Here is a 56875-nt window from a genome sequence, read left to right on the forward strand (position 1 = left end):
TGCCCGGCCCAGAACCTGATCCACCCCACCCCACAAGAGCCATCAGAAACGACCTAGGCGCTCGTCCCCGGGTGCCGGCCCGGTGGGGGCTTGTCGCGCAGTTCCCCGCGCCCCTGAAGGGGCGCGGGGAACTGCGCAGTCTTTTGGCTTTTGGCTGGGGCCCGGCCGGGGTCACGGGCCTTCCGGGCGGCCCCTCATGTCGGCTTCCATCGTCAGGAGGTCCTCGTTCGGGACGGCCCCGCCGAAGCGGCGGTCCCGGGACGCGAACTCCACGCACGCCCGCCACATGTCACGCCGGTCGAAGTCCGGCCACAACACGTCCTGGAACACCATCTCGGCATAACTCGACTGCCAGATCAGATAGTTGGACGTGCGCTGCTCCCCACTGGGCCGCAGGAAGAGATCCACGTCCGGCATGTCCGGGTAGTACAGATACTTCTGAATCGTCTTCTCGGTGACCTTGTCAGGGTCCAGCTTCCCGGCGGCGACATCAGCGGCCAGCGCCTTCGCCGCGTCGGCGAGCTCCGCCCGCCCCCCGTAGTTGACGCAGAAGTACAACGTCATCGCGTCGTTGTCCTGCGTCTGCTCCTGCGCGACCTGGAGCTCCTGGACGACGGACTTCCACAGCTTGGGCATCCGGCCCACCCAGCGGATCCGGATCCCGAGGTCGTTCATCTCGTCCCGCCGGCGCCGGATGACGTCCTTGTTGAAGTTCATCAGGAAGCGGACCTCCTCGGGCGACCGCTTCCAGTTCTCCGTCGAGAAGGCGTACAGGGAGAGGTTCTTGACGCCCAGCTCCAGGCAGCCCTTGAGGACGTCCATCACGACACCCTCGCCGACCCGGTGCCCCTCGGTGCGGGGCAGGCCGCGCTCCTTGGCCCAGCGGCCGTTCCCGTCCATCACGCACGCCACGTGGTTCGGGATCAGCTCACCGGGCAGCTTGGGCGCACGGGCACCGGACGGGTGCGGCTCCGGCGTCTTGTACTCGCGGCGCTGGCGCCCCAGGATCCCGCGTACCACCATCTGCTTCTCGTCTCTCTCAGGTCTCGTACAGCTGTTGATCGCACTAGGTGCTTTTCTCGACGTACCGCAGGGAGCGCAGGCCACGCTCCAGGTGCCAGTGCAGGTAGGCCGACACCAGCCCGCTGCCCTCCCTGACGTACCGCGGCTCGCACGCGTCCGCGTGCGCCCAGTCCCCCGTCAGCAGCGCACCGAGCAGTTCGAGGGCCCCCGCCGAGGGTACGACGCTGCCGGGCACCCGGCAGTCGACGCACACGGAGCCTCCCGCGGCGACGGAGAAGAAGCGGTTCGGTCCGGGCATCCCGCATTTCGCGCAGTCGTCGAAACTCGGCGCGTAGCCGTTCACGGCGAGTGAGCGCAGCAGGAACGCGTCGAGGATGAGGTGGGGTTCGTGCTCGCCCTGGGCGAGGGTCCGCAACCCGCCCACGAGCAGCAGATACTGCTGGACGGCCGGCTCCCCCTCGTGGTCCGTGAACCGCTCGGCCGTCTCCAGCATGGCCGTCCCGGCGGTGTAGCGGGCGTAGTCGGTCACGATGCCGCCGCCGTACGGAGCGATGGTCTCGCTCTGCGTGCACAGCGGCAGCCCGCGGCCGATCAGCTCACTCCCCCGAGCGAAGAACTGCACGTCGACGTGGGAGAAGGGTTCGAGCCGCGCCCCGAACTTGGACTTGGTCCTGCGGACGCCCCGGGCCACGGCCCGTACCCGCCCGTGACCGCGGGTGAGCAGGGTGATGATCCGGTCCGCCTCACCCAGCTTCTGGGTGCGCAGCACGATGCCGTCGTCGCGGAACAGACTCATGAGCCCATTCTCCCGTACGGGACCGGCGGGTGCGGCCGGGGTGGCCGGTGCGGTCGGGGTGACCGGGGTGGCTGAGTGCCGTCGGCGGCAGCGGTGCCGCGTCCGGTCTCCGGTCCGGTGGGCAGCGCCCGGGTCGGCAGCCGGGCGGCGGGTGGCAGGGGGCCCGCGCCGCCGTCCGCCCGGAACGACTGGATGATCAGCGCGGCGAGCCGCCGCGCCGCCGCCTCCTGCGCCGCGGGGGAACCGGCTCGAATGCCGTGCCCCGCTTGCAGGGTGAGGACGATGTCCTCCAGGACGATCTCCGCGCGCAGTGCGCCGCTCTCCTTGGCCCGCCGGATCAGCTCAAGGAGTCCGCGTACCGTCCGGTCGTGGTCGGCGGTGAACTCGGCGCCGCGGGAGAGCCGCACGAGGATGGCCCGCACGCGCGGGTCGCCGCCGGACGCGGCCACGAGCTTCTCGATCACCAGCGACAGCCCCTGCCACGGGTCCCCGGCCGCGAGGCCCTCGTCGACGACCGTCGTGCACAGGGTCATGTCCTCGGCGAAGGCCGCGGTCAGCAGCGCCTGTTTGGTCGGGAAGCGCCGGTAGACGGTGGCGGTGCCCACCCGGGCGCGCCGGGCGATCTCCCGTACCGGGACGGCGAGGCCCTCGGCGGTGAAGGCCGTCCGGGCCGCTGCCAGGATGCGGTCGCGGTTGTCGTGGGCGTCTGAACGCAACTGGCTCACAACCGGCTCACTACTGACTCACTTCGGTCGCCATCGCTCTCACTTTAGCCGGGCGGGACGGCAGCCCCTCCTACGTTCGGAGCCATGAGAACAGTCCAGTTCAGCGAGTACGGCCCGCCCGGCGTCCTGCGGATCGTCGAGGTACCGCGACCGCACGCGGGCCCCGGCGAGATCCGCGTCGCCGTCCGCGCGTCGAGTGTGTCACCGGGAGAGGTGAAGGGCCGTTCCGGAGCGATGCGGGAGGTGATGCCGGCGGTCTTCCCGGTCCGGACCGGTCACGAGGCCGCGGGCGTGGTCGACGAGGTGGGTGAAGGGGTGCCCGGCGTCCACGTCGGGGACGAGGTGTTCGGCGCGACCGCGAGCACCGGCCGCGGCGCCAACGCCGACCACGCGGTCCTCACCACGTGGGCACCGAAACCGGCCGCGTGGACGTGGGAGGAGGCGTCCGGCGCGCTGGGCGCCGTCGAGACGTCCTTCCGCGTCCTCGACCGGCTCGGGGTGGCCTCCGGGCACACCGTCCTGGTGCAGGGCGCGGCGGGCGGGACCGGCAGCGTCGCCGTCCAGCTCGCCCTCGTGCGCGGGGCCACCGTGATCGGCACCGCGAGCGAGCACAACCACGGTTTCCTGCGGTCCCTGGGCGCGGAGCCGACCACGTACGGTCCGGGGCTGGTCGAGCGGGTCCGCGCGCTCGCGCCGTCCGGCGTGGACGCGGTGTTCGACTGCGCGGGCGGCGCGCTGCCCGACCTGGTCGCCGTCGCCGTCGACGCCGATCCGGCCCGCGTGGTGACGGTCGCCGACCTCTCCGCCGCCGCCCACGGCGTGCACCTGTCGATCGCCTCGCCGGTCGCGGCTCTCGGCGCCGCCGACCCGCCCGCGCTGTACGGTCTGGCGCTCGCCGTCGAGCTGGCCGAACAGGGCCGGCTGCGGATCCCTCTCGCGGGGACGTTCCCTCTCGCCGAGGTCGCGGCCGCCCACGCGCTGAGCGAGAGCGGCCACGCCCGCGGCAAGATCGCGCTACGGCACTGACCTCATGGCACCTCGCCGCGGCTGCGTGCGTTGGCGTACGCCGTCGCGGCGCTGATCCGTTCCGCCGGGGTGGCTCCCCGGACGGTGTCCGGTGCGCAGTCCCACTCCCGGCCGCCGCCGTACGGGCGGAGCTGGACGTACGGCCCCTCGTGGCCCATCACCCTGCCGACCCGCCCGGTCCTCGTGTCGACGGCGTACGTCCCTACGTGGGGCTTCATCGCAGCACCGCCGCGAGCCGGGCCGCCGTCTCGACGGAGCAGCGGCCCAGTTCGACGAGCGGGCAGGGTGCCTCGCGCGCCAAAGTCGCCGGGTCGAGCCGGAGTGTCGGCAGCTTGATTCCTGTGGAAGCGAGTGCGTCGCGCAATTCCTTCACCGTTTCCTCCGCTTGTTCGACGCAGACCGTCGAGTGCCGTACGTCGTCTCCCTGGCGAGCAGCCTTCACCGTGTTCCCCTTTTCTCCGTGGTTTCACTCTTCTCGACTCCACGGTGACACCGGCCGATTACTCTTTGGAAGAGGTCCACGCCGAGCAACGGCGGTGCAGCGGAAAGGGGTTAGCCATGGCCAATGGTTCACGTCAAGCGGCCTGGGAATTCTTCGGAACAGAACTGAAGAGACACCGGGAGGACGCTGCGCTGACTCAGGCGGAGTTGGGGCAGCGGGTGTTTGTGTCGGGCGGCTACATCGGCCAGTTCGAACAGGCGATTCGCCGACCGCAGTTGGATGTGGCGCAGAGGATCGATGAGGTCCTACAAACCGTGGGCTTTTTCGAGCGCACCTGGCGGAAGCTCATCGATGACAAGCGATACGCGGATTACTTCGCGAACGTGGTCGAGCTGGAGCGCCTCGCGACAAAGCTCTGCGACTTCGCGCCTGTGCTCGTACCAGGACTCCTTCAGACTGCCGCCTACGCGCAAGCGGTCACTCTGGCGACCAACCCCTTCGCAGCCGGCGAGCACGTACAGGAGAAGGTCACGGCGCGGCTTGAGCGCTCACGCATCCTGGAAGGTGCTGCACGTCCCGAGTATTGGGCGATCCTCCACGAGAACGTGCTGCGCATCCCGGTGGGCGGTCCGGCGGTGATGGCCAGGCAGCTGGAGCACATCCTCACCGTGGCTCACCACCAGAAGGTGCTGGTCACGGTCCTTCCGTACGCGGCAGGAGCATTCGCCGCGATGGCCGGAATGATGACGCTCATGGAGTTCCCTGACGCTCCACCAACCGCCTATACAGAAGCCGTATATTCAGGGACCCTCCTCGACGACCCGGCCCTGGTGAAGCGTATGCAGGGGACATACGATCTGCTGAGGGTCGCCGTACTGTCGCCGGAGGCGTCCCTGGCCCTGATCGCTTCGGCGGCTGAGGACTACAGACGATGCCCGAGTTCGACCTGAGCAACGCCCGCTGGCGCAAGAGCAGCTACAGCGATGGCAACGGAGGCAGTTGCGTCGAAATCGCGTACGACTTCATAGGCGCCGCCCGCTGGCGCAAGAGCACCTACAGCGGTGGCAGCGGCGGCGAGTCGTGCGTCGAAGTCGCCGACGGTCTCCCCGGAATCGTGCCCGTCCGGGACAGCAAAGTCGCGGACGGGGCCGTACTTCTGGTCGGCGCCACAGCCTGGACGCAGTTCGTCCGCCGAGTCGGGCGCCCCGCCCGCTCACAAGGAGAACGGTGAACTCGATTTCACTCAGGTGCGTCGGCGGTGGGGGTGTCCGGCCCGGTCGACGTCGCCGCGGTGGGAGGCAGGGACCGGTGGCGGGGGACGCTCTGGCGGGGTGGCCTGGTCAGGGTGATCTGACGGACCAGTTGCTGGAAGCAGGCCAACGCCGCGAGCGCCGGCAGCGCGGCCGTGGCGATGCTCGTGAACGTCCGGTGGGCCTGCGCAGCACACAGCGCCATCGCCACGGACGCGAACAGTAGGACGACGAACCAGGAATGCGCGGCGCGACGCTGGTGCAGGGCTGCTCGCAGGATGGAGAGCGAGGCCATCATCCACGGGCCGTAGACCAGCAGGGGCCACCACGCCGCCGTGCTGCTCTCCGTGAGTGAGGCGACGTGGCGCAGGGGGACGTACGACACCATCCCGCCGAAGACGCTCACCATCGACACGATGACGGCGCCCAGCGCGGCGATGGTGAAACTGACGGTCTGCAGCCAGGTGAAACGGGACTTGAGGCTTTTGCGGATTCGCACTTTTCGATGCCCGGAAGGATGAGACCGGATGCGCGGCAGCTCCGCGGTGATGCGGGCCAGGTTGTCCATCGGGTCGCCGGTGAGTCCGCCGACGGGTGGGGCTTCGCTGCGGGGTGGTGGCACGGTGGCCGACGGCTCCGCCGACGCCGCGTCCTGAAGGAGGTAGGTCAGTTCCTCGACCGGGTCCCAGGCCGAGTCGAAGGAACCGGAGGGGGCGCCCGTGTAGGGGCCCGCGTTCCCCGAGTACCCCGAGTACCCCGGATACTCCTGGGGTCCCGTGCGGTGTCCCGTGTCGACGGGGCCACGGTGCCGCCCGGAGCCCGCCCCGGTCCCCGCCCCCGTACCCGCTCCGCCGTCGTACGCGCGGTCGTCCGGAACGAACAGGTGGGCGTAGTCGTCGTTCACTGGATATCTTCCCCCCGTCATGCGCGGACCACGTTGCCGCTGGGCCACGCCTGGGCGCCCCACCGCTGGTTCAGTTCGCTCTGCGCACTGTTCAGAGACGCCAGAAAATCTCCCAACAAAGGCTCTGTGACGCATAGTTCGACCGATTCGCCGTCCCCGCGCAAAGTGCCACGGGCACCCGGTGCCGAATGGGCCGAGGCGGGTGTGTAGATGTACCGGCCCATCGCCACCTGAGGGACGACAGTCAGATTTTCCTCACCCGCTGGGATCTGGGCGGGATTGCCGAGGAGCCATGCTTTCGTCATATCTCGCTAACGCCGTCCGCTCTTACTCGGATGCGCGGCAAATGAGTGAGCGTAACCCCGTCGAATCAATTGACGGCGGCGTTTATAGGCCAGGGTCCCGCACGGACCGAAAAGCAGGTCCTTCTACCGCCCGCGCTCCCCGAACCCGCGTACGTACCTTCGCTGCCACGGTGTCTCCACGGCGTGGCGGTCGTAGTTCCGTCGCACGAACTCGACGGCCTCCCCGGGCGGCACACCGTCCAGGACCGCGAGGCAGGCCAGGGCCGTGCCCGTACGGCCGCGGCCGCCCGCGCAGGCGATCTCGACACGCTCGGCGGGGTCCGCGGCCCGCTCCCAGACCCGTGTCAGGACCGTCCGCGCGTCGGCCCGGTCCCGGGGCAGCCGGAAGTCCGGCCACCTCAACCAGCGGGACTCCCAGGGGACTTCGGGCGGCTCCTTGCCGAGGAGATAGACGCCGTACGTGGGAAGCGGCGCCGCGGGATCGAGCGGCCTGCGCAGCCCCCGGCCCCGTACCGGACGGCCGGACGGCAGCCGGAGCACGCCGGGCTCCGCCTCGCCCCAACCCGCCTCGTCCCAGCCCGCCCCGTCCGCTCCGTCCGCCCGACCCGCGTTCATCCGACCCCCCGTGACTCCTGGGCGGCCCTCGCCTCGATTCCCCGGAAGTGGTCCGCCATCGCCTTCTGCGCCCCCTCGACGTCGTGCGCGCGCAGGGCGACGACTATGTCACGGTGGCGGCGGACCGTGACCTCGGGCGCCGGGTCGTCCGTCCAGCCGCGTACGGCGGAGACCCGCCGGAAGACGGTCCAGAAGGCCCCCAGCAGCTGGGACACCAGCGCGTTCCCGAGCGGCGCGTACAGCAGCTCATGGAACTCGCGGTCGAGTTCGGGGAAGGGCAGCCCGGCCGAGCCCGCCTCCTCCATCCGGTCCACCACGCCCTCCAGGCGCGCCAGTTCCTCGTCCGACAGGGTGCCCGCTACCCGGCGCACCAGCCCCTCCTCCAGGACCTCCCGGATCTGGAGGATCTCCGCCAACGCGCCCGTGTCGTCGCCCTGCCCGTCCTGCCCGTCCCGCCCGGCCTGGCGGGCCAGCGTGCGGAAGGTGAGGCCGTCGACGAACGGCGTCAGGGAGGCCTGGCCGACATAGGTGCCGTAGCCGTGCCTGATCTCCACGATGTCGAGGGCCTGTAGCGCCTTGAGGGCCTCGCGCACGGAGTTGCGGCTGACGCCGAGGGACTCCATCAGTTCGGCCTCGGTGGGCAGCGGCGCACCGGCCAGGAGCCTGCGGTCGAGGATCAGCTGGGTGACCTCGCGCTGGATCTGGCTGCTCACGTGCCGCTCGCGGGGGTTCCTGGAGCCGTCGGATGCGCGCCGCTCAGACATGCGCCGCATCGTACGCGGCAGGGACATCCCACGTCCCACCTCGTGACAGGATCCGCACCCCCACACACGTCAACCCTCAGTTGACGAAGTGTCAACTTTGCTTGTTTCACGGCGTCATTGGTCGCACCTCTGGCAGAAACGGCATTCGTGCGCGTTCCCTTGACCGCCCCCACGGGCCCTCTTATCGTCACGCTGCACCCAAGACGTAGAACGTCGTATCTCCCACTCCTTGCTGGAGGAACCGTGCGCGACGCCACCCCCGCACCGGCGCTGCACCGCCGGTCGTTCCTGAAGTACTCCGGCGCGCTCGGCGCGGCCGCCACGATCGCCTCGACGCTCTCCGCCTGCTCCTCGGGGCCGGAGTCCACGAACGAGACGGGCGGCGAGGGCGAGGGTGCCGACCGGACGCTCACCGCGGTGATCGGCTACGGCAACGACCAGAGCTGGGACCCACTGATGACGGCCTCGGCCTTCGCGATGGCCGGCAACCAGCACATCTACGAGGGGCTGCTGGACACCGACCCGATCAGCCGTGAGCCGTACCCGGCCCTGGCGAGGGCGATTCCCGCCGATCTCCGGGCGACCACCTGGAAGTTCACGCTGCGGGAAGGGGCCAAGTGGCACGACGGACAGCCCGTCACCGCCGACGACGTGGTCTTCACCTATGAGCGCGTCCTGGATCCCAAGACGACGACCCTCGCCAAGAACTTCTTCGCCTCCTGGCTGAAGGAGGTACGGAAGGTCGACGAGGAATCGGTCGAACTGGTCCTCAAGTTCCCCTTCCCCGACGGGGCCCAGCGGCTCACGCTCGCGAAGATCATGCCGAAGCACGTGTTCGGGAAGGCGGGCGCGCTGGACCAGGCGACGACGGGAAAGGCGGTCGGTTCGGGCCCGTACCGGCAGACCGCTCACCACCCGAAGTCCAACACCACCTTCGAGGCGTTCGCGGACTACAACGGGCCGCGAAAGGCCGCGTTCAAGAAGATGAACTGGCTGACCATCGTCGACGCCGCGCCGCGGGTCGCGAAGATCTCGGGGTCGAGCGCGGGGGCGCAGATCGCCGACAACATTCCGTACGCCAACATCTCCCAGCTGGAGAAGGGCGGTCTGAAGGTCGAGGGCGGGGCGGGAATGAACCACCTCTTCCTTCTCTTCAACACCGCCCACAAGCCGTTCGACGACGTGCGGGTGCGGCAGGCGCTGCATTACGCGATCGACAAGGAGCAGATGATCCGGGCCGCGCTGCGCGGTCACGGAAAGCCGGCGTCGTCGTTCCTCAACGAGGAGAACCCGACGTACCGCAAGGCGAAGACCGTCTACGGCTACGACCCGGACAAGGCCAGGGCGCTGCTGAAGGAGGCCGGGGTGAGCGGCCTGACGGTCAGCCTGATGGCGGTCAACGTGAGCTGGATCGTGGACTGCCTGCCGACCGTCAAGGCCTCCTGGGACGCGATCGGGGTCAAGACGACCCTCGAACCGCAGGAGACCGCCGCGCTCTTCACGAAACTCGACCAGAAGAAGGACTTCCAGGTCGTCGCCGCCGCGTCCAATCCGAACCAGTTCGGTCTCGACGCGGATCTGATCATGCATTACAACTACGGGCCCGGGAACACCTGGATGCGGTATGCCCGCTGGGAGGGCAATTCCGTGGCCAAGGACCTCTTCAAACGGATGGACCAGGCCACGCGGGAGCCGGACACCGCGAAGAAGAAGACGATGACGCAGGAATACATCGACGTCGTCGCCGAGAACGCGGTGATCTATCCGGTGGTGCACAACGAGCTGATCACGGCATGGGACGCGAAGGACCTGACGGGTGTCCGGCCGCAGCCGTACCCGGGGATCAACGTGCTCCAGGCGAAGTGGGTCTAGAGGTCACGCGGAGGCTGCCGGCTTTCTTGTCGTACCGAGGAGAGAAGAATCTGTGGTCGCGATCGTCAGGATTCTGGGTCGGCGGGTCGTTCTGCTCATTCCGCTGATGCTCGGAATCATTCTGTTCGTGTTCGTCGTGATGCGGTTCTCGGACAGCGATCCGGCGTCCGCGTACTTCCAGGGCGCCAACCCGACCGAGCAGCAGCTGCACGACTTCCGGGAGCGCAACGGACTGCTCGACCCGTTCCCGGTGCGGTACGTCGGCTTCGTCGGGGATCTGGTCCGGGGTGACATGGGCGTCAGCGCGCTGACGCGGGCGCCCGTCGTCGACCAGGTCACCACCGCGCTGCCGCTCACGATGCAGCTGACCTTCCTGGGTCTGGGCATCGCGGTGGTGCTCTCGCTGCTCGGCGGGGTCACCGCCGCGATCTACCGGGACCGGTTCCCCGACCAGCTGATCCGGGTCGTCTCACTGACCGGCGTGGCGGCGCCCGGCTTCTGGCTGGCGCTGCTGATGATCCAGTACCTCGCCGTGGACCTGGGCTGGTTCCCCACCAGCGGTTACATCAACCCGGCCGACTCGTTCACCGGCTGGCTGAAGACCATGACGCTGCCCGCGCTCGCCCTGTCGCTGCCGGTCGCCGCCCAGCTCACCCGGATCGTGCGCACGGCCGTGGTGGAGGAGCTGGACAAGGACTACGTACGGACCGCGATCGGCAGCGGCCTGCCCCCGGTGGTCGTCGTCGGGCGGAACGTGCTGCGCAACGCCCTGATGAACCCGCTGACCGTGCTCGGCCTGCGCGTCGGCTATCTGCTCGGCGGCGCGGTCGTCATCGAGACGATCTTCAATCTGCCGGGGATGGGGAAACTCATGATCGACGCCGTGAAGAACGGTGATCCGGCCGTCGTCCAGGGCGGCGTCCTCACCATCGCCTTCGGGTTCGTCGTCGTGAACCTGGTCATCGACATCCTCTACCTGCTGGTCAACCCGCGTCTGAGGAGTGCCGAAGCATGATGGTGACCAACCGGAAGCGGCTCACCGACGCCCTTTCCCGGCCCGGCGTCCGGCTCAAGGGGTTCACCCGGCTTCCCCTGATCTCCCGGATCGCCGTCGGCGTCATCGGGATCGTCGTGCTCACCGCCCTGCTGGCACCGCTCGTCTCCCCGCACGACCCGCTCGAACAGGCGCCGCTGGTCGACCACGGCCACGGCGAGGGCGCGCCGTCCGGCGAGCACTGGATGGGGCAGGACAGCCTGGGCCGCGACATCCTCAGCCGGCTGATGTACGGCGCCCGCTGGTCCCTGGCGATCGGCCTCGGCGCGACCGCGCTCGCCCTGGTCGTGGGCGCGCTCATCGGCGCGGTCGCGGCGACCTCGCGCAAGGCGGTCGACGAGACGCTCATGCGCTGCCTCGACATCGTCATGGCCTTCCCCGGCATCGCGCTCGCGGCCGTCTTCGTCGCGGTGTTCGGCGGCGGCATCCCGATCCTCATCGGCGCGATCGCCTTCCTCTACATGCCACCGATGGCCCGGGTCGTACGGGCCAACGTGATGGACCAGTACGGCGAGGACTATGTGACCGCCGAGCGGGTCATCGGCGCGCGCACCCCGCACATCGTGTGGCGGCACGTGGCCGTCAACTGCGCGGCTCCGGTCCTGGTCTTCTGCACCGTGCAGGTCGCCGAGGCGATCGTCTTCGAGGCGTCGCTGTCCTTCATCGGCGCGGGCGTGCGGCCGCCCGACCCGTCCTGGGGCAGTGTCATCGCGGACGGCAAGAACATGGTGCTGACCGGCGGCTGGTGGGCGACCGTCTTCCCGGGGCTGCTGATGCTGGTCACCGTGCTGTCCCTGAACATCCTCTCCGAGGGCGTCTCGGACGCGTGGGCGGCGCCCGCGGGCCGGGACGTGCCGGCGCGCGCGGCTCAGGACCGCCTGGAGACGCCCGAGCCGGGCAGCGGGCAGGTCCTGGAACTGCCCGGCCTCGCGGAGGCCGCCCAGCGGCTGCGCGGCCGGGCCCGTCCCCTGCCCGAGGGCCACCGGCCGGTCCTGAGCGTCGAGAACCTGGCCATCGGTTTCGACGCCCGGCACGGGGGTGTGGACATCGTCGACGGCATCAGTTTCGACGTACAGCCCGGTGAAGTCCTCGGCCTGGTGGGCGAGTCCGGCTGCGGCAAGTCGCTGACCGCCCTCGCGGTGATGGGCCTGGAGCCGAAGGGCGCCCGGATCCGCGGCCATGTCCGCTTCGACCAGCGGCAGTTGGTCGGCGAGCCGATGCGCGTACGCCGCAGGCTGCTCGGCCACGAGATGGCGATGATCTACCAGGACGCCCTGTCCTCGCTGAACCCGGCGATGTCGATCCGCGCCCAGCTCAAACAGGTGGTCAGAAGGGGCGGCACCCGCTCGGGCGCCGAACTCCTCGAACTGGTCGGCCTGGACCCGGAGCGCACCCTGCGCAGCTACCCGCACGAACTGTCCGGCGGCCAGCGCCAGCGCGTACTGATCGCGATGGCGCTCTCCCGCGACCCCAGGCTGATCGTCGCCGACGAGCCGACGACCGCCCTCGACGTCACCGTGCAGGCGCAGATCATGGAGCTGCTGCTGAGGCTGCGTACCGAGCTGGACTTCGCGCTCGTCCTCGTCTCGCACGACCTGGCGCTCGTCGCGGACGTCACCGACCGGGTCGTCGTGATGTACGGCGGTCAGATCGTGGAGTCGGGCGTCACGGCGGACCTGGTGGAGTCGCCGTCCCACCACTACACGCGCGGCCTCCTCGGCAGCGTCCTGTCGCTGGAGTCGGCGGCCGAACGGATGACGCAGATCAAGGGGGTCGTGCCCTCCCCCGCCGACTTCCCGGCGGGCTGCCGGTTCGCCGACCGCTGCCCGATGGCGACACAGGTGTGCCGCTCGACCGCCCCCCGGCTGACGGGCCCGCCCCGCCGCCACGAGGTCGCCTGCCACCACCCGGCGCTCGCCCCCACCGCGCACCCCGCGCACACCCCGGCCACGTATCCCGGCGGCCCCGACGGAAGCGAGGCCGCGACATGAGCACGAGCCGACCGGCAGGCGGCCCCCTCGTGGAGCTGTCCGACGTGCATGTCGTCCACAAGGCGCGCACCGGCGGCCTGTTCGCCCGCGACCGCGTGTACGCCCTGACCGGCGCCGCTCTCACCGTCGCGCCCGGTGAGACGGTGGGCGTCGTCGGGGAGTCCGGCTGCGGCAAGTCGACGCTCGCCAAGGTGCTGGTGGGCGTGCAGAAGCCGACGTCCGGGACGGTGTCCCTGCGGGGCGGCGACCTGTGGACGATGCCCCCGGCGGAGCGGCGGACCGCGGTGGGCACCGGCACGGGCATGATCTTCCAGGACCCTTCGACGGCCCTGAACCGCCGCCTGACGGTACGCCAGATCCTGCGCGACCCGCTGGACGTGCACAAGCGGGACACGGCCCGGCAACGGGACGACCGGGTGCGCGAGTTGATGTCCCTGGTCGGCCTCCCCGATGCGCTCGCGGACGGCCTGCCCGGCCAGCTCTCCGGCGGGCAGCGGCAACGGGTCGCCATCGCGCGGGCGCTGGCCCTCGACCCGGACCTGGTGGTCGCCGACGAGCCGACGAGCGCGCTGGACGTCTCCGTGCGCGCCCAGATCCTCAACCTCCTCCTCGACCTGAAGGAACGCCTCGGCCTGGCCCTGGTGTTCGTCTCGCACGACATCCAGACGGTCCGCAGGATGAGCGACCGCGTCATCACGATGTACCTCGGCCGGATCGTCGAGGAGTCCCCGGCCGACGAGGTGACGGACCGCTCCCGGCATCCGTACACCCGCGCCCTCTTCTCGGCGACGCCCGGCCTCCTCGACCCGATCGACCCGATCCCGCTGGTGGGCCCGGTGCCGTCGGCGACCCGGCCACCGAGCGGGTGCCCGTTCCGGACGCGCTGCTGGAAGGCGGACGCGGTGTGCGCGCAGTCCATGCCGGACTTCGCGGCCGCGGCGACCCCCGGGCACCGCTACCGCTGCCACCACCCTGTCGAGGACGGCGTGTCGACCCGCGACCTGGTGACACAGGCCGGCACAGCGGCACCGCGGGCCGGCACGACGGCCAACCCCCCGTCCGACGACGTCCAGAGGAAGCCTCGATGACCCTTCCCGCCCCGCTGACCGGTGTCGTACCGCCCGTCTGCACACCCCTGACACCGGACCGCGAGGTGGACGTCCCCTCGTTGACCAGACTGGTCGACCACCTCCTGGAGGGCGGGGTGGACGCCCTGTTCGTCCTCGGATCGTCGTCGGAGGCCGCGTACTTGACGGACCGTCACCGGCGCCTGGTCGTCGAGACCGTGGTCGGGCACGTGGCGGGCGGGGTGCCCGTCCTCGCCGGCGCCATCGACATGACGACCCCGCGCGTCCTGGACCACGTCCGGTACGTCACGGAGGCGGGCGCCGACGCCGTGGTCGTGACGGCCCCCTTCTACACGCGCACGCATCCGGCGGAGATCGCCCGCCACTTCCGCCTCGTCGCCGCCCGTTCGCCGGTGCCGGTCCTCGCGTACGACCTCCCGGTGGCCGTCCACTCCAAGCTGAGCCCGGAGCTGGTCCTCGAGCTGGCGGCCGACGGGACGCTGGCCGGCCTGAAGGACTCCAGCGGGGACGAGGGCGGCTTCCGGTCGGTGGTGACCGGGGCACGGGCGGACCCCGCCGTCTCCGGTTTCAGCGTGCTGACCGGGTCCGAACTGGTCGTCGACGCCGCGCTCGCGATGGGGGCGGACGGGGCGGTCCCGGGTCTCGCGAACGTGGATCCCGCCGGGTACGCGCGGCTGTACCGGCTGTGCCGGGAGGGGGACTGGGAGCGGGCCCGGGGTGAGCAGGAGCGGTTGTGTTCGTTGTTCGGGACGGTGCGGGCGGGGGATGCGGGGCGGGCGGGGGGTAGTTCGGCGGCGCTCGGGGCGTTCAAGGCGGCGCTGCATCTGCGGGGTGTGATCGCGTGTCCGGCCACGGCGGAGCCGCAGGTCCCGCTGTCCGCGGAGGAGGTTGCGGGGGTGGGGAAGTTCTTGGCGGGGGCGGGTCTGTTGTAGGGGTGTTGTCGCCCCCGCCGCCCCTACCCATTCCCGTCCCGTCCTCGGGGGCTCCGCCCCCGAACCCCCGTTGCGCAGTTCCCCGCGCCCCCAATGGGGGCGCGGGGAACTGCGCAATCTGTTGGCGGGGGTCTGGGGGCGCAGCCCCCAGGGACGGGACGGGAAGGGGCGGCGGGGGCGAGGAAAGGCCCCTACCCTCCCAGCTCTGCCAGTCCCACCCGGCGGAACTCGATCGTCTCGTACGGCCCCGCCGTACCCGTCTCATACAGGATCCCGACCCTGTCGCCACCCAGCTGCACAAGATCCGAGTACGCCGCCCGCAGCGACGACAGCGTCCTCACCTTGGTGAAGTTCCCTCCACCGTCCCCGCTCCGCCACACCGCCATCGACTGCCGGACCGTCGGCACGGACGGCCCGGAGAACAGCAGCGGCCCCCTCTCGACCTGAAGCACACTCCCCTGGACCACCGGCACCTCGTCCAGCGTCGGCTGGACCCGGTAGGGCCGGTCGAGCGTGACACCCCCGTCACCGGAGTAGCTGTCGAGCCGGTTGCCCACACTGCTGCCGTTCTGGTCGCGCGCGCTGAAGTACAGGCGCCCGTCGGGCAGTTGCGCCACGGCGTTCTCGTTCGCGTTGTCGAGCCCGTCGTACGAGTCGTCCACGAACCCGATCCGCCACGTCACCCCGCCGTCGTCGCTGTAGATCGCGTGCGCCCCGTAGTACTTGGCCTCCTGCCCGCTGTCGGCGGAGCCGCCCGGCGGCGCGGCCGAGTGGTTGGCCGGCACGACGAGCCGCCCGGCGTACGGACCCCGGGTCAGCGCCACCGCGTGCCCCGGCCCGGTGGCGTACCACCGCCAGTCCGGCAGCTTCACGGCGGCGGTGATGTCCCGGGGCGCACCGAAGTGACGCCCGTCGTCCCGGCTGCGCTGCACGAAGACCCGCCGGCTCTGCTCGGCCGTGACCTCGCCCCGCATGATCTGCGCCTCGGTCACAGCACCGCTGTTGTAGGACGTGAGGAGGACGACCTCGCCGGTCCGGGGGTCGACCACGGGCGCGGGGTTGCCCCGGGTGTCACCGTCCCCGGCCGCGACCACGGACAGCGGGCCCCACGTGCAGCCGCCGTCCCAGGACCGTCTGAGCACGACGTCGATGTTGCCGGTGTCCCCGGCGCCGTTGTGTCTGCCCTCGGCGAAGGCGAGCAGCGCCCCGCTGCGGGTCGTGACGGTGGCGGGGATGCGGTACGTGTCGTAGCCGCTCTGCCCGGCCGTGAAGGGGACGGAGGAGACACACCCCCTCGACGGCAGCTCCCCGGGGGCCGCGGCGGCCGAGGTCGCGGCGGTGGCGGTTCCGGTGGACGCGAGTGCCGTCGCGAACCCGGCGACGGTGGCGAGGGCGCCGAGGACGGTCGGACGAAGACGGCTCATGAAGACCACGGTTCATCCTTACTGAGACGGAGGGTGGGACTCAGGGCAAGACATAGGACGTGGGATGTCCCCGGAGAAACTAGTGCGCACCGAGGGACAGGGCAATGCCCGTGCGGCTACGCGGAGTCGAGGCGGCTCAGACCGCCTTGGGTATCACGAGCCCCGACTCGTACGCCACGATCACCAGCTGCGCCCGGTCCCGCGCCCCCAACTTGCCCATGATCCGGCTGACATGGGTCTTCGCGGTGAGCGGGCTCAGCCCCAACGCCGCGGCGATCTCCGTGTTGTTGAGCCCGCGCGCGACCAGCGTGAGCACCTGCCGCTCCCGCTCGGACAGCCCGTCGGGCCCGCCCACGAGGGACGTCGCCGGGTCGGGTGCGCGCAGGAAACGGGCGATGAGGCGCGAGGTGGGGCCGGGCGACAGCAGGGACTCCCCGGCGGCCACCGTCCGGATGGCGTCGAGGAGTTCGACCGGCCGGATGTCCTTCACGAGAAAGCCGGACGCCCCGGCCCGCAGCGCGTCGACGATGTGCTCGTCGGTGTCGTACGTCGTCAGGACGAGGACCTTCACCCCCGCGAGGTCCTCGTCGGCGGCGATGAGCCTGGTCGCCTCGATGCCGTCCAGGTCGGGCATCCGGATGTCCATCAGCACGAGATCGGCCCGCGCGGAACGGGTGAGCTCCAGGGCCTGCCGCCCGGTGCCCGCCTCACCGACGACCTCCATGTCCCCGGCCGACGCGACGAGCATCGCGAACGAGGCCCGTACGAGGGTCTGGTCGTCGGCGAGCAGGACCCGGATCGTCATCGGGGCTCCTTCCGGGGCAGCGGCAGTTCGGCGGTCACCTCGAAGCCCACGGCGGGGCGCGGTCCGGCGTCCAGTGTGCCGCCCACGCTACGAGCCCGCTCGCGCATCCCGAGGAGCCCGTACCCCGGCGCGCCTTCACCCACTCCGACCCCGACCCCGGCCCCGTGGCCCGCCCCGTCGTCGGTGACGCTCACCCGGAGGGCCCCTTCCGCCGTCCGCAGCCCGACCCGCACGGTGAGATCGTCGCGGCCGCCGTGGCGTACGGCGTTGGTGAGCGCCTCCTGCACGATCCGGTAGGCGGCGGCGCCCACGGAGGGCGGTACGCCGTCCGCGTGGACGGACAGTTCGACCTCGGCACCCGCCGCCCTGGCCGTCTCGGCGAGCGAGGCGAGACCGTCGAGACCGGGCAACGGCCCACGCCCGGACGCCACGGACACCAAGGACGCCACGGACTCGACGCCCTCGACGGACCCCACGGCCGACTCCCGTCCGCCTCCGTCTCCGCCTCCGCCCGGAACATCCGCGCTCACGCTCGTCTCGTTCGCCCGCAGCACCTCCAGCGTCGTACGCAGCTCCCCCCGGGCCGTCCGGCAGGTGTCCGCGATGTCGTCCAGCGCCTGGGCGACGGCCTCGCGGTCCAGCCGCTGCGGATCGGCGGTCAGGACGTGGGCCGCCACGGACGTCCGCACGCCGATCAGGGTGATGCTGTGCGCGAGCAGATCGTGCAGGTCACGGGCGATCCGCAGCCGCTCCTCCGCCACGCGCCGCCTGGCCTCCTCCTCGCGGGTGCGTTCGGCGCGTTCGGCGCGCTCGACGATGGAGGCGACGTACTGGCGGTAGAAGCGGGCGTCGGCGCCGAGGAACAGGACCGCGATGATCCAGCCCGAGATCCGCAGGAACTCCAGGGCCCCGTCCGGGTTGGTGAAGCCGTTGATGAGCAGCGTCGGGCCGAGGACGACCCCGGCGGTGAGCAGCGTGCGGCGCACCGTCCCGGTCGCCGCGACCGTGTAGAGCGCCAGGAGGGTCGCGGGGATGGGCAGCACGTGGTTGTTGCCGAGGACGTGGTACGGAACGACGCAGGCGGCCACCCCGAACAGCACCGCCGGCGGATGCCGACGCCTCGCTGCGAGGGGCAGGTGCGCGATGAGCAACAACGTCCAGCCGAGCGGGCCGGGCCGGGACGCCTCGTCGCCCAGCAGGGCGATGACCGCGGCGAGCCCCGCGACGCCGACCGCGAGGAACGCGTCGTTGCGGGTGCGGTGCGGTGCGGTGAGCGGGTCGCGGTTGACGACCGCCATGACCCGCTCGACGCGGCGGGGCCGCGCGTCACCGCGTCCGGCCGTGGTCGCTTCCCGTTCCCGCACGGCTCCATCTTCCGGTACGGGGCGCCTCTCCGGCAGGTGTGTGGCAGGAGAGGCACCCGGTCGAGTCGTGTACACCGCGTACGGGCCTACGGGGGGCCGGTCAGGGCGCGCCGGCCGGTTCCGGCTGCCGCGGCGGATCACCCGGATCACCCGGTCCGGCCGACTCCGACGGCCCCGTGGGCCCGGTCGGCCCGGTCGGCCCGGGTTCGCGGGAGAGCGCGCCCGGCCACCACACCTTCCGGCGCAGGGCGACACTGGCGCTGGTCACCAGGTACGTCCGTACGAGGAAGGTGTCGAGGAGCACGCCGACGGCGATCACGAAGCCGAGTTCGACGAGTTGCACGAGCCCCATGTTCGTCAGCACGGCGAAGGTCGCGGCGAGGACGAGCCCCGCGGAGGCGATGACCCCGCCGGTGGTCCGCAGCGCGGTGAGCGCGGCGGCGGCCGGTTCGGCTCCGGCGAGGGACTCCTCGCGCATCCGGTGCATGAGGAAGATGCCGTAGTCGACGCCGAGGGCGACGAGGAACACGAAGGACAGCAGCCCGAGCCCCGGATCGGTGCCCTCGAAACCGAACACCGGCCCGAAGACGAGCCCGCCGATGCCGAGGGCCGCGCCCCAGACCGCGACCACGGCGCCCACCAGGATGAACGGCGCGACGAGACTGCGCAGCAGCCCGATCAGGATGAGCAGCACGGAGACGAGGACGAGCGGTACGACGATCTTCGTGTCGCGGCTGTTGGTGTCCTCCAGGTCGATCTGCTGGGCGCTGGCCCCGCCGACGTACGAGCCCTTCAGTTCGTCGCGCAGGGCTTCGATGGTGGCGATCTCCCCGGCCGACTGGGGCGCGCCCTTGGCGATGACGGAGATCTCGGTCCAGCCGTTTCCGGTACGGCCCGTCTCGGCGCTCTCGACGCCTCGCGTGTCCCGGACCGTCGCGAGGGCCTGGTCGGCGCGGCCCTGCGGGGTGATCACGTCGATGGGCCGGGTGCCGCGCTCGGGGTAGGCCCTGGCGAGGGTCTCCATGGCGGTGACGGCCTCCGGCTTGTCGACGAAGGAGTCCTCCTGCTTGACCGTCCCGGGGAGGTTGAGCGTGCCGAGGGCGAGCGCGCCGAGCACGACGGCGCCGGTCGCGAGCACGGTCAGCGGCCTGCGCCCGGCGGAGCCGCCCATCGCGGCGAAGAGGCTCCGCCGCTGCTTGGGTTCGCTGCCGAAGGCGGGCACCAGCGGCCAGAACACGCGCCGCCCCAGCAGGACGAGGACGGCGGGGAGCAGGGTCAGCATCGCGATGAGCGCGCAGAGCACCCCGACCGCGCCGAGCGGGCCCATGCCCCGGCTGCTGTTGAGGTCGGCGGCGAGCAGACAGAGCAGCCCCGCGGCGACCGTGCCGGAGGAGGCGAGCACGGCGGCCCCGCAGCCGCGCAGGGCGGCGGCCATGGCCTCGTACGGGCGTTCGATGCGGCGCAGTTCCTCGCGGTAGCGCGAGACGAGCAGCAGCGCGTAGTCGGTGCCCGCGCCGAACACGAGGACCGTCATCACGCCCGAGCTCTGGCCCGAGATGGTGGTCCCGAAGGCCTGGTTGAGCCCGTACGCGACGCTCATCGACAGATAGTCGGCCATACCGGCGACGGCGAGCGGCACGAGCCACAGCACCGGGCTGCGGTAGATCAGGATCAGCAGGAGGGCGACGACGGCGACGGTGGTGTAGAGCAGCGGCCCGCCGAGCGAGTCGTAGACCTTCCCCGAGTCGGTGGCCAGCGCTCCGGCGCCGCCCACCTCGACGCTCAGGCCGTCCTGGCCGCGGGCGATGTTCCGGACGTCCTCGACGAGGGCGTCCCGCAGTTTCTCGTCGGTACCGGGCTCGTTGCTGACGACGGGGTACATCAGGGTCGTGCCGTCGTCGGACGGAACGCCTTCGGGGGTGCCGCCGACCAGTTCGTGCTTCCCGGCGATCTCCTCGACCTGTCCGGCCGCGGTGGTCCGGTCGGCGGCGCTCAGCCTGCCGTCCCGGTGGTAGACGAGCACCAGTTCGGTGCTCTCGCCGCCGGGCAGCTCCTGCTGGATCTCGGCCACCTGCGTCGAGTCGGCGCTCGCCGGCAGGTAGTCGGTGACCCGGTCGTGCTGCACGTCGGCGAGCTTCGCCGCGAACGGTCCGACCAGCGCGAGCACGGCCACCCAGAGCCCGAGCACCGCCCAGGGAACGGCCCGCCTCTTCGTCTTCCCGGCCCCCATGAACGACTCTCCCTCCCGACGGCTTCCGCTTCTCCCTCACCCTCTCGGCACGAAGAGCGACATACGTCGGACGGAAGACGGAGCCGCCCCGTACTGCCGGGGGCGGCGCCGGGCCCGGAGTACTCCCGAGGGAGTACTCCGTTACTCCGTACGGGTTCGCCCCTGAAGGCAAAAGACTCCGCCGCTCCCGCGCGCCCGAGGGCAAAAGCAGGGGCGCAGCCCCGTTTTTGAGGGGCGCGGGGAACTGCGCGACCAGCCACGACGCACCCGCGGGTGCAACGGCGCGCCTTCAGGACGGCGTGCGCGCCGCCGTGAGGAGCCGGGTCACATCGTCCGCGCAGATCGTCAGCGCCGCCCCGACCGTCGTCAGCGCCTCCCGCTCAGCAGGCGTATAGGGCCCGTCCGCGAGAGCGATCCGCGCCCCCTGGAGCAGGATCGCCTCCCGCCCGGTCGGCGCGAGATGCGGTGCCAGCGGATCCAGCGCCTCATGCAGCTCTATCGACAGTCCGGGCCCGCAGGGCTCACCGAAGACGCGCCCGGTGTCGGCGGCGAGCGCCTCGACGAGCGCCGCGAGCTGCTCCTCGGTGCAGTCACCGAACCCGGCCGAGCGGACAGCACCCGCGGCGGTCTCCAGCGACGTACGCGCGCACGTACCCCCCGCCGCGAGCACGGCGAGGGCGACGGTGTGGACGGCGTCACGGAGCATCGCCGAGAAGCGGGTCGTGGTCGGATGGTCGAGGACGTCCGCGCTGTAGTGGTCGCCGCAGGCCGCGCACTCGACGACGGGGCCCGTCTCACCGCGCGGCATGACCGGGACACCGAGGCAGGTGAAGCGGCGACGGCCGGTGAGGCGCTGGTAGTTGCGGTCGCCTCCGCACCCGGGGCAGAAGAACTCACCGTCGCCGACGGTCGTCCACGCCGTCCTGGTTCCGAGAATGCGGGAGACACCCACGCTGCCGGCGCGGACAAACCGGCCGTTTCGTCCCCATCCTGGCAGCACGTTCGCACCTCCGTAACGCCGCGGCAACATCGCCGCGTTGGCGTGATGTTAGCCACATTGTCGAGGCGGAGTCAGTACCCCGACCGGGGTCACTCGTCGACATGGCCGGATAAACGCAGCGGTCCCGCCCGCCTGTGAGGCGGACGGGACCGAAGAAACGCAGGTGAACGGCCTTATCGGGTGGCGCGGTTGACTGCGGAGACAACAGCCTTCAGTGACGCGCGTGTCGTATTCGCGTCGATGCCGATTCCCCACAGAACCTTGTCGCCGATCGCGACCTCGATGTACGAGGCGGCCACCGCGGAGGCGCCCTCGCTCATCGTGTGCTCCTGGTAGTCCAGCAGCCGGGCGTCGACCCCGATGCCCTGCAGCGCGTGGAAGAACGCGGAGATCGGGCCGTTGCCGGAGCCGACCAGCGTGGTCTCGGCACCGTCCACCTCGGCCTCGACCGTGAGCGTGTCCACGCCGTCCTTGTCGGTCGTGGACTGGCCGTTGCTGACCTGGACGCGGCCCCAGGGGTCGTTCGGGTTGGGCAGGTACTCGTCCTGGAAGGTCGCCCAGATGTCCTGCGGGGTGACCTCGCCGCCCTCGGCGTCCGTCTTCGCCTGGATGATCTTCGAGAACTCGATCTGCATCCGGCGCGGCAGGTCCAGCTTGTGGTCGTTCTTCAGGACGTACGCGATCCCGCCCTTGCCGGACTGCGAGTTGACCCGGATGACGGCCTCGTACGAGCGGCCGACGTCCTTGGGGTCGATCGGCAGGTACGGGACGGCCCACTCCAGGTCGTCGACCGTGACGCCCTTACCGGCCGCGTCGGCCTCCATCGCGTCGAAGCCCTTCTTGATGGCGTCCTGGTGGGAGCCGGAGAAGGACGTGTAGACGAGGTCGCCGACGTACGGGTGGCGGGCGTGGACCTCCATCTGGTTGCAGTACTCGGCGGTGCGCCGGACCTCGTCGATGTTCGAGAAGTCGATCTGCGGGTCGACGCCCTGCGAGAAGAGGTTCATGCCCAGGGTGACCAGGTCGACGTTGCCGGTGCGCTCGCCCTGGCCGAACAGGCAGCCCTCGATGCGGTCGGCGCCGGCCATCAGCGCCAGCTCGGCGGCCGCGACCGCCGTACCGCGGTCGTTGTGCGGGTGGACGGACAGGCAGACGTGCTCGCGGCGGGACAGGTTGCGCGACATCCACTCGAAGCGGTCCGCGTGCGTGGAGGGCGTCGAACGCTCCACGGTGGCGGGCAGATTGAGGATGATCTCGCGGCCCGGCCCCGGCTGCCAGACGTCCATGACGGCCTCGCAGACCTCCAGGGCGAAGTCCAGCTCGGTGTCGGTGAAGATCTCGGGGCTGTACTGGTACCCGAAGACCGTCTCGGGGCCCAGCAGCTTCTCGGCGTACTCGACGACCAGCCGCGTCCCGTCGACGGCGATCTGCTTGATGTCGTCCTTGGAGCCGCGGAAGACGACCCGGCGGAAGACCGGCGCGGTGGCGTTGTAGAGGTGGACCGTGGCGCGCCTGGCGCCCTTCAGCGACTCGACGGTCCGCTCGATCAGGTCCTCGCGGGCCTGGGTCAGTACGGAGATCGTGACGTCGTCGGGGATCGCGCCCTCTTCCTCGACGATCGAGCGCACGAAGTCGAAGTCGGTCTGCCCGGAGGCCGGGAAACCGACCTCGATCTCCTTGTAGCCCATCGACACCAGCAGGTCGAACATCTCGCGCTTGCGCGCGGGCGACATGGGGTCGATCAGGGCCTGGTTGCCGTCACGCAGGTCGGTGGAGAGCCAGCGGGGAGCGGCGGTGATCCGGTTGTCCGGCCACGTACGGTCGGCGATGTCGACCTGGTCGTACGGGCGGTACTTGTGGATCGGCATGGACGTGGGCTGCTGGCGATTCGCCATGATGCGAGGGGCTCCTCTTGGTCCGCTTGATCCTCGGAACCGATCGGTTCCGGATCCGAGGGACGGCCGACGGCGCAACGCCGAACTCCGCGGGGAGGGGGTCGGCCTCGACTACAGGCCCTCGCCGCGGCAGCTAAGGAGAAGCAGCCCGAATCGCATGATGCCTCGCATGCTAGCCGAGCCCGGCCGCACCCGAGGTCCCGTATCAGCATGCGGGACACCGAGGAACGCCACGACCTCCACCACCAGGGCCCGGGAAACGGCGCAGGCTGCGCCGCCAGGGGCGCGGGGAGCGGCGCAATCCTTTGCCTTTGAGGGGCGCGGGGAACGGCGCGATCTTCTGTCTTCAGGGGCGCGGGGAACGGCGCAGTCTTTTGTCTTCAGGGGCGCGGGGAACTGCGCGACCAGCCCCCACCGGGCCCGCACCCATACACGAAACCCCACCCCCCGCACCCTCCTTATCCCCTCATTTCACCAATCATGGTTGCCCCTAGTGACAGCCGAGTCACACAGTGCAATGGTGCCGGGCATGACGACAAACGGGGGCTTCGAGCCCGTCTTCTGCACCATCATCCCGCCCCACGTCCTCGACACCCTGGCCCAGACCGAGGACCCCGCAATCGCAGGCAAGGCCCGCCGCACCCTCCAGCGCGACGCCTACGAACGCACCCAGCGCCGGCTGACCACCGTCCTCGGCGCACCCGCCCTCGCCCCGCCGACCGGCGCCGCCGAGGACAAACCCCACCGCACGATCTACGACGCGAAGCACAAGCAGGACCTGCCCGGCAAGAAGGTCCGCGGCGAGGGCGAGAAGCCCGGCAAGGACGCCACGGTCAACCGCGCGTACGCCGGCCTGGGCGCGACCTTCGACCTGTTCCTCAAGGCGTACGCCCGCAACTCGATCAACGGCGAGGGCCTGCCGCTGAACGCGACCGTGCACTTCGACGAGGAGTACAACAACGCCTTCTGGAACGGCGAGCAGATGGTGTTCGGCGACGGGGACGGCGAGATCTTCCTCGACTTCACCATCCCGGTCGACGTCATCGGCCACGAGCTCACCCACGGCGTCACGCAGTACACGGCCAACCTCACGTACTTCGGCCAGCCGGGCGCCCTCAACGAACACTTCTCGGACGTCTTCGGCTCGCTCATCAAGCAGTACACGCTCGGCCAGACCGCCGCCGAGGCCGACTGGCTGATCGGCGCCGGCCTGCTGGCCCCGCGCGTCACGGGCACGGCCCTGCGGTCGATGAAGGCCCCGGGCACGGCGTACGACGACGACGTGCTCGGCAAGGACCCGCAGCCCGCGACGATGGACGACTACGTCACCACGGGCCGCGACAACGGCGGCGTGCACATCAACTCCGGCATCCCCAACCACGCGTTCTACCTGGCCGCGAACACCCTCGGCGGGCACGCCTGGGAGCGCGCGGGACGGATCTGGTACGACGTGCTGACCGGCGGCGACCTGGGCTCCAAGGCGAGCTTCACGGACTTCGCGACCCTGACCCTGGCGAAGGCCCGCGACGCGTACGGCGAGGGCGAGGAACTGCAGGCCGTCACCAAGGCGTGGGAACAGGTCGGGGTACAGGCGCGGTGAGCATGGCTCGGGCCCGCGTTTCGTACTAGACAGGGACCATGCGTATTCAGGTGAGGCGCACAGGCGGATTCGCGGGCATCGAGCGGCACGCCGAGGTGGACACCTCGGGACGCACGGACGCCCAGGAGTGGCATGCCCTGGCCGAGCAGGCGGTCGCCGCCGGCCGGGGCACGCCCCCCATAGGCGTCCCGGACGGCTTCAGCTACCAGCTCACGGTGGACGGCAGAACGGTCTACTGCGCGGACCCCCGCCTGACAGAAGACCAACGAAAACTGATCTCAAAGGTCCTGAAGGAGGGCACATAGCCCACCCCGGGCCCGTGTCTTGCTCTCAGGTCCGCGGGGAACGGCGCGATCTTTGTCTCCAGGGGCGCGGGGAACGGCGCAATCTTTTAGGGGCGCGGGGAACGGCGCGACCAGCCCCCACCCACCCGCACCCGCCAACCCCACCCGGAGCCACCCGCACCCCCTGTCGGCACACCCCCCGTTGACTTCGTTCCCGCCGCTGCAGATGATCGCCCCCATGCCGAACACGGAGAACGCGGCACCACCCCCGATCCCCCCGCTCCCCCCGCTCCCCCGGTTCCCACCCGACTTCCTCTGGGGAGTCTCCACCTCGGCCCACCAGATCGAGGGCGCGGCCGCTCTCCGCGACCCCTCCGTCTGGGACGCCTTCACGGCCCGCCCTGGCCACGTGAAGGACGGCTCGACGGCCGACGTCGCCTGCGACCACTACCACCGCTACCCGGAGGACGTCGCGCTCCTGCGCGACCTCGGCGTGGACGCGTACCGCTTCTCGGTCTCCTGGCCACGGGTCAACTCCCCCGGCGGCCTGGACTTCTACGACCGCCTCGTCGACGAGCTGTGCGCGGCGGGCGTACGCCCCGTCCCGACCCTCTTCCACTGGGACCTGCCGCTGTCGGTGGAGGAGGCGGGCGGCTGGCTGGAGCGGGACACGGCCGGACGGTTCGCCGAGTACGCCGCGCTGGTGGCCGCCCGGCTGGGTGACCGGGTCACCAAGTGGATCACCCTCAACGAGCCCGCCGAACACACCCTGTTGGGCCACGCCCTGGGCGCTCACGCGCCCGGCAGGCAGCTCCTCTTCGACGCCCTGCCGGTGGCCCACCACCAGCTGTTGGCGCACGGGCTCGCCGTACAGGCCCTGCGAGCGGCCGGAGTCACGGACATCGGCATCGCCAACTCGCACGGCCCGACCTGGCCCGCCTCCCAGGAGCCCGCGGACCTGGCGGCGGCCGGCTTCTACGACCTGCTCCTCAACCGGCTGTTCGCCGACCCGGTGCTGCTGGGCCGGTACCCGGAAGGCCTCGGCGAGTCGATGCCCGGCGACGCCGGGTCCCTCGCGACGGACCTGGAGATCATCGGGCAGCCGGTCGACTGGTACGGGATCAACTACTACGCGCCGACCAGGGTGGGCGCGCCGCAGGGCACCGAGATCGAGTTCGGCGGACTGACGATGCCCGCCGAACTCCCCTTCTCGGTACGGGAGATCGAGGGCTACCCGGTCACGGACTTCGGCTGGCCGGTGGTGCCGGACGCGCTCACCGAGCTGCTGGTGGGCTTCCGCGAGCGGTACGGCGACCGGCTCCCGCCCGTCGTCATCACGGAGAACGGCTGCTCGTACGAGGGGCTCGACGACCAGGAGCGGATCACGTACCTGGACGGCCATCTCCGGGCGCTGCACCGGGCGTCGGAGCGGGGTGTGGAGGTGCGCGGGTACTTCGTGTGGTCGCTGCTCGACAACTTCGAGTGGGCCGAGGGGTATGCGCGCCGCTTCGGTCTGGTGCACGTGGACTTCGAGACGCTGGAGCGGACCCCGAAGGCGTCGTACCACTGGCTACGGGACGTCCTGCGGACGCGGCGCCGGTGAAGTGGGGGCGCCCCTCAAAAGACTGCGCAGTTCCCCGCGCCCCTTTTGAGGGGCGCGGGGCGAAGACAGCCCCTCAGAACCCCAGCTTGCGCAGCTGGCGAGGGTCGCGCTGCCAGTCCTTCGCGACCTTCACATGAAGGTCCAGGAACACCGGCGTACCCAACAGCGCCTCGATCTGCTTGCGCGACTTGATCCCGACGTCCTTCAGCCGCTTCCCCTTGGGCCCGATGATGATGCCCTTCTGGCTGGGCCGCTCGATGTAGACGAACGCGTGGATGTCGAGCAGCGGCCGGTCCGCGGGCCGGTCCTCGCGCGGAAGCATCTCCTCGACGACGACGGCGATGGAGTGCGGCAACTCGTCCCGCACCCCCTCCAGCGCGGCCTCCCGGATCAGCTCCGCCACCATGACCTGCTCGGGCTCGTCCGTGAGGTCGCCCTCGGGATACAGCGCGGGCCCCTCCGGCAGCAGCGGCACCAGCAGGTCGGCCAGCAGGTCCACCTGGTCGTCGCCGGTCGCCGACACGGGCACGATCTCGGCCCACTCGAAGCCCAGCTCCGTGCCGAGCTGGTCGACGGCGATGAGCTGCTCGGCGAGCGTCTTGCTGTCCACGAGGTCGGTCTTCGTGACGATCGCGATCTTCGGCGTCTTCTTGATGGACGCCAGTTCCTTCGCGATGAAGCGGTCGCCGGGACCGAGCTTCTCGTTCGCGGGCAGGCAGAAGCCGATCACGTCGACCTCGGCCCACGTCGTACGGACGACGTCGTTGAGCCGCTCGCCGAGGAGCGTGCGCGGCTTGTGCAGCCCCGGGGTGTCCACGAGGATCAGCTGGGCGTCGGCCCGGTGCACGATGCCGCGTACCGTGTGCCGTGTGGTCTGCGGCTGGTTCGCGGTGATCGCCACCTTCTGGCCGACCAGAGCATTCGTGAGGGTGGACTTGCCCGCGTTGGGGCGGCCCACGAAGCAGGCGAAGCCGGCGCGGTGGGGTGCCCCCGAGGATTCCGGCGGCTCGGGTGACTCGGTACGAACGCTCATGGCGCCCATTGTCCCTGATCGTCGGGGTCCCGCCGTACCAGGATTCGTCCCGCGCCATCCGATCCGGCACCGGGACGGCCTACGATCACGCACGATCACGCGATCCCACCCCACCCAGAAGGCCGGGCCCAGCTATGAAGCTCATCACCGCGGTCGTCAAGCCGCACCGCCTCGACGAGGTCAAGACCGCCCTGCGGGAGATCGGGGTGCACGGACTGACCGTGACGGAGGCCAGTGGGTACGGGCGGCAGCGCGGCCACACCGAGGTGTACCGCGGCGCCGAGTACCGCGTCGACCTCGTACCGAAGGTCCGTATCGAGACCGTCGTCGAGGACGCGGACGCCGAGCCCGTCATCGAGGCGATCGTGCGGGCCGCGGGGACGGGGAAGATCGGCGACGGAAAGGTGTGGGCCGTACCGGTGGAGACGGTGGTCCGGGTACGGACCGGTGAGCGCGGTCCCGACGCCCTCTGACCTTGATCACCACCACCGCCGCCGCGACCCCCATACCCAGTGCCACCACCACGGCCACCAGCCACGGCAGGGCGAAGAACGACGTGCTCGCCGACTCACGGGTGTCGGGCGCGCTGGCGGTCACCGTCACCTCGCCCCAGTCGAGCCGGGGCGCGCCGTGCCAGGGCTCACTGAGCCGCACCCGCTGTCCGGGCAGCAGCTCCGAGGGGATCCCGGTCAGGTCGCGGGCGAGCAGCGTACGGCCGAAGAGCCCCTTCGCCCGCAGCTCCACCTTGGGATCGAGGGTGACGTTGCCGGTGTTGTGGAGGGTGTACGAGACGGTGGCCGTGCTGTCGCCGGTGCCGGGGAGCAGCGGCTGGTGGTGGCTGACGTGGACCTTCTCCACGGCGACGGCCGCCACGGTCGGCCCGCCCACCCGCAGGTAGATCCGGGCGCCGACGGCCCGCCGCACCCCGACCTCGACCGCTCCCCGCCCGGCGTCGATCCGCTCGTCCAGGGCGACGAGCGCGCCGGGGTGATCGCCGGGTTCGGCCGTCTCGGGCACCCGGAGCGTGAACGGCACGGTGACCTCGCCGTGCGCGGGCACGGTCACCCGGTCCTTGGCCGGCTTCGCCCAGGCGCCCACGCCCCGCTGTCTCTCCTGCCGGGTGCGCACGGCGAACCCGCCGTCCCGCGCGGTGTTGTACGCGTCGGCCGCGTAGAGCCGGAACGTCATCGGCCGCCCGGTCTTGTTGGCGACCGCGACCTCGTCCTCGACGGTCGTGCCCGGGTCGGCGGAGACGGTGAAGTACGGCCGCGCGGCGAGTTCCGAGGCGACGGGGAACACGGACCAGCTGCCGTTGTCGGCGGCGTGCGCGGGTGTGCCGGCCAGGACCAGGGCCAGGAGTAGCAGCGGGAGCGGGAGCAGCGGCGGGAAAGGGTGGAGCGGGCGGCACAGCGTGCGCATGGGTGCGGACCCCCGATGGCGAGTCGGACGAACGGTCGGCGGCAGGGAACGAGCCGACCAGGTGGGGAGGTGGGCGGGCGGGTGCGCGCCCGGCCCACGGACGGTCAGCGGTGATCGATCGCGGCTCAGGTGAGCGTGAGCGTCAGCACGCCGGAGTACGCGCCGGGCGGTGTGAACGCCGGGACGTTCAGCGACAGCCGGGCGTCGACGGTGAACTCGCCACCGGTGAGTGTGCCGTCGGGGGCGGACGCCAGGGTCGCTCCCGCGCTGCCGACCGCACCGGGCGAGCCTGCCTTGCAGGTGCTCGGGCTGCCGGCCTTGGTGGCGCAGACCGGGGTCCAGCCCAGCTTGGCCGCGTCGATGCTCGCCGTGCCCGGCCCGGTGAAGTCGGTGACCTTGCCGGTCAGGGACCAGCCCGCGGGTCCGCCGCGGAAGTCCTTGACGGTCACCGTCTGCAGGGAGCCGCGCGAGAAGCCGCCCTTGCCGTAGTCGACCGCCGCGAGTTCGACGGTGTCCCCGGCCTGGGTCATGGACAGCGTCCCCGCCTTGACCGAGGAGTTGAGCTTCTGGCTGCCGTCGGGAAGAGGCGTGTCGTCGATGACGACGTAGGCGGCGGGGCCCGCGCCCAGGTCGTCGCTCCAGGCACCGCCCTCGTACGCCACGACGCCGGTCGTCGCCTTGTCGCTGACGGCCAGGCTGCCGCTGAAGGAGCCCTGCGCGTCCGCGGTGGCGGTCGCCTTGTCCGCCGTCTCGGCGGCGCCGGCCCGTCCGGCGAGGGTGACGGCCACGCCCGGGGCGAAGTGCGTCCCTGTGACGGTCACGCTGTCACCGGGCTTGCCGGAGGCCGAACCGAGGCTGATGGCACGGTTGTTGGTCTGTCCGCCGCCGGTCGCGGTGATCGTCTCGGAGACGGGGGCGGGCGGGCTGCTGACCGTGCACGGGGTGTCCAGCTCCAGGAGGTAGCTGGTGTGGATGTTGTAGTCGCCGGGCGACAGGGTGATCGCGCCGGGCGCGGTGACCGTGAAGGTGCCGGTCATCGAGAACGACGGGAAGGCGCCCTTGCCCGGGACCGGCTCGTTCTTCTTCGGGCCCGCGACCGTGAGGTCGCCGCTCTGCGCGCCGCCCAGGGCGACCTTGCCGGTGGGCGTCATGATGTCGGCGGGCAGCGCGATGTCGACGGGGTTGCTCGCGGCGGGCTTGACCACTGTGTACGTGACGGTGACCGTGTCGCCCACCGTGGGGGTGGCGTTGTCGACGGTGATCTTCGCGGTGGTGGTGCCGTCGATCGGGGGGATGCCCGCGATGGGCGGCGGTACGCAGTGCGTGCCGAAGTCGACCTGCTGAGGTTCCGCGCTCGCGGGGCAGGCGAGCGCGCCTCCCGCGGTGACCGCGAGTGCGGCCGCTCCGAGAAATGCCGCCCAGCGGCGGCGTCTTCGGGTTCCTGAACCCATGTGTGGTCCTCCTGAGGATGTGGCGCGGCGGCTCTTCCGCGCCGACAGGAGGTCATTGATGTGCGGGTTGTGTGAAAAGTCAATGGAATCGGACCACGTCAACTGATGGCCCATCAGCTCCTGTCAACTTGCCGCATCCCTGGGAGGGTTGACAGCAAACGGACCGGTGCCGTCGCGCGCGGGCGACACCGGTCCGTCACGCTCAGGTCGGTTCGGTCACTCGTACACGAACGGCCCCGGTGACTGCGGGCCCTCCGCCGTGCACGTCACGGTGATCCCGAAGATCACCATCTTCAGGGTGCCGCCGAACGCCTCCAGGCTGTCGCCTGCCGCGACGGTGCCGTTCAGCGGGCCGACGGTGACGCCGTCACCCGCGGCCATGGCGGGGTTCTCGGTGCCCGTGAAGGCGGTCGTGCCGCCGCTCGCCTTCGTCAGGGTGAGCGTGGAGGTGATGGAGTCCTCGGCGAGCGCGAGCGGGGCGGTGATCTCGGAGGAGCTGACGCTGATGGTGGCGCCGGTGCCGTCCTGGGTGGCCGTGAGGGTGGCCTCACCACCGCCGTAGATACCGCAGTCGGCGACGATGGTGGCGGTCTGGGGGACGACCGCCGCGGCGCCCGGGGCGAGTGCCAGGCCGGCGGCGAGGGTGCCGGCTGCTAACGCCGCACCGATTCCGAGTCGCTTACATATCATTGGATTCCCTTCCCTTGTACGGGAATTGCCATGTGGGGACGGACTACCGCCGACGGGCGCGCGCGGATGCCGTGAGCGGGTGACTGGTCGCGAGCGGTGTGCGGCACGCTGCGCGACGACTGCCGTCCATTGATACGCGAGTGGCTTGCGATTGCAAGAGAAGCGGGGGTGATTCTTCCGGACCCCGTCGCGCGGTTCCCCGCGCCCCCGGGTACCTGGGGGCGCGGGGAACCGCGCAGTCTTCAGCGGGGGCCGGGGGCGAAGAACCCCTCAGCCCGCCGTCACCCGCCCCCGTACCTCCCCGTCCACTCCCGCGAGCAGCACCACCGTCGCGGCCCCGCCGAGGTCCCGTACCGCCGCGAGGTCGTCGTCCGCCAGGGACTCGGCCTCGCCGACCACCGCCGCCGCCTCCAGCGAGTCCGCCCCGGAGGCCACGGCCATCGCCACCGCGGTCCGCAGCGCGCTGAGCCGCAGCGAGGGCAGGGCGACGGTGCCCGCCGCATACGTCCGGCCGTTTCCGTCGCGTACGGCCGCACCCTCGGGCACGCCGTTACGGGCCCGGATGGCGCGGGCCAGGGTGACGATCTTGCGGTCCTCGGGGTCGAGCGCGGTGCTGTCGGTCATGCCCCGAGCATACGAAGCCCCGCCCGGCCCCCGCGCTCAGGGGCGGTCGAGGCGCAGCCGCTCGGCCCTCGGCAGACCGGCCACCACCAGGTCGTACGAGTCCTCGACCAGCTCCCGGACGACCCGGTCCGGGAGGCCGCCGTCGACCGTGACCGTGTTCCAGTGCCGTTTGTTCATGTGCCAGCCGGGGATGATCAGGCCCGCGTACTCGCCGCGCAGCCGCACCGCGTCCTCGGGGTCGCACTTCAGGTTGACCGTGAGGGGCTCGCCCGCCAGGGCGGTGAGCGCGAACATCTTCCCCAGCACCTTGAAGACCGAGGTCTCCGGGGTGAAGGGGAAGTCCTCGACGGCCGCGTTGAAGGACAGGCAGAGCGTACGCAACTCCCGCGGGGTCACTCCGGCTTCTCCTCCGGGGCGTCGGCGCCGGCCGGTCCGACGGGCTCGACGAGCACCGTGACGATCTTGTTCCGGCGTCCGGCCGACGCCTCGGCGGTCAGGCGCAGTTCACGGCCGTCGGGCAGTTCGACCACCGAGGAGGCCCCGGCGATGGGCACCCGGCCGAGCGCCTTCGCGAGCAGCCCGCCGACCGTCTCGACGTCCTCGTCGTCGTACTCCTCGAAGCCGTACAGCTCGCCGAGGTCTCCGATGTCGAGTCGCGCGGTCACCCGGTAGCGGCCGTCGGAGAGGTCCTCCACGGGCGGCAGCTCACGGTCGTACTCGTCGGTGATCTCGCCGACGATCTCCTCCAGGATGTCCTCGATGGTGACGATGCCGGCCGTGCCGCCGTACTCGTCGATGACGACGGCGACGTGGTTGCGGTCCTGCTGCATCTCGCGCAGCAGGTCACCGGCGTTCTTCGTGTCGGGCACGAAGGCGGCGGGCCGCATCGCCGTGGACACCAGCTCGCTCTCCGCGTCCCGGCTGATGTGCGTCTTGCGGGCCAGGTCCTTCAGGTACACGATCCCGACGACGTCGTCCTCGCTCTCCCCGGTGACGGGGACCCGCGAGAAACCGGAGCGCAGGGCCAGTGTCAGCGCCTGGCGGATGGTCTTGTACCGCTCGATGACCACCAGGTCAGTGCGCGGGACCATGACCTCCCGGACCAGCGTGTCGCCCAGCTCGAAGACCGAGTGCACCATGCGGCGCTCCTCGTCCTCGATGAGCGACTCCTTCTCGGCGAGGTCGACCATCGCGCGCAGCTCGGCCTCGGAGGCGAAGGGGCCGCGCCGGAAGCCCTTGCCGGGGGTGAGCGCGTTGCCGATGAGGATGAGCAGGGGCGGGACCGGGCCCATGATCCTGGCCAGCGGCAGCAGCACGTACGCGGCGGCCGTGGCCGTGTTCAGGGGGTGCTGGCGGCCGATGGTGCGCGGCGACACCCCGACGGCGACGTACGAGACGAGGACCATCACGCCGATGGCGACGGCCAGCGCCTCCCAGGTCGCGGTGAACTCCTGAAGACAGGCGTACGTGACGAGGGCCGCGGAGGCCATCTCGCAGGCGACGCGCACCAGCAGCGCCACGTTCAGATAGCGGGTCGGGTCGGCGGCGACCTGGGCGAGCTTGGCGCTGCCGCGGCGGCCGGACCGTACCGCCTCCTCGGCCCGGAAGCTGGAGACGCGGGCCAGGCCCGCCTCCGCGCAGGCGGCGAGCCAGGCGACCACGACCAGGGCGATCGCGCCCATGACCAGTTGCGGGCTCATGAGACGGTCGGGGCCGGGGAGGGGCCGGTCAGGCCCTTCTCCGCGCGCCAGCCGTCCACGATGGCCGCCTGCAGGCCGAACATCTCGGCCTTCTCGTCAGGCACCTCGTGGTCGTAGCCGAGCAGGTGCAGCACCCCGTGGACGGCGAGGAGCTGGAGCTCCTCGTCCATGGAGTGCTGCGTCGGGGCGTCCTTGCCCTGCTGCTCGGCGACCTCGGGACAGAGCACGATGTCGCCGAGCAGCCCCTGCGGCGGCTCGTCGTCGTCCTTCATGGGCGGCCGCAGCTCGTCCATCGGGAACGACATGACATCCGTGGGGCCCGGCAGGTCCATCCACTGCATGTGGAGCTGCTCCATGGCGCCGGTGTCCACGACGATCACCGAGAGCTCGGAGAGCGGGTGGATACGCATCCGCGCGAGGGCGTAGCGGGCGATGTCGAGGATCGCCTGCTCGTCGACCTCGGTTCCGGACTCGTTGTTGACGTCGATCGACATGGTCGCGCTGGTCTACTTCCGTTTGGTACGGGCGCCCTTGTGGGTGCCGTTCTCCGTGCCGTTCTGGCTGTCGTACTTCTCGTACGCGTCGACGATACGGCCGACCAGCTTGTGCCGTACGACATCGTGGGACGTGAGCCGGGAGAAGTGGACGTCGTCGAGGCCCTCCAGGATGTCCTGGACCTGACGCAGACCGGACTTCGTGCCGCTCGGCAGGTCGACCTGCGTCACGTCACCCGTGACCACGATCTTCGACTCGAAGCCCAGGCGGGTGAGGAACATCTTCATCTGCTCGGCGCTGGTGTTCTGCGCCTCGTCCAGGATGATGAAGGCGTCGTTGAGCGTGCGGCCGCGCATGTACGCCAGGGGCGCGACCTCGATCGTGCCCGCCGCCATCAGCCGCGGGATCGAGTCCGGGTCGAGCATGTCGTGCAGCGCGTCGTACAGCGGGCGCAGATAGGGGTCGATCTTCTCGTAGAGCGTGCCGGGCAGGAAGCCGAGCCGCTCACCGGCCTCCACCGCGGGGCGGGTCAGGATGATGCGGCTGACCTGCTTGGACTGCAGCGCCTGCACGGCCTTGGCCATGGCGAGGTAGGTCTTGCCCGTACCGGCGGGGCCGATGCCGAAGACGATGGTGTGCTTGTCGATGGCGTCGACGTACCGCTTCTGGTTGAGCGTCTTGGGGCGGATGGTGCGGCCGCGCGAGGACAGGATGTTCTGTGTGAGGACCTCGGCCGGGGTCTCCGGGCCGTCGCCCTCCCCGTTCTCAGTCGCCCGCAGCATGGCGATCGAGCGTTCCACCGCGTCCTCCGTCATCGGCTGTCCGGTGCGGAGCACCAGCATCATCTCGTCGAACAGTCGCTGGACGAGAGCCACTTCACGGGCGTCGCCGACGGCGCTGATCTCATTGCCCCGGACGTGGATGTCGGCCGCCGGGAAGGCCTTCTCGATCACTCGCAGGAGGGCGTCACCGGATCCCAGCACCGTCACCATGGGGTGCTTGGCGGGGACGGTGAACTGCGCTCGGGACTGCCCCTGTGCGGGGGTGTGAGCTGTGGGTGTCTGCGTCATGGGCCGGCTCTGTAGGCCTGCTCATCCTCCTCGGTGAGGCACGCTTGCCGGTACGGCAGCCTTGTGTCCCCAAGAGTACGTCGGGGCACCGACAACGCCGTAGGACTTTTCCGCCGCACCTGTGGCCCCACCCGTAACCGCCGGTGTCCCGCCCGCACCCGCCGGGGCGGCCTCATACGGAACTGCGGAACCCGATCGTCGGGACGGCCCGTCTCAGGGGCCATGCCCGGGTGCTCTCCGGCAGCAGCGGCTCCAGGAAGGCGTACCGGCCGAGCGCGGCGGGGTCCTGGTGGTCGTAGGACTGCACCCGGCGCCACCACGCGGCGATCTCCGCCCAGCCGGGAGCCGACAGGGACCCCCCGAACTCCTGGACGGACAGGGCCGCGGTGAGCCCCGCGAAGGCGAGCCGGTCGGCGAGCGGCCAGCCCGCCAGCGTCCCCGTGACGAACCCGGCGACGAACACGTCCCCGGCACCGGTCGGGTCCATCGCCTCGACCTCGATGGCCGGAACCTCCGCGGTCTCACCGGTCCTGCGGTCCACGGCGTACGCCCCGTCGGCACCGAGCGTGACGACGGCCAGCGGTACGTGCTCGGTGAGGGCGTGCGCGGCGGCGCGCGGGCAGGTGGCCCCCGTGTACCGCATGGCCTCCTCGGCGTTCGGCAGGAACGCCTCGCAGTGCCGCAGGTCGGGGAGCCCGGCGAGGTCCCACCGCCCGGTGTCGTCCCAGCCGACGTCGGCGAAGATACGGGTGCCCCGGCTCGCGGCGCCGGCGATCCAGTGCGCGCGCGTGCCGGGCGTCAGCGAGGCGACGGCCGCCCGCGCGCGGGGCGAGCAGTCGGGGGCGGGCTCCTCCGGGGGCGGCTCGTGGCCGTGGCTGACCATGGTGCGCTCGCCCTCGTACGCCATCGAGACGGTCACCGGGGAGTGCCAGCCGGGTGCGGTGCGGGACGCGGAGAGGTCGATGTGCTCGCCCTGCTCCAGGGCGTCCCAGCAGTACTCCCCGTAGTGGTCGTCCCCGAAGGCCGCCGCGAGGGACGTCTTCAGGCCGAGTCTGGCCAGCGCGGTCGCCATGTTCGCGACGCCGCCGGGGCTGGAACCCATGCCGCGGGCCCAGGACTCGGTCCCGCGGACCGGGGCGGAGTCGAGTCCGGTGAAGATGATGTCGAGGAAGACGGTGCCGGTGAGGTAGACGTCCCAGGGCGGGTCGTCACTGTGGCGCAGTTCGGCGAGGGGGTCGAACTGGGCCTGACGGTACGGTCCCTTCCCGTTGGACGCGGTCACGGTGCGCTCCCATTGCGTGGTGCGGATTCAGGCCAGTCTGCACCAGGCGCTCCGCCGGAGCTTCGAGGGTGACGGGTCGGAGGGTACGTGCGGGTCCGTCGTGGCTGGTCGCGCAGTTCCCCGCGCCCCTGAAAAGCGGGGCGCAGCCCCCCAGGGACGGGAAGGGAAGGTCACGGGAACTCGTACGCCTCCACCTCGGCAAGATACCGCCCCCGCAGCCCCTCATCGTGCTCCAGGAACGCCGCGACGAACGAGTTCCGCGCCAGCTCCCGCAACCGCTCGGGCTTCAGCCCCAGAGCCCCCCGCACCGCGTCGAACGTATCCCCGGCGTACCCCCCGAAGTACGCGGGATCGTCGGAGTTGACCGTGCACAGCAGCCCCGCGTCGAGCATCGCGGGCAACGGATGGTCCGCGAGCACGTCGACGGCCCGCAGCCGCACGTTGGACAGGGGGCACAGGGTCAGCGGCACCTGGTCCCGCACCAGCCGGGCCACCAGTTCCGGGTCCTCCAGGCAGCGCAGCCCGTGGTCGATCCGCTCGGCCCCGAGCACGTCGAGCGCCTCGGTGATGTACGCGGGCGGCCCCTCCTCACCGGCGTGCGCGACCCGTCGCAGGCCGAGCGCGGCGGCGGCCTCGTACACCGCGCGGAACTTCGCCGGCGGGTGCCCGACCTCCGCGGAGTCGAGCCCGACGCCGACGATCCGGTGGAGGTACGGCTTCGCGGCCTCCAGGGTCTCCATCGCGGACTCCGCCGACAGGTCCCGCAGGAAGCACATGATCAGCTGGGTGGAGACGCCGTGCACGGCCTCGCTGCGGTCCAGGGCCCGCCCGAGCCCCTCCAGCACGGTCCCCATGCCCACGCCCCGGGCCAGGTGCGCCTGCGGATCGAAGAAGATCTCCGCGTGCCGCACCCCCTGCGCGGCGGCGCGCGCGAGGTACGCGTCGGCGAGGTCCGCGAAGTCGTCCTCGGTCCGCAGCACGGCCATGAGCCCGTAGTAGAGGTCCAGGAAGGACCGCAGATCCGCGAACCGGTACGCCTCACGCAGCGCGTCCGTGTCGGCGTACGGCAGCGGCACCCCGTTGCGCGCGGCCAGCGCGAAAGCCAGCTCGGGCTCCAGCGTGCCTTCGATATGGAGGTGCAGTTCAGCTTTGGGGATGGACATCGAAGCATGGTACGGGTGTTTCACCGACGCTTCGGAACCGGCACTCTCAGTAGATCGTGCGCCACGGTCAGCTCCCCCTCGAACCCGGCGGCCCGCGCCTGCCGCTCGAACTCCTCCGGGCCCGACGCGTCGGAGTACCGCTGGCTGAAGTGGGTCAGCACCAGATGCCGTACGCCCGCGTCCCGGGCCACCGCGCCCGCCTGCCCCGCGGTGAGATGCCCGTGGTCGACGGCGAGCCGCACGTCCTCGTCGAGGAACGTCGACTCGATGACGAGCAGGTCGCAGCCCTCGGCGAGCGCGTACACCCCGTCGCACAGCCGGGTGTCCATGACGAACGCGAACCGCTGGCCGCGCCGCACCTCGCTGACGTCGTCGAGCAGGACCTCCCCGAGCGCCCCCTCGCGCTGGATGCGCCCCACGTCCGCGCCCTTGATCCCGTGCGCGGCGAGCCGTTCGGGCAGCATCCGCCGCCCGTCGGGCTCGACCAGCCGGTAGCCGTACGCCTCGACGGGGTGGGAGAGCTTGCGGGCCTCTAGCTCGTACGAGTTGGACGAGGCGAGGACCCCGTCACGGTCCACCGGGGCCTCGGTGAGCGAGACCGTCTCGCGGTAGGCGGTGGAGTACCGCAGCCGGTCGAAGAACCGCTGCCCGGAGCGCGGGTAGTGGGCGCTGATCTCGTGCGGCACCCGGTCGAGGTTGATCCGCTGGATCACCCCGGCCAGGCCGAGCGAGTGGTCGCCGTGGAAGTGCGTGACGCAGATCCGGTGCAGGTCGTGCGCGGCCACCCCGGCGCGCAGCATCTGGCGCTGGGTGCCCTCGCCGGGGTCGAAGAGGATGCCCTCGCCGTCCCAGCGCAGCAGGTAGCCGTTGTGGTTGCGGTGCCGGGTGGGAACCTGGCTGGCGGTGCCGAGGACCACCAGTTCACGTACGGACACGTCGGGTTATCCGGGGGGCCACTGCATGCCGCGGCCGCCCAGCACATGGGCGTGCGCGTGGAAGACCGTCTGCCCGGCCCCGCTCCCGGTGTTGAAGACGATGCGGTAGCTGTCGAGCTTCTCCTCGGCGGCGACCTCACCGGCCTCGCGCACGACGTCGGCGAGGATCGCCGGTTCGGCGACGGCGAGGGAGGCGGCGTCCGGGTGGTGGACCTTGGGAATCACCAGGACGTGGATGGGCGCCTGCGGGCTGATGTCCCGAAAGGCGAGCGTCGTGTCGGTCTCCCGGACGACGGTAGCCGGAATCTTCCCCCCGACAATCTTGCAGAACAGACAATCGTCCTGCGTTTCCCCTGCCATGCGCGGCCTCCTGACACTGAATGATCGATAGCTCCCCTGGCCCCGCATGGTACCGAGACCCCTACGCGCGGGGACCCGCACAGACGCGCCCCAAAGGGGCGCGGGGAACTGCGCGCCCAGCCACAGCCGCCCGGCACCCGAAAACCCACCGCCGACCACCCTCCGGAAGACCGAGGGCAGGGGCCTGGGGGCGGCACCGGCAACCACCCCGCACAGACGCGCCCCGAAGGGGCGCGGGGAACTGCGCGCCCAGCCACAGCCGCCCGGCACCCGAAAACCCACCGCCGGCCACCCTCCGGAAGACCGAGGGCAGGGGCCTGGGGGCGGCAGCCCCCAGACATCCCCCCCCTGCACCGGGTGCCTAAACCCCAGGCAAACGCGGCGCAGCCTTCGCCGGGCTGGTCTCCAGCCCCGCCAACGCGATCCGGATCGCCTCGTCCAACTGCACGTCACGCCCGGCGGCGTAGTCCTGCGGCGCCTGCACCACCTCGACGTCGGGGTCGACACCGTGGTTCTCCACGCCCCACTCGTACCCCTCCAGCCAGAACGCGTACTTCGGCTGTGTGACGAGCGTCCCGTCGACCAGCCGGTACCGGCTGTCGATCCCGATGACGCCGCCCCAGGTGCGCGTACCGACGACCGGCCCGATCCCCAGCGCCTTGATCGCGGCGTTCACGATGTCGCCGTCCGAGCCGGAGAACTCGTTGGCGACGGCGACCACGGGCCCGCGCGGCGCGTCCTCCGGGTAGCTGGTGGGCCGCATCCCACGGGCGAGGTCCCAGCCGACGATCCGCCGGGCGAGCTTCTCGACGACCAGCTGCGAGGTGTGGCCGCCGCGGTTCTCGCGGACGTCCACGACGAGTCCCTCCCGGGCCACCTCGATCCGCAGGTCACGGTGGATCTGCGCCCAGCCGGGCGCCTGCATGTCGGGCACATGGAGGTAGCCGAGCCGTCCGCCGGACTTCTCGTGCACATAGGCACGCCGGTCGGCGACCCACGCGTGGTAGCGCAGCGGCTCCTCGTCGGACATCGGTACGACCACCGCGTGCCGCGCGTCGCCGCCGCCCGCCGGGGAGATGGTCAGCTCGACGGGCTTGCCCGCCGTGCCGACGAGCAGGGGTCCTGGTCCTGCCACCGGGTCCACGGGCCGCCCGGAGACGGCCACGATCGCGTCTCCCGCGCGGACCGCGACCCCGGGCGCGGCGAGCGGCGACTGCGCGTCCGGGTCGGAGGTCTCCGACGGCAGGATGCGGTCGATCCGCCACTGCGCCGGCCCCTGCGCACCGGAGCCGGCGGCGTCCTCGTGGCGGGAGATGTCGGCGCCGAGCAGCCCCTGCCGGTCCCCGCCGCCGAATCCGCCGCGCGGCATGACGTACGCGTGGGAGGTGCCCAGTTCACCCTGCACCTCCCAGAGCAGGTCGACCAGGTCGTCGTGGGTGGCGACCCGGGCGAGGACGGGGCGGTAGCGGTCCAGGACGCCGTCCCAGTCGGTGCCGCCCAGGTCGGAGCGCCAGAAGTTGTCGCGCATGAGGCGGCCGGTCTCGTCGTACATCTGCCGCCACTCGGCGGCCGGGTCGACGCTCTGGCGGATGCGCGACAGGTCGACGGTGATGTTGGAGTCGCTCTCGTCGTCGTTCGAGGCGCGCCGGTCGCTCGGTACGACCTTGAGCTTGCCGTCGGTCCACAGCAGGATCCGCTTGCCGTCGCCGGTGACCAGGAAGCTGTCGGCGTCCGAGGCGAGGTGCTCGATGCGCTGCTGGACGAGGTCGTAGCGCTCCAGGTCGGTCTTCGGGTCCGGGTCGTCCGGGGTGGCGCGCGAGGCGCCCAGCACGCCCCGTACGGGGTGCCGCAGCCACAGCAGTCCGTCCTTGGCGGCCCGCAGCCCGCTGTAGCGGGCGGCCTCCACGGGGAACGCCACGATGCGGTCGCCGAGCCCGTCGAGGTCGATGCGGGTGGCCGGGGAGCCCTCACTGTCGGGTGTCTCGGCCCCCGGGCTGTCCGCCGCCTCGAAGGGCCGGCCGTGCCGCTGCGGTCCGAAGGGCGAGGGGGTGGTGGCGGCGAGGGTGATGAGGTGCGGCCGCGAGCCCCCGACGAAGGCGAGGTCGAAGACGTGCTCGTCGTAGACGGGGTCGAAGGACCGCGCGGACAGGAAGGCCAGGTGCTTGCCGTCGAGGGTGAACGCGGGCGCGTAGTCGCGGAACCGCAGCGGGGTCGCCTCGGTCACCGACAGGTCCGCGGTGTTGGCGAGCTTGAGCTGGCGCAGCGGGCGCGGCCCGGGGTGCGACCAGGCCAGCCAGGCCGAGTCGGGTGAGAAGACGAGCCCGGAGACCTCGCCGTCCTCGCTGCGGTCGACCTCCCTGACCTCGCCGGTCTCCCGCTCGACGAGCAGGACCCGGCCGTCGTGCGAGGCGACCGCGGCGCGGCTGCCGTCGGGTGCCATGGCGAGCCCGAGGACGCGGCCGAGCTGTCCGGCGGCGAGCCGGCGCGGGGTCGCGCCCGGGGCGACGCCGGTCGCCGGGGCGAACTCCAGCGCGTCGTCGCCCTCCGCGTCCGTCGCCCACACCACGTGCTCCTCGCCGTCGGCGCGGAAGGTGCGGGGCAGCCTGGCCCGTACGCCCTGTTCGGCGGCGAGCGCGCGGGTGGGGCCCGAGCGGTGGGTGACCCAGTGGACGGCGCCGCGCACGGAGACCGCGCTGCCGCGTCCGGTGTGGTCGGGGGCGGCGGCGCCGAACCAGCGGGACGCACTCACGGGATGCGGCTGCAGGTCGACGCGCTGGCCGCCGAGCCGGATGTCGAGCCTGCGCGGCTCGGCCCCGTCGAGGTCGTCGAGGATCCACAGTTCACCGGCGGACGCGTACACGACGCGGGTGCCGTCGGTGGCGGCGTGCCGGGCGTAGAACCCCTCGATGCCGGTGTGCCGCCGCAGGTCGGAACCGTCGGCGAGGGAGGAGTACACGGCCCCCACGCCCTCGTGGTCGGAGAGGAAGACGACGCGCTCCCCGACCCACGACGGATACTCCACGTTCCCGTCCAGATCGGCGTGCAGCCGTACGAACTCCCCGGCCTCCCCGTCGCCCTCGCGGTCGATCCACAGCTTGCCCGCGGTGCCGCCCCGGTAGCGCTTCCACCAGGCGGCCTCGCGGCCCATGGGCGCGGACAGCAGGACGGTGCCCGGCCCGTACGCCACGTCGCCGACGGGCCCGTACGGGAGGGTGGTCGCCGGTCCGCCGTCGAGCGGCACGGCGCGGGCCCAGCTGCGGCGCAGGCTCGCCTGGCCCTGCGTGCTGAGCGCGAGGACCTGTCCGTCGGGGGTCCAGCCGCGCACCTGGGTCTTCCAGCTGCCCCAGTACGTGAGGCGTCTGGCGGCGCCCCCGTCGACGGGGGCGACATGCACCTCGGGGGCGCCGTCGCTGGTCGAGGTCCAGGCGACGGTCGCCCCGTCGGGGGAGATGCGTGGATGGTTCACCGGGACGTTGTCGGCGCTGACGCGCCAGGCGCGGCCGCCGTCGAGCGGCGCGACCCAGACGTCGTCCTCGGCGGTGAAGGTGATCAACTCACCGTGCAGATGCGGATACCGGAGATACGCGGAAGTCGTGGCGGATGCGGCGGAAACGGCGGATGCAGGCTGTGTCACCCGATCACCCTATGCAGCCGTCCCGTTCGCGACCAGAGCTTTCGATCACTTCCCCTGGAAGCAGGAACATCCGGGATGCGGATACTCGGTCACGGTCCGGGTCACGGTGACGGTCGCGCCCGGGGTCCGGGGCGGCGCAGTCGTCCTGTTGTCGACGCTACTCGGGGTGCCGGCCCGGCAGTTGCCGAGGACGTCCACCCGGAACACCTGTCTGCCGCCGACCCGGGCGGTGAGGTCGCCCCGTACGCAGGTGCCGTTGACCTCCTGCGTGACCTCGCCCTTGATGGTGATGTCCCGTCCGTCGCCGGTCTCGCCCCGGCAGTCGACGTCCGCGACGCGCCGTGCGCTCGGTGAGGCCCCGCGGCTCTCGCCGTCGTTCCCGTACGAGGCGGTGCAGTTGAGCCACCGGACGTCGAAGCCCTTGTCCTCCAGCGCGCGGGTGCCGGTCTGGTCGGTGGTGATCACCACGGCGGCGATGCTCAGGCCGTTGCCCGGTTCGCAGGCGACCAGCCCGCAGCCTGCTGCCGCCGCGACGAAGGCCATCGCGGCCCCACGCCGCCCGCGTCCTACCCGCCTCATTACCCCCATGCCCGGCAGAGTGCCACCACCCGGCCCCCCGCGACAGCCCTCATACGGCCACGCTCCACGGCCCCGCAGCTACCCGTCCCACCCCTGGGGGCTGAACGGCCTCGTCCTCAAACGCCGGACGGGCTGAAAAGCCGGGGCGCAGCCCCGCTTTTCAGGGGCGCGGGGAACTGCGCACCCAGCCCCACCGAACCCGCACCCTCACTCGCACCCTCACTCGCACCCGCACCCGCACCCGCACCCGCACCCGCCGGGACGGCACCCCGAGCTAAGACCACCGCCCCGTTCGGCCCAGCAGCAGCGCCCCCGCCGCCGTCCCCGCAGTAGACGTCCGCAACACACTCCGCCCCAACCGGCACACCCGCGCTCCCACACCCGTGAACGCCGTCAACTCCTCAGGCGACACCCCGCCTTCGGGCCCGACGACGAGCACGATCCGCCCCGCGGCCGGGAGTTCGACCGTGGCGAGCGGCTCGGCCGGGTACCCCCGGTCCTCGTGCAGCACCGCGGCGAACTCCGCGTCGGCCAGAAACGCGGCAACCTGCTTCGTCGTCATCGCGTCCGCGACCGCCGCGAACCGCACCCGGCGCGACTGCTTTCCGGCCTCGCGCGCGGTGGCCCGCCACTTCCCGAGCGCCTTCAGCCCGCGCTCGCCCTTCCACTGCGTGACGCAACGCGCCGCCGACCAGGGGACGATCTCGTCGACGCCGGTCTCGGACATGGTCTCGACGGCGAGTTCACCGCGGTCGCCCTTGGGCAGGGCCTGCACGACGGTGATGCGGGGCGCGGGTGCCGGCTCCTCGCGCACCTCCTGGAGGCCGCCCACCACGAGCCGGTCCTTGCCCTCGGCGGACTTCACCACGCCGTCGGCCCAGCGGCCGAGCCCGTCGGTGAGGACCACGGCCTCGCCGGACCGCAGCCGCTTCACGGACACGGCGTGCCGCCCCTCGGGGCCTTCGAGCACGAACTCGGGGCCGTGGGGCACCTCGTCCACCACGAACACCGGAGCGGTCACCGGCCCGTGCCCTCACCCGGGTGGGACGACAACGCCGTCCCGGCGGCGGCGAGTTCGGCCGCCAGTACCTCCACCAGCTGCCCGGCCGGCAGCTCACGGGCGAGCCGGTGGCCCTGCCCGGCCCACAGCGCCATCCCCTGCGCGTCCCCGGCCTTGGCCGCCGCCTTGCGCAGCCCGGAGGTGAGGTGGTGGACGTCGGGGTAGGCGGCGGGCGCGTACGGCCCGTGCTCCCGGACGAAGCGGTTCATCAGCCCCCGCGCGGGCCGCCCGGAGAACGCCCGCGTCAACTGCGTACGGACGAAGAGGGGGTTGGTCAGCGCCTGCTTGTGCAGGGCGTTGGCGCCGGACTCGGGGGTGGCGAGGAAGGCCGTGCCCAGCTGGGCGGCGCTCGCGCCGGCGGCCAGCGCCGCGGCGATCTGGCTGCCGCGCATGATGCCGCCGGCCGCGACGATCGGGATCTGCACGGTCTCGCGGACCTGCGCGATGAGCGAGAGCAGTCCGATGCCGGACCCGTCGGTCTCCGGGTTGTCCCGGTGGGTGCCCTGGTGGCCGCCGGCCTCGACGCCCTGCACGATCACCGCGTCGGCGCCCGCCCACTGCACGGCCTGCGCCTCCTCCGCGGTGGTCGCCGTGACCAGGGTCAGCGTGCCGGCCCGGCTCAGGGAGTCCAGGACGTCCCGGGTGGGACAGCCGAAGTGGAAGGAGACGACCGGCACCGGGTTGTCGAGGAGGACGGCGAGTTTGGCGTCGTAGCCGTCGTCGCGTCCGCTGTCGGGGTCGCCCAGCTCCGTCTCGTACCAGGAGGCCTCACCGGCGAGCTGGTGGGCGTAGACCTCGACCGCGGACCGGTCGGCGTGCTCGGGCTGCGGCATGAAGACGTTCACGCCGAACGGCCGGCTCGTGGCCCCGCGCAGCTGCTTGATGTCCTGGTACATGCCGTCGGCCGTCTTGTACCCGGCGGCGAGGAAGCCGAGCCCCCCGGCCTCGGACACGGCCGCGGCGAGCTGCGGCACGGAGACGCCGCCCGCCATCGGGGCCTGCACGATCGGGAGGGGGAAAAGATCGGTCAGCGCGGAGGACATGACGGCATGTTGTCACGTCCTCCACGCAAGTCCGAATCCGGCCGTCCGCCGGGCATAAGCCACAGGAAACATCCCGCGCGGAGCCCGGCGTCCGGCGCGCGCCCGGTATCCGCCCGGCGCGCGCCCAGCGATCAGCTGCGGCCGTTGAACGCGTCCTTCAGCCGGGAGAACAATCCCTGCTGACCGGGCTGGAACTGGCCCGTGGGGCGTTCCTCACCCCGCAGCTGAGCCAGTTCCCGCAGCACCCGCTCCTGCTCGGGGTCGAGCTTCGTCGGCGTCATGACCTCGACGTGGACGATGAGGTCGCCGCGCCCGCCACCGCGCAGATGCGTGATCCCCCGCCCGTGCTTGGGAATCGACTGCCCGGACTGCGTGCCGGGACGGATGTCGACCTCTTCGAGCCCGTCGAGCGTCTCCAGCGGAACCTTCGTGCCCAGCGACGCCGCCGTCATCGGAATGGTGACGGTGCAGTGCAGATCGTCGCCGCGCCGCTGGAACATGGCGTGCGGCATCTCGTGGATCTCGACGTACAGGTCGCCGGCGGGGCCGCCGCCGGGGCCGACCTCGCCCTCACCCGCGAGCTGGATCCGCGTGCCGTTGTCCACACCGGCGGGGATCTTCACGGTCAGGGTCCGGCGCGACCGCACCCGTCCGTCGCCCGCGCACTCGGGGCACGGCGTCGGAACGACCGTCCCGAACCCCTGGCACTGCGGACACGGCCGCGACGTCATGACCTGGCCCAGGAAGGACCGGGTGACCTGGGACACCTCACCGCGACCGCGGCACATGTCACAGGTCTGCGCGGACGTGCCGGGCGCGGCGCCCTCACCACTGCACGTGGTGCAGACGACGGCCGTGTCGACCTGTATGTCCTTCGTGGTGCCGAAGGCCGCCTCGTCGAGGTCGATCTCCAGCCTGATCATCGCGTCCTGGCCGCGCCGTGTGCGGGACCGCGGGCCCCGCTGCGACGCCGTACCGAAGAACGCGTCCATGATGTCCGAGAAGTTCCCGAAGCCGCCCGCGCCGAAGCCACCCGCGCCGCCGCCGCCCGCCTGGGACAGCGGGTCACCGCCGAGGTCGTAGACCTGCTTCTTCTGCGGGTCCGACAACACCTCGTACGCGGCGTTGATCTCCTTGAAGCGCTCTTGCGTCTTCGGATCGGGATTGACGTCCGGGTGCAGCTCGCGGGCGAGCCGCCGGAATGCCTTCTTGATCTCGTCCTGGGACGCGTCGCGGCGCACGCCGAGTACGGCGTAGTAGTCCGTGGCCACCTACGACTCCGCCAGGATCTGTCCTACGTACCGTGCCACCGCTCGTACCGCTCCCATCGTTCCGGGGTAATCCATGCGTGTCGGTCCGACCACACCGAGTTTGGCGACTGCTTCGCCGCCCGAACCGTAGCCGACCGACACCACGGAAGTGGAGTTGAGTCCCTCATGGGCGTTCTCGTGACCGATCCGTACGGCCATGCCCGAATCATTGACCTCACCCAGGAGCTTGAGGAGCACGACCTGCTCCTCCAGCGCCTCAAGGACCGGACGGATGGTGAGGGGAAAGTCATGTCCGAAGCGGGTCAGATTGGCGGTGCCGCCGATCATCAGCCGCTCCTCGGTCTCCTCGACCAGAGTCTCCAGGAGGGTGGAGAGCACCGTCGCGACCGTCCCCCGGTCCTCCGACTCGAAGGCGTCGGGGAGATCTTGCACCAGTTGCGGGACGTCCGCGAAACGGCGGCCCACGATCCGGCTGTTGAGCCGCGCGCGCAGATCCGCCAGGGATGCCTCCCCGAAGGGAGCCGGGCAGTCCACCATGCGCTGTTCGACCCGGCCGGTGTCCGTGATCAGTACGAGCATCACGCGGGCCGGGGCCAGCGAGAGCAGCTCCACATGACGCACGGTCGAGCGGGTGAGCGAGGGGTACTGGACGACCGCGACCTGCCGGGTGAGCTGCGCGAGGAGCCGCACGGTCCGCCCCACGACGTCGTCGAGGTCGACGGCGCCGTCCAGGAAGTGGTGGATCGCCCGCCGCTCGGGCGCGGTCATCGGCTTGACGCCCGCGAGCCGGTCGACGAAGAGGCGGTAGCCCTTGTCCGTGGGGATACGGCCGGCACTGGTGTGCGGCTGCGCGATGTACCCCTCGTCCTCCAGGACCGCCATGTCGTTGCGCACGGTCGCCGGGGAGACGCCCAGTCTGTGGCGCTCGGTGAGCGCCTTCGAGCCGACCGGTTCCTCCGTGCCCACGTAGTCCTGGACGATGGCGCGCAACACTTCGAGCCTGCGTTCACTGAGCATCGCGCACACCTCCAGCCGGTCATCGGTCGTCGTCGTGGATCTTCTTCAGTCTTCTTCGCCTGGCACTCAGCGCGCGCGAGTGCCAGCATCCCCCGGTCAGTGTACGGCCGGTGGGTACGGGCCCGGCAAGGGCGGGCCTGCGATGTCACGTCACCGGACACCCCGGGAACGACGACGTGTACGGGGCTGTCCCGCTCTGTCGGGCTCTGTCGGGCCCCTCGGACTCCACCGGGCTCCGTCGGGCCCTGTCGGGAACTTGAAGCTAGCGTCGACGTATGACGGTGACTTGGGAAGGGGCCGGGCCCGGTGAGCCCGGCTGGGAGGAACTGTCCCCGTACGCGGGGCGGTACCGGCTTCCGGTCTGGGACTGCACGGCCGGGCTCGTGGTGGGCGAGGACGCGGCGCTCATGATCGACGCGGGATCGAGCGTGCGGGAGGGCGCGTGGTTGCGCACGCGGGCTCGGCGGCTGCTCGGTGCCACCCGGTCGCCCGGGTCCGGCCCGTCGCCGGGGGTCGGCCGGGTCACGCACCTCGCCCTCACCCACCCGCACTTCGACCATGTCTTCGGGGCGGCGGCGTTCGCGGGGGTCGAGGTGTTCGCGGCGGTGGGCGCCGAGCGGGTGCTGGACGAGGAGCGGGACGCACTGCGCGCCGACGCCGTGGCCAACGGCGCCGACCCGGACGAGGCGGCGGGAGCGGCGGACCTCCTGGTCCGGCCCCGGCACCTCGTCTGCGGCGAGCGGACGCTCGACCTGGGCGGGGGCCGGCAGGTCCTGCTGGCGAACGTGGGCCCGGGGCACACGGGCCACGACCTGGCGGTCCTGGTGACCGGGACCGCCCCCGGAACCGCCCCCGGGAACGGTTCGCCGGAGATCGTCTTCTGCGGCGACCTGGTCGAGGAGTCCGGCGAACCCCAGGCCGGCCCGGACGCCGCGCCCGCCCACTGGCCGGCGGCACTCGACCGGCTGCTGGCGCTCGGCGGCGAGGACGCGCTGTACGTGCCCGGACACGGGGCCGTGGTGGACGCGGCGTTCGTACGGGCCCAACGGGACCTGTTGGCGCGGCGTTTCGGCGTGTCGTAGGGGGTGTCGGTGTACCTGGCCGGGACCTTCTCCTATCGTCATCCGAATGCGCCAGTACTCAGCGGACCTGACCCCTCCCTGGAAGAAGCCCAAGCCCGTGCCCGAGGTGGCGGCGGAGCCGGGGCTCGTGGTCGAGGAGCCAGGGACCGGATTCTGCGGTGCCGTGATCCGCTGCGAGGCGGGAACGGTCACCCTTGAGGACCGCTTCGGCAAGCACCGGGTGTTCCCGCTGGATCCCCGCGGCTTCCTCCTTGAGGGGCGCGTGGTGACACTCGTACGCCCCTCCGCCGCACCGGTACGCCCCACGCGTACGGCATCGGGGTCGGTCGCCGTTCCCGGGGCGCGGGCCCGGGTGGCGCGGGCGGGGCGCATCTACGTCGAGGGCCGGCACGACGCCGAGCTGGTCGAGCGGGTGTGGGGTGACGACCTCCGTGTCGAGGGGGTCGTCGTCGAGTACCTGGAGGGCATCGACGATCTGCCCGCCGTGGTCGACGCGTTCGATCCCGGGCCGGACGCACGGCTGGGGGTGCTCGTGGACCATCTGGTCCCCGGCACGAAGGAGTCACGGATCGCGGCGGCCGTGACGAGCGAGTACGCCCTTGTCGTGGGCCATCCCTACATCGACGTCTGGGAGGCCGTGAAGCCCGCGTCCGTGGGCATCGCGGGCTGGCCCCGGGTGCCGCGGGGGCGGGACTGGAAGACGGGGGTGTGCTGGGAGCTGGGGTGGCCGGAGAACACGGGGGCGGCGTGGGAGCGGATCCTCGGCTCGGTCCGGTCGTACCGCGACTTGGAGCCTGAGCTGCTGGGCGCCGTGGAGCGACTGATCGACCATGTGACCGTGCCCTGACACGGACAGGGTCGTTGAAAGCATCGGGACCGGTGGGCTGCTCTCCGCACGCGCGGAGGTGGTCCGTCGATCAGTTCGTCCACCCGGCCGAGCAGGTCGTGCTCCCCGCCGCTGCGGGGGTCGCCCCCTCAGTCCACCAGGTCCCGTACCACCGCGTCCGCCAGCAACCGCCCCCGCAGGGTGAGCACCGCCCGCCCCTCCTCGTACGGCCCGGCCTGAATCAGACCGTCCGAGACCGCCCGGCGCGCCGCCGCGAGACCGTCCGGCCGCAGCAGCGACAGCGGGCACCCCTCCAGAAGCCGCAGCTCCAGCAGGATCCGCTCCACCCGCCGGTCCTCGTCCGACAGCACCTCACGGCCCGCCCCGGGCGACCGCCCCGCCGCCAACGCCCCCGCGTACGCCCCGGGATGCTTGACGTTCCACCACCGCACCCCGCCCACATGGCTGTGCGCCCCGGGCCCGGCCCCCCACCAGTCCGCGCCGCGCCAGTACAGCTCGTTGTGGAGGCACCGGCCGGCCTCCGAGGTGGCCCAGTTGGACACCTCGTACCAGGAGAAGCCCGCCTGCGACAGGCGATCCTCGGCCATCAGATAGCGGTCCGCGTGGACGTCGTCGTCGGTCATCGGCACCTCACCGCGCCGGATGCGCCGCGCGAGCTGCGTCCCCTCCTCGACGATCAGCGCGTACGCCGACACGTGGTCGGGCCCGGCACCGATCGCCGCGTCGAGCGAGGCCCGCCAGTCGTCGTCGCTCTCCCCCGGCGTGCCGTAGATGAGGTCGAGGTTCACGTGGTCGAAGCCGGCCGCGCGGGCCTCGGCGACGCAGGCCTCGGGCCGGCCGGGGGTGTGGGCGCGGTCGAGCACCTGGAGCACGTGCTGTCGCGCGCTCTGCATCCCGAAGGAGATCCGGTTGAAGCCGCCGGCCCGGAGCGTGGCCAGGTACGCCGGGTCCACCGACTCCGGGTTCGCCTCGGTGCTGATCTCCGCGTCGTCCGCGAGCCCGAACTCGTCCCGGATCGCCCCCAGCATCCGTACGAGGTCGTCGGCGGCCAGGAGTGTGGGCGTACCGCCGCCGACGAAGACCGTGCGGACCGGCCGCGGGTCGTCGCCGAGGACCTTGCGGGCCAGGCGGACCTCGTCGGTCAGCGTCGAGGCGTAGTTGTCGCGGGAGGCCAGCACACCCCCCGAGCCGCGCAGCTCCGTCGCCGTGTACGTGTTGAAGTCGCAGTAGCCGCAGCGGGTCGCGCAGTACGGGACGTGGAGGTAGAACCCGAGCGGACGGTCGGCCGCGCCGGTCAGGGCGTGCGCGGGCAGCGCCCCGTCGTCGGGGACGGGCTCGCCGTCGGGAAGTGCGGAAGGCATGTCTCCCATTGTCCCGTACGCACGGATGTACCCGTCCCCGGTGGACTGGGGCCACTCCCACCGAACCGCCCGACACCCCAGCCTCCTCCCGGGCCGCCGGGCCCCGGGCTCCTAGTCCGCCTGAATCACCAGCAGCGCCAGGTCGTCCTCCGGCGGCCGCCCGCCGAACTCGTGCACCAGCCGTCGGATCCGCTCGGCGATCAGCCCCGCGCCGAGCCCCGCGCAGCCGGCGAGCGCGGTCGCCAGCCCGTCCTCGTCGTCGAACTGCCGGTGTCCGTCGCGCCGCTCCGTGACGCCGTCCGTGACGCAGAGGATGCTGTCGCCCGGCCCCAGCTCGAAGGTCCCGCAGTGGTAGCCGGCGTCCTCGAAGACGCCGAGGAGGGTCTGCGGCTGGGCCACCTCGTAAACCTTCCCCGAGGGCTCCAGGAGCAGCGGCAGCGGATGCCCGGCGGAGGCCATGGTGCAGCGCACCCCGCCCTCGAAGGGCATGAGCTCGCCGTAGAGGAGGGAGAGGAAGCGGGTCTGCGGTCCCTCGTCGGCGAGCCCCTGGCCGCCCGCCGCCACGAGGGCGCGGGCCGCCGCGTCCGCGGTCTCGGTGGCGTCGTCGAGGAGCAGCTGGTTGAGGCGGTCGAGGACCTCGGGCACCGCGTACCCCTCGCGGGCGAGCAGCCGCAGCCAGGGCCGGGCGAGGCCGATGACGACGGCCGCCTCGGGCCCCTTGCCCTGGACGTCGCCGAGGGCGAAGCACCAGCGGCCGTCCCCGGCGGGGAAGAGGTCGTAGAAGTCCCCGCTCGGTCCGCCCTTGTCGCACGGCTCGTAGACGAGCGCGCTGTGCACCCCGGGGATCTCGGCGACCGCTCCGGGCAGCAGCCCGCGCTGCAGTACGCGGCTGATGGTGGCCTGGCGCGCGTACTGGCGGGCCGCTCCGACGGCGAGCGCCACCCGGCGGCTGAGGTCCTCGACGAGCCCGGTCGTCTCGTCGGGGAAGTGGTCCTGCCCGGCCCGGCCGATGACGAGGGCGCCGAGCGGTCTGCCTCCGGCGATCAGCCGGAACGCGAGAGCCGATCCCCTGGACGCCTTCGCCCCCAGCGCCTCGGCCGGCCACGGCACGGGCACGGGCCCGGAGCGCGCCGACTCGGGCAGCGCGGGCGGGTCCTTCTCCAGGAACCGGCGCAGCTCCTCCATACGGTTCTCGCTGCCGTGCCAGACGCGGGCGAGCCGGGGTCCGCCGACGACGCCGCCGTCGGAGCGGCCCGGTGCCTCGTCCTCCAGCCACACCGCGCACCAGTCGGCGAGCCGGGGCACGACCAGCTGTCCGGTGAGTGCGGCGATCAGGTCCTCGTCGAGCTGCCCGGCGAGCAGGTCGGAGGCCTCGGCGAGGAAGGAGAGGGCGCCGCGGTTGAGCCAGTCCTGGTCCTGTACGCCGCGCCGGGGCGCGGGGGCGAGGATCTCGGCGGCCCGCTGCCCCCGCCACAGGGCACGCTCGCCCTCGTAGGCCTCGGCCTCGGCCGTCGTCTCCGCCTCGGCCTCCGCCGCCGCTTCCGTCTCCGCCTCCGCCGCCGCGACGCCCTCGACGAGCAGCCGCGCCCACACCGTCTTGGTACCGGTGCGGTAGGTGATGCCCCAGGCGTCGGAGAGCCTGGAGACGAGCCGCAGACCGCGGCCGTATTCGACCGTTTCGTGCTCCCGGTCGGCCCCGTCGTCACGTACGACCCGCTCGGGGTGATGGTCGGAGACCTCTATGACGAGGGCGCTCCCACCGGCGAGGGCGCCGTCGGGGCCCGTGCCGCCCGGGGCCGCCACGGAGCAGTCCTGGTCGTCGCAGCGGTCGAGCCGACAGGTCAGTTCCACGTCCGTGCCGGCGTGCACGACGGCGTTCGTCACGAGTTCGCTGACGACCACCAGGGCGTCCCCGACGAGCCGTTCGGTGACCGACTCCGCGCCGCACAGAGCGAGTTCGGTCCACTCCGCGAGCGTCGTACGGACGAATCGGCGGGCCGCGCCCGGTGCGAGGGAGTTGCCGGGCAACGATGTACGTACCACCGTGTGCGGGCGCGCCGCGGCGCACGGAGCGTGGGACACGAACTCGCGTTGCGTCGGAATGGCCCCCACGGTGCGGCTCCCTGAGCAGTTCGGACGAATACGCCTCAGGCGATGCCGCCAGAGTGACAGACTGGCTGCGCCCATAAGCATCGAGTTACCGAAGTGGGCCATCATGCCCGAGAACAGTGCTATGCATGTGCTCGACGACGGACAGATCCGGGTATCGGAGCTGCGTCCCCTGCTGGCGGCCATGGCTTCCGCCCGGGACGGCGACTTCAGCAAGGCGCCCGAGGCGGGGAACGGCATAGCGGCCGAGCTGATCATGGTGTTCAACCAGATTCTGGATCGCAGTGTCCATTTCAACGCGGAGGCCCAGCGCGTCCGCCGGGAGATCGTGCGCCACGGCCGGCTGGACGAGCGGCTCTCCGCGAGCCCGGGGCAAGGTCACTGGACGACCAGGATCGACGATGTGAACCAGTTGCTCGACGCGCTGGTGGCACCGGCGGCCAACGCGACCCGGGTCCTCGACGCGGTGGCGGGCGGTGATCTGACACAGCGCGTCGACCTGCACGACGGGAACCGTCAACTGCGCGGCGATCTGCGCCGGTTGGGCCGGGCCGTGAACAAGATGGTCGACCAGCTGTCGCTGTTCACGGGTGAGGTGACCCGGGTGGCGCGCGAGGTCGGCACCGAGGGCCGGCTGGGCGGCCGGGCCAAGGTGACCGGTCTGTCGGGGAGCTGGCGCGATGTGACCGAGGCGGTCAACACGATGGCGTCCCGGCTGACCGCGCAGGTCCGTGACATCGCCCTGGTGACGACGGCGGTGGCGCGCGGTGACCTGACCCGCACGGTGACCGTCGAGGCGACCGGTGAGCTGCTCGAACTGAAGCTGACCGTGAACACGATGGTCGACCAGCTCTCCGCCTTCGCGGACGAGGTGACCCGGGTGGCCCGGGAGGTCGGCACGGTGGGCCAGCTGGGCGGCCGGGCCCAGGTGCGGGGCGTGTCCGGGGTCTGGAAGGACCTCACCGACAACGTCAACTTCATGGCCTCGAACCTGACCTCGCAGGTCCGCAACATCGCGCAGGTGACCACGGCCGTCGCCAACGGCGACCTGAGCCAGAAGATCACGGTCGACGCCCAGGGCGAGATCCTGGAGCTGAAGTCGACCATCAACACCATGGTCGACCAGCTCTCCGCCTTCGCCGACGAGGTCACCCGCGTCGCCCGCGAAGTCGGCACCGAGGGAAACCTCGGCGGCCGGGCCCAGGTACGGGGCGTCTCCGGCGTCTGGAAAGACCTCACCGACAACGTCAACTTCATGGCGGACAACCTCACTTCGCAGGTCCGCAACATCGCCCTCGTCTCCACGGCGGTGGCCCAGGGCGACCTCGGCAAGAAGATCACCGTCGAGGCGAAGGGCGAGATCCTGGAGCTGAAGAGCACCATCAACACCATGGTCGACCAGCTCTCCGCCTTCGCCGACGAGGTCACCCGCGTCGCCCGCGAAGTCGGCACCGAGGGAAACCTCGGCGGTCAGGCCCAGGTACGGGGCGTCTCCGGCGTCTGGAAAGACCTCACCGACAACGTCAACTTCATGGCGCTGAACCTCACTTCGCAGGTCCGCAACATCGCCCAGGTGACCACCGCCGTCGCCAACGGCGACCTCTCCAAGATGATCACCGTGGACGCCCGCGGCGAGATCCTGGAGCTGAAGGACACCGTCAACACGATGGTGGAGCAGCTGCGCGCCTTCGCCGACGAGGTGACGAGGGTGGCCCGCGAGGTCGGCACCGACGGACGGCTCGGTGGCCGGGCGCGGGTGCTGGGCGTCTCCGGTGTGTGGCGGGACCTCACCGACAACGTCAACTACATGGCGGACAACCTCACTTCGCAGGTCCGCAACATCGCGCAGGTCGCCACGGCGGTGGCCCAGGGCGATCTGTCGAAGAAGATCGACGTCGACGCGCGCGGCGAGATCCTGGAGCTGAAGAGCACCATCAACACGATGGTGGACACGCTGTCGTCCTTCGCCTCCGAGGTCACCCGGGTGGCCCGCGAGGTGGGTTCCGAGGGCCAGCTCGGCGGCCAGGCCCGGGTCGAGGGCGTGTACGGCACCTGGAAGCGCCTGACGACGAACGTGAACGAGCTGGCGCTGAACCTCACCACCCAGGTCCGCGCGATCGCCGAGGTGGCCTCCGCGGTGGCCCAGGGCGACATGTCCCGCTCGATCACGGTGGAGACCCAGGGCGAGGTCGCCGAGCTGAAGGACAACATCAACCTGATGGTGGCCAACCTCCGCGAGACCACCCGCGCCAAGGACTGGCTGGAGTCGAACCTCGCCCGCCTCGCCGCGCTCATGCAGGGCCACCGGGACCTGATGGAGGTCGCCGACCTGATCCTGCGCGAGCTGACCCCGCTGGTGAACGCGCAGTTCGGCGCCTTCTTCCTGGCCGACCCGGAGGAGGACGAGGCGTCCCTGCAGAAGGCGCTGCCCACCAAGGGGCTCGCCTTCATCGCCGGATACGGTTCGGCGCAGAGCGCGACGGTGGACACGGGCGGCATGCCGGTGCACGGGCTCGTACGGCAGGCCGCGCGGGAGAAGAAGCGGATCCTGGTGGCGGAGGCCCCGCCGGACTACATCAAGATCAACAGCGGTCTCGGCGAGGCGGCGCCCGCGAGCGTCGTCATCATCCCGATCCTCTTCGAGGACAAGCTGCTCGGGGTCATCGAACTCGCCTCGTTCTCCCGCTTCTCCGACGTCCACCTGGCGTTCTTCGACCAGTTCGTGAACACCATCGGCGTCGCGATCAACACCATCATCGCCAACTCCCGTACGGAGTCCCTGCTCGGCGAGTCCCAGCGGCTGGCGGTCCAGCTGCAGGACCGCTCCGACGAACTCCAGTCGCAGCAGGCCGAGTTGCAGCGTTCGAACGCCGAACTGGAGGAGAAGGCGGCACTGCTGGCGACGTCGTCGCAGTACAAGTCGGAGTTCCTGGCGAACATGTCGCACGAGCTGCGCACCCCGCTCAACTCGCTGCTGATCCTCGCCCGGCTGCTCTCCGACAACCCGGACGGTCATCTCTCCGAGCAGGAGGTGCAGTTCGCGTCGACCATCCACCGGTCGGGCTCGGACCTGCTCCAGCTCATCAACGACATCCTCGACCTCTCGAAGATCGAGGCCGGCCGGATGGACGTACGCCCCAAGAAGCTGCCGCTGATCAAGCTGCTCGACTACGTGCACGCCACCTTCCGCCCGCTCAGCATCGACCGGGGTCTCGCCCTGGAGGTGGAGGTCGGCGAGGACGTACCGCGTGAGATGTTCTCGGACGAGCAGCGGCTCCAGCAGATCCTGCGCAACCTGCTCTCCAACGCGATCAAGTTCACCGCGTCGGGCCGGGTCGAGCTGCGCGTCAGCCGGGTGAAGGATCCCGAGCCCGGCCTCACCCGGGAGAGCAGCGCCGACGTCATCGCGTTCGCGGTCTCCGACACCGGCATCGGCATCGCCCCGGAGAAACTTCCGGTGGTCTTCGAGGCGTTCCAGCAGGCCGACGGCACGACCAACCGCAAGTACGGCGGCACGGGCCTCGGCCTGTCCATCAGCCGGGAGATCGCGGGCCTGCTGGGCGGCCGCATCATCGCCGAGAGCACCCCCGGCGAGGGGTCCACCTTCACCCTGTACGTGCCGGTGGTCAGCCCCGGTCACCCGCCGGCCACGCCGGGC

General features: G+C 71.4%; 49 protein-coding genes and 1 pseudogene (1 of these 50 cut by a window edge). 15 read left to right on the forward strand and 35 right to left on the reverse strand.

What is annotated here, in order from left to right; translation table 11 throughout:
- Nucleotides 1-171 precede the first annotated feature (171 nt).
- Genes ACLVWQ_RS00005 through ACLVWQ_RS00015 form a run of 3 tightly spaced genes read right to left on the reverse strand, consistent with a single transcriptional unit; the run spans nucleotide 172 to nucleotide 2544 of the window.
- Nucleotides 172-1023 carry an isoprenyl transferase gene (locus ACLVWQ_RS00005; RefSeq protein ID WP_414105936.1) on the reverse strand — a complete coding sequence of 284 codons (852 nt, stop codon included), beginning with the start codon at nucleotides 1021-1023 and terminating at the stop codon, nucleotides 172-174.
- 43 nt (nucleotides 1024-1066) lie between these two features.
- Nucleotides 1067-1819 (reverse strand): DNA repair protein RecO, encoded by a 753-nt coding sequence (recO, locus tag ACLVWQ_RS00010; protein ID WP_189775884.1) that lies wholly within the window; start codon nucleotides 1817-1819, stop codon nucleotides 1067-1069.
- Nucleotides 1816-2544: a TetR/AcrR family transcriptional regulator gene (locus ACLVWQ_RS00015; protein WP_414105938.1), complete on the reverse strand. Its 729-nt coding sequence runs from the start codon at nucleotides 2542-2544 to the stop codon at nucleotides 1816-1818. Before ACLVWQ_RS00015 ends, recO begins: the two co-directional genes overlap by 4 nt.
- Nucleotides 2545-2628: 84 nt before the next feature.
- On the opposite strand from ACLVWQ_RS00015, the gene ACLVWQ_RS00020 reads away from it, so the two are divergent.
- Nucleotides 2629-3570: an NADP-dependent oxidoreductase gene (locus tag ACLVWQ_RS00020; RefSeq protein ID WP_414105939.1), complete on the forward strand. Its 942-nt coding sequence runs from the start codon at nucleotides 2629-2631 to the stop codon at nucleotides 3568-3570.
- Between the two features lie 2 nt (nucleotides 3571-3572).
- Here the strand turns inward: ACLVWQ_RS00020 and ACLVWQ_RS00025 are convergent, their stop codons facing one another.
- Complete coding sequence (locus ACLVWQ_RS00025; RefSeq protein WP_414105940.1) at nucleotides 3573-3788, reverse strand: hypothetical protein; 216 nt, start codon at nucleotides 3786-3788, stop codon at nucleotides 3573-3575.
- Complete coding sequence (locus ACLVWQ_RS00030) at nucleotides 3785-4012, reverse strand: hypothetical protein (RefSeq protein WP_414105941.1); 228 nt, start codon at nucleotides 4010-4012, stop codon at nucleotides 3785-3787. Before ACLVWQ_RS00030 ends, ACLVWQ_RS00025 begins: the two co-directional genes overlap by 4 nt.
- Nucleotides 4013-4128: 116 nt before the next feature.
- Between ACLVWQ_RS00030 and ACLVWQ_RS00035 the strand changes: the two genes are divergently transcribed.
- Complete coding sequence (locus ACLVWQ_RS00035; RefSeq protein WP_414105942.1) at nucleotides 4129-4962, forward strand: helix-turn-helix domain-containing protein; 834 nt, start codon at nucleotides 4129-4131, stop codon at nucleotides 4960-4962.
- Complete coding sequence (locus ACLVWQ_RS00040; RefSeq protein WP_414105943.1) at nucleotides 4944-5243, forward strand: DUF397 domain-containing protein; 300 nt, start codon at nucleotides 4944-4946, stop codon at nucleotides 5241-5243. Before ACLVWQ_RS00035 ends, ACLVWQ_RS00040 begins: the two co-directional genes overlap by 19 nt.
- Before the next feature lie 8 nt (nucleotides 5244-5251).
- Here the strand turns inward: ACLVWQ_RS00040 and ACLVWQ_RS00045 are convergent, their stop codons facing one another.
- The 3 genes from ACLVWQ_RS00045 to ACLVWQ_RS00055 form a co-directional block, all read right to left on the reverse strand.
- A complete protein-coding gene (locus ACLVWQ_RS00045) occupies nucleotides 5252-6166 on the reverse strand; it encodes a DUF2637 domain-containing protein (protein ID WP_414105944.1) in 915 nt (304 codons plus the stop codon).
- A 428-nt stretch (nucleotides 6167-6594) separates the two neighbouring features.
- A complete protein-coding gene (locus ACLVWQ_RS00050; protein ID WP_414105945.1) occupies nucleotides 6595-7086 on the reverse strand; it encodes a protein-tyrosine phosphatase family protein in 492 nt (163 codons plus the stop codon).
- On the reverse strand, nucleotides 7083-7859 hold the full coding sequence (locus tag ACLVWQ_RS00055; RefSeq protein ID WP_414106173.1) for a FadR/GntR family transcriptional regulator: 777 nt from the start codon (nucleotides 7857-7859) through the stop codon (nucleotides 7083-7085). Before ACLVWQ_RS00055 ends, ACLVWQ_RS00050 begins: the two co-directional genes overlap by 4 nt.
- Nucleotides 7860-8093: 234 nt before the next feature.
- On the opposite strand from ACLVWQ_RS00055, the gene ACLVWQ_RS00060 reads away from it, so the two are divergent.
- The 5 genes from ACLVWQ_RS00060 to ACLVWQ_RS00080 are packed head-to-tail and all read left to right on the forward strand — an operon-like array spanning nucleotide 8094 to nucleotide 14787.
- The gene (locus tag ACLVWQ_RS00060) at nucleotides 8094-9722 is read left to right on the forward strand and encodes an ABC transporter substrate-binding protein (RefSeq protein ID WP_414105946.1); all 1629 of its coding nucleotides are present in this window, start codon (nucleotides 8094-8096) and stop codon (nucleotides 9720-9722) included.
- A 52-nt stretch (nucleotides 9723-9774) separates the two neighbouring features.
- Nucleotides 9775-10737 carry an ABC transporter permease gene (locus tag ACLVWQ_RS00065; RefSeq protein WP_414105947.1) on the forward strand — a complete coding sequence of 321 codons (963 nt, stop codon included), beginning with the start codon at nucleotides 9775-9777 and terminating at the stop codon, nucleotides 10735-10737.
- Nucleotides 10737-12767 carry a dipeptide/oligopeptide/nickel ABC transporter permease/ATP-binding protein gene (locus ACLVWQ_RS00070; protein WP_414106174.1) on the forward strand — a complete coding sequence of 677 codons (2031 nt, stop codon included), beginning with the start codon at nucleotides 10737-10739 and terminating at the stop codon, nucleotides 12765-12767. The genes ACLVWQ_RS00065 and ACLVWQ_RS00070 overlap by 1 nt, the downstream gene beginning before the upstream one ends.
- Nucleotides 12764-13855: an oligopeptide/dipeptide ABC transporter ATP-binding protein gene (locus tag ACLVWQ_RS00075; protein ID WP_414105948.1), complete on the forward strand. Its 1092-nt coding sequence runs from the start codon at nucleotides 12764-12766 to the stop codon at nucleotides 13853-13855. Before ACLVWQ_RS00070 ends, ACLVWQ_RS00075 begins: the two co-directional genes overlap by 4 nt.
- Entirely contained in the window at nucleotides 13852-14787 is a 936-nt protein-coding gene (locus ACLVWQ_RS00080; protein WP_414105949.1) for a dihydrodipicolinate synthase family protein, read from the forward strand. The genes ACLVWQ_RS00075 and ACLVWQ_RS00080 overlap by 4 nt, the downstream gene beginning before the upstream one ends.
- A 191-nt stretch (nucleotides 14788-14978) precedes the next feature.
- Here the strand turns inward: ACLVWQ_RS00080 and ACLVWQ_RS00085 are convergent, their stop codons facing one another.
- The 6 genes from ACLVWQ_RS00085 to leuA form a co-directional block, all read right to left on the reverse strand.
- The gene (locus ACLVWQ_RS00085; RefSeq protein WP_414105950.1) at nucleotides 14979-16211 is read right to left on the reverse strand and encodes a sialidase family protein; all 1233 of its coding nucleotides are present in this window, start codon (nucleotides 16209-16211) and stop codon (nucleotides 14979-14981) included.
- Nucleotides 16212-16347: 136 nt separating this feature from the next.
- Complete coding sequence (locus tag ACLVWQ_RS00090) at nucleotides 16348-17016, reverse strand: response regulator (protein ID WP_414105951.1); 669 nt, start codon at nucleotides 17014-17016, stop codon at nucleotides 16348-16350.
- On the reverse strand, nucleotides 17013-18314 hold the full coding sequence (locus tag ACLVWQ_RS00095; protein WP_414106175.1) for a sensor histidine kinase: 1302 nt from the start codon (nucleotides 18312-18314) through the stop codon (nucleotides 17013-17015). The genes ACLVWQ_RS00090 and ACLVWQ_RS00095 overlap by 4 nt, the downstream gene beginning before the upstream one ends.
- A gap of 166 nt (nucleotides 18315-18480) precedes the next feature.
- Complete coding sequence (locus tag ACLVWQ_RS00100; protein ID WP_414105952.1) at nucleotides 18481-20610, reverse strand: MMPL family transporter; 2130 nt, start codon at nucleotides 20608-20610, stop codon at nucleotides 18481-18483.
- A 289-nt stretch (nucleotides 20611-20899) separates the two neighbouring features.
- Nucleotides 20900-21610, reverse strand: a complete 711-nt coding sequence (locus ACLVWQ_RS00105) for a TerB family tellurite resistance protein (protein ID WP_414105953.1) — start codon at nucleotides 21608-21610, stop codon at nucleotides 20900-20902.
- 173 nt (nucleotides 21611-21783) lie between these two features.
- Complete coding sequence (gene leuA / locus ACLVWQ_RS00110; protein ID WP_414105954.1) at nucleotides 21784-23505, reverse strand: 2-isopropylmalate synthase; 1722 nt, start codon at nucleotides 23503-23505, stop codon at nucleotides 21784-21786.
- A gap of 529 nt (nucleotides 23506-24034) precedes the next feature.
- On the opposite strand from leuA, the gene ACLVWQ_RS00115 reads away from it, so the two are divergent.
- From ACLVWQ_RS00115 to ACLVWQ_RS00125, 3 genes are all read left to right on the forward strand, one after another.
- Complete coding sequence (locus tag ACLVWQ_RS00115) at nucleotides 24035-25105, forward strand: M4 family metallopeptidase (protein ID WP_414105955.1); 1071 nt, start codon at nucleotides 24035-24037, stop codon at nucleotides 25103-25105.
- Between the two features lie 38 nt (nucleotides 25106-25143).
- Nucleotides 25144-25410: a protealysin inhibitor emfourin gene (locus ACLVWQ_RS00120; protein WP_414105956.1), complete on the forward strand. Its 267-nt coding sequence runs from the start codon at nucleotides 25144-25146 to the stop codon at nucleotides 25408-25410.
- Between the two features lie 217 nt (nucleotides 25411-25627).
- A complete protein-coding gene (locus ACLVWQ_RS00125; protein WP_414105957.1) occupies nucleotides 25628-26992 on the forward strand; it encodes a GH1 family beta-glucosidase in 1365 nt (454 codons plus the stop codon).
- A gap of 73 nt (nucleotides 26993-27065) precedes the next feature.
- On the opposite strand, the gene era is transcribed toward ACLVWQ_RS00125, so the two are convergent.
- Nucleotides 27066-28034 (reverse strand): GTPase Era, encoded by a 969-nt coding sequence (era, locus tag ACLVWQ_RS00130; protein ID WP_414105958.1) that lies wholly within the window; start codon nucleotides 28032-28034, stop codon nucleotides 27066-27068.
- Nucleotides 28035-28159: 125 nt separating this feature from the next.
- Between era and ACLVWQ_RS00135 the strand changes: the two genes are divergently transcribed.
- Nucleotides 28160-28498: a P-II family nitrogen regulator gene (locus ACLVWQ_RS00135; protein ID WP_414105959.1), complete on the forward strand. Its 339-nt coding sequence runs from the start codon at nucleotides 28160-28162 to the stop codon at nucleotides 28496-28498.
- Here the strand turns inward: ACLVWQ_RS00135 and ACLVWQ_RS00140 are convergent.
- The 18 genes and pseudogenes from ACLVWQ_RS00140 to hrcA all read right to left on the reverse strand — a co-directional run.
- A pseudogene (locus tag ACLVWQ_RS00140) lies at nucleotides 28395-29444 on the reverse strand (WxL protein peptidoglycan domain-containing protein); the annotation flags it as partial. The gene ACLVWQ_RS00135 and the pseudogene ACLVWQ_RS00140 overlap by 104 nt on opposite strands.
- A 125-nt stretch (nucleotides 29445-29569) precedes the next feature.
- Entirely contained in the window at nucleotides 29570-30895 is a 1326-nt protein-coding gene (locus ACLVWQ_RS00145) for a beta-xylosidase (RefSeq protein ID WP_414105960.1), read from the reverse strand.
- Nucleotides 30896-31111: 216 nt separating this feature from the next.
- A complete protein-coding gene (locus ACLVWQ_RS00150; protein ID WP_414105961.1) occupies nucleotides 31112-31585 on the reverse strand; it encodes a hypothetical protein in 474 nt (157 codons plus the stop codon).
- Nucleotides 31586-31855: 270 nt separating this feature from the next.
- The gene (locus tag ACLVWQ_RS00155) at nucleotides 31856-32209 is read right to left on the reverse strand and encodes a cytidine deaminase (RefSeq protein ID WP_414105962.1); all 354 of its coding nucleotides are present in this window, start codon (nucleotides 32207-32209) and stop codon (nucleotides 31856-31858) included.
- 36 nt (nucleotides 32210-32245) lie between these two features.
- The gene (locus ACLVWQ_RS00160; protein WP_414105963.1) at nucleotides 32246-32605 is read right to left on the reverse strand and encodes an MmcQ/YjbR family DNA-binding protein; all 360 of its coding nucleotides are present in this window, start codon (nucleotides 32603-32605) and stop codon (nucleotides 32246-32248) included.
- Complete coding sequence (locus tag ACLVWQ_RS00165) at nucleotides 32602-33909, reverse strand: hemolysin family protein (protein ID WP_414105964.1); 1308 nt, start codon at nucleotides 33907-33909, stop codon at nucleotides 32602-32604. The genes ACLVWQ_RS00160 and ACLVWQ_RS00165 overlap by 4 nt, the downstream gene beginning before the upstream one ends.
- A complete protein-coding gene (ybeY, locus tag ACLVWQ_RS00170) occupies nucleotides 33906-34403 on the reverse strand; it encodes an rRNA maturation RNase YbeY (protein WP_414105965.1) in 498 nt (165 codons plus the stop codon). Before ybeY ends, ACLVWQ_RS00165 begins: the two co-directional genes overlap by 4 nt.
- A 12-nt stretch (nucleotides 34404-34415) precedes the next feature.
- Nucleotides 34416-35474 carry a PhoH family protein gene (locus tag ACLVWQ_RS00175; protein ID WP_414105966.1) on the reverse strand — a complete coding sequence of 353 codons (1059 nt, stop codon included), beginning with the start codon at nucleotides 35472-35474 and terminating at the stop codon, nucleotides 34416-34418.
- 172 nt (nucleotides 35475-35646) lie between these two features.
- Nucleotides 35647-36756: a carbohydrate kinase family protein gene (locus ACLVWQ_RS00180; protein WP_414105967.1), complete on the reverse strand. Its 1110-nt coding sequence runs from the start codon at nucleotides 36754-36756 to the stop codon at nucleotides 35647-35649.
- A gap of 170 nt (nucleotides 36757-36926) precedes the next feature.
- A complete protein-coding gene (locus ACLVWQ_RS00185) occupies nucleotides 36927-37919 on the reverse strand; it encodes an adenosine deaminase (protein WP_414105968.1) in 993 nt (330 codons plus the stop codon).
- Nucleotides 37920-37939: 20 nt separating this feature from the next.
- Entirely contained in the window at nucleotides 37940-38854 is a 915-nt protein-coding gene (locus tag ACLVWQ_RS00190) for a ribonuclease Z (RefSeq protein WP_414105969.1), read from the reverse strand.
- 6 nt (nucleotides 38855-38860) lie between these two features.
- Entirely contained in the window at nucleotides 38861-39214 is a 354-nt protein-coding gene (locus tag ACLVWQ_RS00195; protein ID WP_414105970.1) for a histidine triad nucleotide-binding protein, read from the reverse strand.
- Between the two features lie 361 nt (nucleotides 39215-39575).
- Nucleotides 39576-42848: a S41 family peptidase gene (locus ACLVWQ_RS00200; RefSeq protein ID WP_414105971.1), complete on the reverse strand. Its 3273-nt coding sequence runs from the start codon at nucleotides 42846-42848 to the stop codon at nucleotides 39576-39578.
- A 45-nt stretch (nucleotides 42849-42893) separates the two neighbouring features.
- The gene (locus tag ACLVWQ_RS00205) at nucleotides 42894-43391 is read right to left on the reverse strand and encodes a hypothetical protein (protein ID WP_414105972.1); all 498 of its coding nucleotides are present in this window, start codon (nucleotides 43389-43391) and stop codon (nucleotides 42894-42896) included.
- A 310-nt stretch (nucleotides 43392-43701) separates the two neighbouring features.
- Nucleotides 43702-44448 carry a 16S rRNA (uracil(1498)-N(3))-methyltransferase gene (locus ACLVWQ_RS00210; RefSeq protein ID WP_414105973.1) on the reverse strand — a complete coding sequence of 249 codons (747 nt, stop codon included), beginning with the start codon at nucleotides 44446-44448 and terminating at the stop codon, nucleotides 43702-43704.
- Nucleotides 44445-45530 carry a nitronate monooxygenase gene (locus tag ACLVWQ_RS00215; RefSeq protein WP_414105974.1) on the reverse strand — a complete coding sequence of 362 codons (1086 nt, stop codon included), beginning with the start codon at nucleotides 45528-45530 and terminating at the stop codon, nucleotides 44445-44447. Before ACLVWQ_RS00215 ends, ACLVWQ_RS00210 begins: the two co-directional genes overlap by 4 nt.
- Nucleotides 45531-45661: 131 nt before the next feature.
- Nucleotides 45662-46801, reverse strand: a complete 1140-nt coding sequence (gene dnaJ, locus ACLVWQ_RS00220; protein ID WP_414105975.1) for a molecular chaperone DnaJ — start codon at nucleotides 46799-46801, stop codon at nucleotides 45662-45664.
- Complete coding sequence (gene hrcA, locus ACLVWQ_RS00225) at nucleotides 46802-47818, reverse strand: heat-inducible transcriptional repressor HrcA (protein ID WP_055518464.1); 1017 nt, start codon at nucleotides 47816-47818, stop codon at nucleotides 46802-46804. It abuts the gene before it with no gap.
- Nucleotides 47819-48093: 275 nt separating this feature from the next.
- Here hrcA and ACLVWQ_RS00230 point away from each other — a divergent pair, with 275 nt between their 5' ends.
- On the forward strand, nucleotides 48094-48900 hold the full coding sequence (locus ACLVWQ_RS00230) for an MBL fold metallo-hydrolase (RefSeq protein ID WP_414105976.1): 807 nt from the start codon (nucleotides 48094-48096) through the stop codon (nucleotides 48898-48900).
- Nucleotides 48901-48946: 46 nt separating this feature from the next.
- The gene (locus tag ACLVWQ_RS00235; protein ID WP_414105977.1) at nucleotides 48947-49747 is read left to right on the forward strand and encodes a DUF3097 domain-containing protein; all 801 of its coding nucleotides are present in this window, start codon (nucleotides 48947-48949) and stop codon (nucleotides 49745-49747) included.
- Nucleotides 49748-49875: 128 nt separating this feature from the next.
- On the opposite strand, the gene hemW is transcribed toward ACLVWQ_RS00235, so the two are convergent.
- Nucleotides 49876-51108 (reverse strand): radical SAM family heme chaperone HemW, encoded by a 1233-nt coding sequence (gene hemW / locus ACLVWQ_RS00240; protein ID WP_414105978.1) that lies wholly within the window; start codon nucleotides 51106-51108, stop codon nucleotides 49876-49878.
- A gap of 111 nt (nucleotides 51109-51219) precedes the next feature.
- A complete protein-coding gene (locus tag ACLVWQ_RS00245; RefSeq protein WP_414105979.1) occupies nucleotides 51220-53220 on the reverse strand; it encodes a SpoIIE family protein phosphatase in 2001 nt (666 codons plus the stop codon).
- Between the two features lie 103 nt (nucleotides 53221-53323).
- Between ACLVWQ_RS00245 and ACLVWQ_RS00250 the strand changes: the two genes are divergently transcribed.
- Nucleotides 53324-56875, forward strand: partial view of a HAMP domain-containing protein gene (locus tag ACLVWQ_RS00250; RefSeq protein WP_414105980.1) — the 5' portion only. It continues 597 nt past the right edge of the window; only the first 3552 of its 4149 coding nucleotides appear in the window; the start codon lies at nucleotides 53324-53326; its stop codon lies beyond the right edge, outside the window.

The organism is Streptomyces sp. CWNU-52B, from assembly GCF_047444975.1.
In the GTDB taxonomy this organism is placed as follows: Bacteria; Actinomycetota; Actinomycetes; order Streptomycetales; family Streptomycetaceae; genus Streptomyces.

Coding starts and splice junctions, on each gene's coding strand:
- ACLVWQ_RS00120 (WP_414105956.1), top strand. CDS start 25,144: ATGCGTATTCAGGTGAGGCGCACAGGCGGATTCGCGGGCATCGAGCGG.
- ACLVWQ_RS00150 (WP_414105961.1), bottom strand. CDS start 31,585: ATGATATGTAAGCGACTCGGAATCGGTGCGGCGTTAGCAGCCGGCACC.
- ACLVWQ_RS00185 (WP_414105968.1), bottom strand. CDS start 37,919: ATGTCCATCCCCAAAGCTGAACTGCACCTCCATATCGAAGGCACGCTG.
- ACLVWQ_RS00125 (WP_414105957.1), top strand. CDS start 25,628: ATGCCGAACACGGAGAACGCGGCACCACCCCCGATCCCCCCGCTCCCC.
- ACLVWQ_RS00100 (WP_414105952.1), bottom strand. CDS start 20,610: ATGGGGGCCGGGAAGACGAAGAGGCGGGCCGTTCCCTGGGCGGTGCTC.
- ACLVWQ_RS00075 (WP_414105948.1), top strand. CDS start 12,764: ATGAGCACGAGCCGACCGGCAGGCGGCCCCCTCGTGGAGCTGTCCGAC.
- ACLVWQ_RS00040 (WP_414105943.1), top strand. CDS start 4,944: ATGCCCGAGTTCGACCTGAGCAACGCCCGCTGGCGCAAGAGCAGCTAC.
- ACLVWQ_RS00230 (WP_414105976.1), top strand. CDS start 48,094: ATGACGGTGACTTGGGAAGGGGCCGGGCCCGGTGAGCCCGGCTGGGAG.
- leuA (WP_414105954.1), bottom strand. CDS start 23,505: ATGGCGAATCGCCAGCAGCCCACGTCCATGCCGATCCACAAGTACCGC.
- ACLVWQ_RS00055 (WP_414106173.1), bottom strand. CDS start 7,859: ATGCGGCGCATGTCTGAGCGGCGCGCATCCGACGGCTCCAGGAACCCC.
- ACLVWQ_RS00145 (WP_414105960.1), bottom strand. CDS start 30,895: ATGGGTTCAGGAACCCGAAGACGCCGCCGCTGGGCGGCATTTCTCGGA.
- ACLVWQ_RS00070 (WP_414106174.1), top strand. CDS start 10,737: ATGGTGACCAACCGGAAGCGGCTCACCGACGCCCTTTCCCGGCCCGGC.
- era (WP_414105958.1), bottom strand. CDS start 28,034: ATGGGCGCCATGAGCGTTCGTACCGAGTCACCCGAGCCGCCGGAATCC.
- ACLVWQ_RS00175 (WP_414105966.1), bottom strand. CDS start 35,474: ATGACGCAGACACCCACAGCTCACACCCCCGCACAGGGGCAGTCCCGA.
- hemW (WP_414105978.1), bottom strand. CDS start 51,108: ATGCCTTCCGCACTTCCCGACGGCGAGCCCGTCCCCGACGACGGGGCG.
- ACLVWQ_RS00155 (WP_414105962.1), bottom strand. CDS start 32,209: ATGACCGACAGCACCGCGCTCGACCCCGAGGACCGCAAGATCGTCACC.
- ybeY (WP_414105965.1), bottom strand. CDS start 34,403: ATGTCGATCGACGTCAACAACGAGTCCGGAACCGAGGTCGACGAGCAG.
- ACLVWQ_RS00195 (WP_414105970.1), bottom strand. CDS start 39,214: ATGGCAGGGGAAACGCAGGACGATTGTCTGTTCTGCAAGATTGTCGGG.
- ACLVWQ_RS00095 (WP_414106175.1), bottom strand. CDS start 18,314: ATGGCGGTCGTCAACCGCGACCCGCTCACCGCACCGCACCGCACCCGC.
- ACLVWQ_RS00090 (WP_414105951.1), bottom strand. CDS start 17,016: ATGACGATCCGGGTCCTGCTCGCCGACGACCAGACCCTCGTACGGGCC.
- recO (WP_189775884.1), bottom strand. CDS start 1,819: ATGAGTCTGTTCCGCGACGACGGCATCGTGCTGCGCACCCAGAAGCTG.
- hrcA (WP_055518464.1), bottom strand. CDS start 47,818: ATGCTCAGTGAACGCAGGCTCGAAGTGTTGCGCGCCATCGTCCAGGAC.
- ACLVWQ_RS00080 (WP_414105949.1), top strand. CDS start 13,852: ATGACCCTTCCCGCCCCGCTGACCGGTGTCGTACCGCCCGTCTGCACA.
- ACLVWQ_RS00165 (WP_414105964.1), bottom strand. CDS start 33,909: ATGAGCCCGCAACTGGTCATGGGCGCGATCGCCCTGGTCGTGGTCGCC.
- ACLVWQ_RS00035 (WP_414105942.1), top strand. CDS start 4,129: ATGGCCAATGGTTCACGTCAAGCGGCCTGGGAATTCTTCGGAACAGAA.
- ACLVWQ_RS00135 (WP_414105959.1), top strand. CDS start 28,160: ATGAAGCTCATCACCGCGGTCGTCAAGCCGCACCGCCTCGACGAGGTC.
- ACLVWQ_RS00115 (WP_414105955.1), top strand. CDS start 24,035: ATGACGACAAACGGGGGCTTCGAGCCCGTCTTCTGCACCATCATCCCG.
- ACLVWQ_RS00205 (WP_414105972.1), bottom strand. CDS start 43,391: ATGGCCTTCGTCGCGGCGGCAGCAGGCTGCGGGCTGGTCGCCTGCGAA.
- ACLVWQ_RS00020 (WP_414105939.1), top strand. CDS start 2,629: ATGAGAACAGTCCAGTTCAGCGAGTACGGCCCGCCCGGCGTCCTGCGG.
- ACLVWQ_RS00085 (WP_414105950.1), bottom strand. CDS start 16,211: ATGAGCCGTCTTCGTCCGACCGTCCTCGGCGCCCTCGCCACCGTCGCC.
- ACLVWQ_RS00215 (WP_414105974.1), bottom strand. CDS start 45,530: ATGTCCTCCGCGCTGACCGATCTTTTCCCCCTCCCGATCGTGCAGGCC.
- ACLVWQ_RS00005 (WP_414105936.1), bottom strand. CDS start 1,023: ATGGTGGTACGCGGGATCCTGGGGCGCCAGCGCCGCGAGTACAAGACG.
- ACLVWQ_RS00025 (WP_414105940.1), bottom strand. CDS start 3,788: ATGAAGCCCCACGTAGGGACGTACGCCGTCGACACGAGGACCGGGCGG.
- ACLVWQ_RS00050 (WP_414105945.1), bottom strand. CDS start 7,086: ATGAACGCGGGTCGGGCGGACGGAGCGGACGGGGCGGGCTGGGACGAG.
- ACLVWQ_RS00235 (WP_414105977.1), top strand. CDS start 48,947: ATGCGCCAGTACTCAGCGGACCTGACCCCTCCCTGGAAGAAGCCCAAG.